Source organism: Uliginosibacterium sediminicola (assembly GCF_039631295.1).
Classification (GTDB): Bacteria; Pseudomonadota; Gammaproteobacteria; order Burkholderiales; family Rhodocyclaceae; genus Viridibacterium; species Viridibacterium sediminicola.
Window position 1 is genome coordinate 279,425 of sequence record NZ_JBDIVE010000004.1, and the last position, 57,671, is coordinate 337,095.

General features: G+C 62.7%; 47 protein-coding genes and 2 tRNA genes (2 of these 49 running past the window's edge). 19 read left to right on the forward strand and 30 right to left on the reverse strand.

The genetic code is table 11. The annotated features are described in order from the left end of the window. Positions 1-491 carry the 5' portion of a Gfo/Idh/MocA family protein gene (locus ABDB84_RS10235; protein WP_345919627.1) on the reverse strand. The gene continues 490 nt to the left of window position 1, outside the view, so 491 of the gene's 981 nt are visible here — the first part of the coding sequence; the start codon lies at positions 489-491; the stop codon falls past the left edge of the window. Positions 492-651: 160 nt separating this feature from the next. After that, positions 652-1,551 (reverse strand): transcriptional activator NhaR, encoded by a 900-nt coding sequence (nhaR, locus tag ABDB84_RS10240; protein WP_345919628.1) that lies wholly within the window; start codon positions 1,549-1,551, stop codon positions 652-654. Between the two features lie 154 nt (positions 1,552-1,705). Here nhaR and ABDB84_RS10245 point away from each other — a divergent pair, with 154 nt between their 5' ends. Together ABDB84_RS10245 and ABDB84_RS10250 are read left to right on the forward strand one after the other, a co-directional pair. Next, on the forward strand, positions 1,706-2,065 hold the full coding sequence (locus ABDB84_RS10245; protein WP_345919629.1) for an HPF/RaiA family ribosome-associated protein: 360 nt from the start codon (positions 1,706-1,708) through the stop codon (positions 2,063-2,065). Between the two features lie 10 nt (positions 2,066-2,075). Beyond that, positions 2,076-2,534 (forward strand): hypothetical protein, encoded by a 459-nt coding sequence (locus ABDB84_RS10250; RefSeq protein ID WP_345919630.1) that lies wholly within the window; start codon positions 2,076-2,078, stop codon positions 2,532-2,534. Positions 2,535-2,599: 65 nt separating this feature from the next. Here ABDB84_RS10250 and ABDB84_RS10255 read toward each other — a convergent pair whose 3' ends face one another. Continuing rightward, entirely contained in the window at positions 2,600-4,882 is a 2,283-nt protein-coding gene (locus tag ABDB84_RS10255) for a hypothetical protein (RefSeq protein WP_345919631.1), read from the reverse strand. Between the two features lie 50 nt (positions 4,883-4,932). Here ABDB84_RS10255 and xth point away from each other — a divergent pair, with 50 nt between their 5' ends. Further along, positions 4,933-5,697: an exodeoxyribonuclease III gene (gene xth, locus ABDB84_RS10260; RefSeq protein WP_345919632.1), complete on the forward strand. Its 765-nt coding sequence runs from the start codon at positions 4,933-4,935 to the stop codon at positions 5,695-5,697. Positions 5,698-5,753: 56 nt separating this feature from the next. Here xth and ABDB84_RS10265 read toward each other — a convergent pair whose 3' ends face one another. Further along, positions 5,754-6,812: an NAD(P)-dependent alcohol dehydrogenase gene (locus ABDB84_RS10265; RefSeq protein WP_345919633.1), complete on the reverse strand. Its 1,059-nt coding sequence runs from the start codon at positions 6,810-6,812 to the stop codon at positions 5,754-5,756. Positions 6,813-6,885: 73 nt separating this feature from the next. Continuing rightward, positions 6,886-7,890 carry an aldo/keto reductase gene (locus ABDB84_RS10270; protein ID WP_345919634.1) on the reverse strand — a complete coding sequence of 335 codons (1,005 nt, stop codon included), beginning with the start codon at positions 7,888-7,890 and terminating at the stop codon, positions 6,886-6,888. A gap of 143 nt (positions 7,891-8,033) precedes the next feature. Here ABDB84_RS10270 and ABDB84_RS10275 point away from each other — a divergent pair, with 143 nt between their 5' ends. Further along, complete coding sequence (locus ABDB84_RS10275) at positions 8,034-9,005, forward strand: LysR family transcriptional regulator (RefSeq protein ID WP_345919635.1); 972 nt, start codon at positions 8,034-8,036, stop codon at positions 9,003-9,005. Between the two features lie 13 nt (positions 9,006-9,018). Here the strand turns inward: ABDB84_RS10275 and ppk2 are convergent, their stop codons facing one another. Continuing rightward, positions 9,019-9,939, reverse strand: coding sequence for a polyphosphate kinase 2 (gene ppk2, locus ABDB84_RS10280; RefSeq protein ID WP_345919636.1), 921 nt, complete (start codon positions 9,937-9,939; stop codon positions 9,019-9,021). A gap of 71 nt (positions 9,940-10,010) precedes the next feature. Continuing rightward, complete coding sequence (locus ABDB84_RS10285; RefSeq protein ID WP_345919674.1) at positions 10,011-11,450, reverse strand: carbonic anhydrase; 1,440 nt, start codon at positions 11,448-11,450, stop codon at positions 10,011-10,013. Positions 11,451-11,837: 387 nt separating this feature from the next. Between ABDB84_RS10285 and ABDB84_RS10290 the strand changes: the two genes are divergently transcribed. The 3 genes from ABDB84_RS10290 to ABDB84_RS10300 all read left to right on the forward strand — a co-directional run bounded on the left by ABDB84_RS10290 (position 11,838) and on the right by ABDB84_RS10300 (position 14,495). Next, the gene (locus ABDB84_RS10290; RefSeq protein ID WP_345919637.1) at positions 11,838-12,494 is read left to right on the forward strand and encodes an EF-hand domain-containing protein; all 657 of its coding nucleotides are present in this window, start codon (positions 11,838-11,840) and stop codon (positions 12,492-12,494) included. A gap of 130 nt (positions 12,495-12,624) precedes the next feature. Beyond that, entirely contained in the window at positions 12,625-13,314 is a 690-nt protein-coding gene (locus tag ABDB84_RS10295) for a response regulator (protein WP_345919638.1), read from the forward strand. After that, positions 13,311-14,495: a HAMP domain-containing sensor histidine kinase gene (locus tag ABDB84_RS10300; RefSeq protein ID WP_345919639.1), complete on the forward strand. Its 1,185-nt coding sequence runs from the start codon at positions 13,311-13,313 to the stop codon at positions 14,493-14,495. The genes ABDB84_RS10295 and ABDB84_RS10300 overlap by 4 nt, the downstream gene beginning before the upstream one ends. A 13-nt stretch (positions 14,496-14,508) precedes the next feature. Here the strand turns inward: ABDB84_RS10300 and ABDB84_RS10305 are convergent, their stop codons facing one another. Beyond that, positions 14,509-15,003 carry a hypothetical protein gene (locus tag ABDB84_RS10305; RefSeq protein WP_345919640.1) on the reverse strand — a complete coding sequence of 165 codons (495 nt, stop codon included), beginning with the start codon at positions 15,001-15,003 and terminating at the stop codon, positions 14,509-14,511. Between the two features lie 111 nt (positions 15,004-15,114). Between ABDB84_RS10305 and ABDB84_RS10310 the strand changes: the two genes are divergently transcribed. Beyond that, positions 15,115-16,305 (forward strand): class I SAM-dependent rRNA methyltransferase, encoded by a 1,191-nt coding sequence (locus ABDB84_RS10310; protein ID WP_345919641.1) that lies wholly within the window; start codon positions 15,115-15,117, stop codon positions 16,303-16,305. Positions 16,306-16,519: 214 nt separating this feature from the next. Here ABDB84_RS10310 and ABDB84_RS10315 read toward each other — a convergent pair whose 3' ends face one another. From ABDB84_RS10315 to ABDB84_RS10330, 4 genes are read right to left on the reverse strand one after another with little or no spacing between them, the layout of a single operon-like run. Then, the gene (locus ABDB84_RS10315) at positions 16,520-16,903 is read right to left on the reverse strand and encodes a type II toxin-antitoxin system VapC family toxin (protein ID WP_428715084.1); all 384 of its coding nucleotides are present in this window, start codon (positions 16,901-16,903) and stop codon (positions 16,520-16,522) included. An 8-nt stretch (positions 16,904-16,911) separates the two neighbouring features. Beyond that, positions 16,912-17,163: an AbrB/MazE/SpoVT family DNA-binding domain-containing protein gene (locus tag ABDB84_RS10320; protein ID WP_345919643.1), complete on the reverse strand. Its 252-nt coding sequence runs from the start codon at positions 17,161-17,163 to the stop codon at positions 16,912-16,914. 56 nt (positions 17,164-17,219) lie between these two features. After that, positions 17,220-18,200 (reverse strand): glycosyltransferase family 9 protein, encoded by a 981-nt coding sequence (locus ABDB84_RS10325; RefSeq protein WP_345919644.1) that lies wholly within the window; start codon positions 18,198-18,200, stop codon positions 17,220-17,222. Further along, positions 18,197-19,453 carry an O-antigen ligase family protein gene (locus ABDB84_RS10330; RefSeq protein ID WP_345919645.1) on the reverse strand — a complete coding sequence of 419 codons (1,257 nt, stop codon included), beginning with the start codon at positions 19,451-19,453 and terminating at the stop codon, positions 18,197-18,199. The genes ABDB84_RS10325 and ABDB84_RS10330 overlap by 4 nt, the downstream gene beginning before the upstream one ends. Before the next feature lie 104 nt (positions 19,454-19,557). Between ABDB84_RS10330 and ABDB84_RS10335 the strand changes: the two genes are divergently transcribed. Together ABDB84_RS10335 and ABDB84_RS10340 are read left to right on the forward strand one after the other, a co-directional pair. Next, entirely contained in the window at positions 19,558-20,676 is a 1,119-nt protein-coding gene (locus ABDB84_RS10335; RefSeq protein WP_345919646.1) for a glycosyltransferase, read from the forward strand. Beyond that, positions 20,673-21,689 carry a glycosyltransferase family 9 protein gene (locus tag ABDB84_RS10340; RefSeq protein WP_345919647.1) on the forward strand — a complete coding sequence of 339 codons (1,017 nt, stop codon included), beginning with the start codon at positions 20,673-20,675 and terminating at the stop codon, positions 21,687-21,689. Before ABDB84_RS10335 ends, ABDB84_RS10340 begins: the two co-directional genes overlap by 4 nt. Here ABDB84_RS10340 and ABDB84_RS10345 read toward each other — a convergent pair whose 3' ends face one another. Genes ABDB84_RS10345 through ABDB84_RS10365 form a run of 5 tightly spaced genes read right to left on the reverse strand, consistent with a single transcriptional unit; the run spans position 21,690 to position 27,738 of the window. Then, positions 21,690-22,295 (reverse strand): DUF4254 domain-containing protein, encoded by a 606-nt coding sequence (locus ABDB84_RS10345; RefSeq protein ID WP_345919648.1) that lies wholly within the window; start codon positions 22,293-22,295, stop codon positions 21,690-21,692. It abuts the gene before it with no gap. Beyond that, positions 22,292-23,410: a glycosyltransferase family 9 protein gene (locus tag ABDB84_RS10350; protein ID WP_345919649.1), complete on the reverse strand. Its 1,119-nt coding sequence runs from the start codon at positions 23,408-23,410 to the stop codon at positions 22,292-22,294. The genes ABDB84_RS10345 and ABDB84_RS10350 overlap by 4 nt, the downstream gene beginning before the upstream one ends. Position 23,411: 1 nt before the next feature. Next, positions 23,412-24,530, reverse strand: a complete 1,119-nt coding sequence (locus ABDB84_RS10355) for a glycosyltransferase family 4 protein (RefSeq protein ID WP_345919675.1) — start codon at positions 24,528-24,530, stop codon at positions 23,412-23,414. Positions 24,531-24,580: 50 nt separating this feature from the next. Continuing rightward, entirely contained in the window at positions 24,581-25,975 is a 1,395-nt protein-coding gene (locus tag ABDB84_RS10360; protein ID WP_345919650.1) for a DUF1501 domain-containing protein, read from the reverse strand. A 47-nt stretch (positions 25,976-26,022) separates the two neighbouring features. Next, entirely contained in the window at positions 26,023-27,738 is a 1,716-nt protein-coding gene (locus ABDB84_RS10365; RefSeq protein ID WP_345919651.1) for a DUF1800 domain-containing protein, read from the reverse strand. 153 nt (positions 27,739-27,891) lie between these two features. On the opposite strand from ABDB84_RS10365, the gene ABDB84_RS10370 reads away from it, so the two are divergent. Next, a complete protein-coding gene (locus tag ABDB84_RS10370) occupies positions 27,892-28,320 on the forward strand; it encodes a hypothetical protein (protein ID WP_345919652.1) in 429 nt (142 codons plus the stop codon). Here ABDB84_RS10370 and ABDB84_RS10375 read toward each other — a convergent pair whose 3' ends face one another. The 6 genes from ABDB84_RS10375 to ABDB84_RS10400 form a co-directional block, all read right to left on the reverse strand. Beyond that, positions 28,321-29,628, reverse strand: coding sequence for a hypothetical protein (locus ABDB84_RS10375; protein ID WP_345919653.1), 1,308 nt, complete (start codon positions 29,626-29,628; stop codon positions 28,321-28,323). Next, the gene (locus ABDB84_RS10380) at positions 29,625-30,509 is read right to left on the reverse strand and encodes an ABC transporter ATP-binding protein (protein WP_345919654.1); all 885 of its coding nucleotides are present in this window, start codon (positions 30,507-30,509) and stop codon (positions 29,625-29,627) included. The genes ABDB84_RS10375 and ABDB84_RS10380 overlap by 4 nt, the downstream gene beginning before the upstream one ends. 89 nt (positions 30,510-30,598) lie before the next feature. Next, positions 30,599-31,837, reverse strand: a complete 1,239-nt coding sequence (locus ABDB84_RS10385; RefSeq protein ID WP_345919655.1) for a hypothetical protein — start codon at positions 31,835-31,837, stop codon at positions 30,599-30,601. A 10-nt stretch (positions 31,838-31,847) separates the two neighbouring features. Further along, positions 31,848-33,068, reverse strand: a complete 1,221-nt coding sequence (locus ABDB84_RS10390) for a hypothetical protein (RefSeq protein WP_345919656.1) — start codon at positions 33,066-33,068, stop codon at positions 31,848-31,850. Continuing rightward, positions 33,065-33,946: an ATP-binding cassette domain-containing protein gene (locus tag ABDB84_RS10395; RefSeq protein ID WP_345919657.1), complete on the reverse strand. Its 882-nt coding sequence runs from the start codon at positions 33,944-33,946 to the stop codon at positions 33,065-33,067. Before ABDB84_RS10395 ends, ABDB84_RS10390 begins: the two co-directional genes overlap by 4 nt. Continuing rightward, a complete protein-coding gene (locus ABDB84_RS10400) occupies positions 33,930-34,376 on the reverse strand; it encodes a GntR family transcriptional regulator (protein WP_345919658.1) in 447 nt (148 codons plus the stop codon). Before ABDB84_RS10400 ends, ABDB84_RS10395 begins: the two co-directional genes overlap by 17 nt. Positions 34,377-34,597: 221 nt before the next feature. On the opposite strand from ABDB84_RS10400, the gene ABDB84_RS10405 reads away from it, so the two are divergent. Beyond that, positions 34,598-36,190 carry a GGDEF domain-containing protein gene (locus ABDB84_RS10405; RefSeq protein WP_345919659.1) on the forward strand — a complete coding sequence of 531 codons (1,593 nt, stop codon included), beginning with the start codon at positions 34,598-34,600 and terminating at the stop codon, positions 36,188-36,190. 10 nt (positions 36,191-36,200) lie between these two features. On the opposite strand, the gene gloA is transcribed toward ABDB84_RS10405, so the two are convergent. The 6 genes from gloA to glyQ form a co-directional block, all read right to left on the reverse strand. Further along, positions 36,201-36,584 carry a lactoylglutathione lyase gene (gloA, locus tag ABDB84_RS10410; RefSeq protein ID WP_345919660.1) on the reverse strand — a complete coding sequence of 128 codons (384 nt, stop codon included), beginning with the start codon at positions 36,582-36,584 and terminating at the stop codon, positions 36,201-36,203. Positions 36,585-36,812: 228 nt separating this feature from the next. Continuing rightward, positions 36,813-37,547: a M48 family metallopeptidase gene (locus ABDB84_RS10415; protein WP_345919661.1), complete on the reverse strand. Its 735-nt coding sequence runs from the start codon at positions 37,545-37,547 to the stop codon at positions 36,813-36,815. 15 nt (positions 37,548-37,562) lie between these two features. After that, positions 37,563-38,321, reverse strand: coding sequence for a lysophospholipid acyltransferase family protein (locus ABDB84_RS10420; RefSeq protein ID WP_345919662.1), 759 nt, complete (start codon positions 38,319-38,321; stop codon positions 37,563-37,565). Positions 38,322-38,339: 18 nt separating this feature from the next. Beyond that, positions 38,340-38,879: a D-glycero-beta-D-manno-heptose 1,7-bisphosphate 7-phosphatase gene (gene gmhB, locus ABDB84_RS10425; protein WP_345919663.1), complete on the reverse strand. Its 540-nt coding sequence runs from the start codon at positions 38,877-38,879 to the stop codon at positions 38,340-38,342. Positions 38,880-38,958: 79 nt separating this feature from the next. After that, positions 38,959-41,121, reverse strand: coding sequence for a glycine--tRNA ligase subunit beta (gene glyS, locus ABDB84_RS10430; protein WP_345919664.1), 2,163 nt, complete (start codon positions 41,119-41,121; stop codon positions 38,959-38,961). 3 nt (positions 41,122-41,124) lie between these two features. After that, entirely contained in the window at positions 41,125-42,066 is a 942-nt protein-coding gene (gene glyQ, locus ABDB84_RS10435; protein ID WP_345919665.1) for a glycine--tRNA ligase subunit alpha, read from the reverse strand. 180 nt (positions 42,067-42,246) lie between these two features. Here glyQ and ABDB84_RS10440 point away from each other — a divergent pair, with 180 nt between their 5' ends. The 3 genes from ABDB84_RS10440 (at position 42,247) to ABDB84_RS10450 (ending at position 43,486) form a co-directional block, all read left to right on the forward strand. Then, positions 42,247-43,182, forward strand: coding sequence for a hypothetical protein (locus tag ABDB84_RS10440; protein ID WP_345919666.1), 936 nt, complete (start codon positions 42,247-42,249; stop codon positions 43,180-43,182). A gap of 81 nt (positions 43,183-43,263) precedes the next feature. Further along, positions 43,264-43,339 (forward strand) — tRNA-Lys (locus ABDB84_RS10445). Positions 43,340-43,410: 71 nt separating this feature from the next. Then, positions 43,411-43,486, forward strand: a tRNA-Lys gene (locus ABDB84_RS10450). Between the two features lie 411 nt (positions 43,487-43,897). Here ABDB84_RS10450 and ABDB84_RS10455 read toward each other — a convergent pair. Further along, positions 43,898-44,155, reverse strand: a complete 258-nt coding sequence (locus ABDB84_RS10455) for a hypothetical protein (RefSeq protein ID WP_345919667.1) — start codon at positions 44,153-44,155, stop codon at positions 43,898-43,900. A 58-nt stretch (positions 44,156-44,213) separates the two neighbouring features. On the opposite strand from ABDB84_RS10455, the gene ABDB84_RS10460 reads away from it, so the two are divergent. The 4 genes from ABDB84_RS10460 to ABDB84_RS10475 form a co-directional block, all read left to right on the forward strand. Continuing rightward, complete coding sequence (locus ABDB84_RS10460; RefSeq protein WP_345919668.1) at positions 44,214-45,614, forward strand: TolC family protein; 1,401 nt, start codon at positions 44,214-44,216, stop codon at positions 45,612-45,614. A 7-nt stretch (positions 45,615-45,621) separates the two neighbouring features. After that, positions 45,622-46,410, forward strand: coding sequence for an efflux RND transporter periplasmic adaptor subunit (locus ABDB84_RS10465; RefSeq protein WP_345919669.1), 789 nt, complete (start codon positions 45,622-45,624; stop codon positions 46,408-46,410). A 110-nt stretch (positions 46,411-46,520) separates the two neighbouring features. Then, positions 46,521-47,702 (forward strand): TIGR03032 family protein, encoded by a 1,182-nt coding sequence (locus ABDB84_RS10470; protein ID WP_345919670.1) that lies wholly within the window; start codon positions 46,521-46,523, stop codon positions 47,700-47,702. Continuing rightward, positions 47,699-57,671, forward strand: part of the annotated coding region (locus ABDB84_RS10475; RefSeq protein ID WP_345919671.1) for a DUF4347 domain-containing protein (this coding region is incomplete at its 3' end). Its footprint extends 5,083 nt past the window's final position; 9,973 of its 15,056 annotated nt are in view. The genes ABDB84_RS10470 and ABDB84_RS10475, both read left to right, overlap by 4 nt.

The following is a 57,671-nucleotide window of genomic DNA, read 5'->3' on the forward strand; positions in this document are numbered from 1 at the left end:
CGGTCAGAAGCCAGCGGCGGGCGATGCAGGCGTACGCTGGCAAAGCGCACCTGGCCGATGGCGCCTTCGGCGATCAGCGCCTTGGCCTTGACGAAGCGCGGCAGCGCGCGGCGGTAATAGGCCACGAACAGCGGCACTTGCGCGGCACTGCAGGCTTCGACCATGTCCACACTCTCGGCGTGTGACAAAGCCATCGGCTTTTCGACCAGCATCGGCTTGCCGGCCGCGGCACAGCGCAGCACGTAGTCCTTGTGCGTCGAGGGCGGCGTGGCGATGTAGACGGCGTCGACATCCGGGTCATTGATCAGCGCGTCCGCGTCGTCGTACCAGCGCGCCACACCATGGCGCCGTGCGTAGTCGGCGGCCAGTTCGCCATTGCGGCGCATCACCGCGACCAGCTGCGAACCTTCGGCTTTCTGGAAGCCGGGGCCGCTCTTCACTTCGGTGACTTCGCCACAGCCAATGATGCCCCAGCGGATGATGTTTGCCATGATTGTCGATGTTCCAGAATTATTACAATAGGGTAGCCGGCGTCGCCTCTGCGCGGGGCCGGACAAGCACTGCGTTGTGGCAGACGGCGCCGCGCAGGCTCGGGTGACTGCGCAGTATAGCGGTGCGCGGTGTTGCTTCGTACAGCGGCGCAGAATCTGCTCAGCCCGGCAGGAACAGTTCTTCGCGCGCGGCCGAAGTGATCGCAACGACGCAGGGGTGGCTGATGCGCCGTTCGGCCGAAATGGCGTAGAAAGCCTGCGAGAGTTCGTTGCTGCGTCCGATCACTTCGACACCGTACTGGGCGCAGGTTTCCGCCTCCAGCACGCTGGGCGAGGCGAAGACGCCGCGCGCTTCGCGGCCGAAGGCCTTCATCAGCGCGCCATCGTCGAATTCACCGAGCACGCGCGGATGCAGCCCATGCTTTTCCAGCCAGGCCTGGAAATCGCCCCACAGCGCAGCGTCGTCACCCATGCACAGCAAGGGCAAGTCGTTCAGGCAGGCCGGGAAGGCCTTCCTGCTTTGCTTGCGCAGGCTGCGAGCGGCGAAGAAGCTAAGCCCCGATTTGCCCAGCGGGTGATTGAAGACCTTGACGCGCAGACCGGGCGGCACTGGCTTGTCGGAGAGGACCAGATCCAGCCGGTGCATGGCCAGCTCGGAGAGCAGGTTGTCGAGCTTCCATTCGCGGCAGACCAGCTTCACCGCCTCGGGCAATTGCGTGGCGGGTTCGAGCAGGCGGTAGGCGACCGATTTGGGCACAGAATCGGCGATGCCGACGCGGAACTCGATCGCCAGACCTTGCGGTGTGTCGTTGCGCAGCGCGCTCTCCAGCTCGGCGCCCAGGGTGAAAATATCATCGGCATAGGCGAGGGCGATCTTGCCGGCATCGGTGAGCTCCAGCTTGCGCCCGCTCTTGCGGAACAGCGCCTTGCCCAGTCGATCTTCGAGCAGCTTGATCTGCCCACTGAGCGTTTGCGGTGTGATGTGCAGCTTCTCGCTGGCGCGCGCCATGCTGCCCGCTTTGGCGATGGTCCAGAAGTAATGCAGATGTTTGTAGTTCATCTTTCACTTCGAAAAAGTCGATGCTTTGTGAACATTAATTCGATTTTTCACCGCAGTCCATCATCGCTAGATTAGGGGCTGTCCACAGTCATCGCAGAAACCTGCAGTGGCTTGCGGACATACCCAGTCTTCACACCTAATGGAGCGGACCATCATGCAGATTGAACTTCATACGACTGACTTGAGCTTGAGTGAAGCCATTCGCGAGTACATCGATCGTCGAACCGGCTTTGCGTTCTCACGCGTGCAGGATCGCGTGCGCCGCGTCGCCATCCATCTGAGCGACATCAACGGGCCACGTGGCGGGATCGACAAGCGCTGCAGCGTGCAGGTTCATCTGCGCTCGGCCCCCTCGGTCATCGTCGAGGAAGCTGATGCCGATGTGTATGTGCTGCTCGATCGCGCCCTGGCGCGTGCCGGGCGCGTCGTCACCAAGCGCATCGAGCGCAGTCACTCACTGCAGCGCGTGCGCCAGGCGAGCCTGGATGTGGCAATGACGGATGGACGTGTTTGAGGAGACGACGATGAGACATTACCCCAAGAACAGTTTGCAGGCGGCTACGCGCATCGTGGCCTTGGCCGTGCTCGCGGATGGGCAGTTGCAGGCGCGCGAGTTTGAAGCCCTGCGTCGCTCGCAGGTGGCTGCCCGGCTCGGACTTTGCGCCGAGGATTTCGACCGCGTCTTGCAGGAGTTCTGCAGCGATCTGCTGAGCAGCGCCAAGGTCGATGCGGACGCGCACTGCCAAGTTTCGCCAGCCATCGTCGAGCGCTTGCTCGCCGACATCGATCACCCGCTGCTGCAGGCCGAGCTTGCGCGTCTGGTGGTCAGCGTGATCGATGCCGACAATACCCTGCATCGCGGCGAATCGCTGCTCTTCAAGGCCTTGCTGCAGCACTGGCCCTGCATCGGTGGCCAGCGCGTCAGTGAGGCTCCCGCCGTGCCTCAGCTGCCCGCTTACGGTGCTGAGGCGCGCATCTACTGAGCGCTTGTGCGCGCAGCCGCAACGCTCCCGCCGCGCAGGTGGGGGCGTCGGCGCTGCAGGCATGCTCAGGGGATATCCGGCACAAAGCTGGCTTCGACGCCATTGACGCGTCGCACGCTCTGATCGGTGATGCTTGCTGCGCCCTCACTTTGCAGGACCAGATTGCGCGCGGTATCAAGCTGCAGATGCAGTTTTCCGTGTGCGCTTGCTGAGCTCAGATCCAGTATTTTTCCGTCGAATGCAATTTGGCTACGCGTTGCCAGCGTGGCGGCGCGAAAGCGTGCGAAGTCGCGGGCATCGTGCAGTGCTTCCGCCGCGCTGACCCACATCGCGAATGTGCCGCGCGCCGTGCTTGGCGTGGTGCTGTGGGTAGCAGTAAGGCGCACGGCCTGGTTGGCGAGACCATCGTTGATGAGCTGCAGATTCACGGCTTGATTGCGGGTGTCCCAGGCGCCGAGCGGGCGCAGCGCGAGCGCGACATCTTCACGCTGCACGAACAGGGTCTGGCCTGCGGCAATGCTGATGCTTTGTGCAACGAAGGGCGCAAAGTCGAAGCGGCCCAGCGTGCGTGCGACGCCGCCTTGCGCATCGAGCGCGACAAAATCCAGCGCGGCCAGCTCGATCTCGGTCTGGCCGGCAATCGTCGAGTACAGCCAGGCGCGCACGCTGACCGCGCCATTTGGTGCGCGCTGTTCGAAGTCGTGTGTGCTGAAGTCGGCGCCGCCCTTGATGCGTTCGATATGTTCGCTGCCGATCAGTTGATGTGCAGCGTCGTAGAAGTTGAGGTAGAGCGCGATCTCGCCACCACGCAGGCGCGCGCTGAAGCGGTAGCGTTCGCCCGCTTTCACCGGAAAGTTGCGTGATACGCCCAGGCCTTTGCTGCCGTCCTGATCGCGCAGGCGCAGGATGTTTTGTGCCTGCTCGCGGTGAATGCTGATCTGCGTTGCCTGCCCGTCTGGCGCTGGCTCAAAGCGCCATTGGCTGGTCTGCGTGAACAAATCCAGTCGTTGATCGTCGAGCCAGAAGCTGGCATCGGCAGGCAGGATGAGGACTGATTCCAGCGCGCTGTTGAAGTTGCTGTCATTGCTGCCGCTGGCGGCGAACAAGACCTCGCGCTCGCGCTGCACGCTGGCGAGGAAGGGCCGCAGGTGCAGGGACTTTAGGTGGCCCGAGCCGGGTTCGACGATGCGCTGCGTGCCGTAGTAATCGCGGCGACCCTCCATGAGATAGCTGATTACCGGCACGTCCTGCCCGCTGCCGAGGCTGATCGCCAGCGGTGCGGTGTCCATGTTGTAGTAATTGGCCTGCGCCGAGGCAATCGACAGATTCTTGCCGAGGTAATGACTCAGGCGCTGCTGCGGTCCTTCGCCCCAGCGGCTTTCGATGAAGCGCGGCAGCGGTGCGCTGAGCCACTTCACGGCATTCGCCGATGGCATGGCAAAGGCATACGCGTTGTACGGGGTCTTGGGCGCCGTGTTGCCGGCGCTGTCAAACCAGCCGGCGCGGGCCACCAAGGCATTGATGTCACCGACGTTGAACAGGCGGTTGTAGTCACGGCTGTGCGTGCCGCCCAGACGGGCTGCGGGCGCGTACCAGTGCAGGGCGATATCGCTCCATACCGCGTCCAGCCCGGCCTGCGCCAGGGCGCGGGTGTCTTGGTCGGGCGCCAGATTGCGCAGCAGGGCGAGGTTGTCCAGATCAACGCCGTAATAGGTCGGGCTCAGATACTCGGTAATGCCGACGCGCGCGGTGTAGCGCAGCCAGTCGCGCAGCATGGTTTTGCCTTGCGCAATGAGCGCTGTGTCCTGAAGGCAGCGGCCCAGCGCGACGAGGTTCCAGGCCTTCATCAGGTAGATATTGGTGTAGCTGATGTTCACGCTGTGGCGCGTGATCCCGGTGCGTGCGAGTTCCAGCATGGCCTGCAGCGGCGCGCGCTGCGCGGGTGTGAGGCGATCCGCGTAGAGCAGCCACAGCAGTGTGGCGTGACGCATGACGAATTCGATGCCATTGCGGTCGGTGATCTGCGTGTCGCCCGCGTACCACAGCATATTGCCGTAGCTGCGGCTGGCCGGATCGCGATCCTGCATGCTGGCCAACGCCGTGAGGCTTTGCGCGATGCGCGCGTCGTCGTAATGGCTGGCGAGGCCGTCGAGGGCCAGGGCGATGAGCTCGCGCGAAGTCGTGCCGTTTTTCAGCGTGCCGCCGGCGAAGTAGCGCTGCCAGCGCGCATCGACCGAGCTTTGCAGGGCGCCCGATACGTCGGCGGAGGGCGCCCACAGCGGTGCGGCCTGGGCGACCGAAACGGCGAGCCCCCAGAGAAGACTGCAGAGAACAGTAAGCCAGCGCATCAACTCTCCCTTAAACTCGGGGGCACCGAGAATACGAACGAATCTGCCCCATGAAAATCGCTACCTGGAACGTCAATTCATTGAAGGTTCGCCTGCCGCATCTGCTCGACTGGCTGGCGACGACGCAGACCGACGTGGTCTGCCTGCAGGAGCTCAAGTGCGAGGACAAGGCTTTCCCGCTCGCCGAGATCGAAGCGGCAGGCTATCACGCGGTTTTCAATGGTCAGAAGACTTATAACGGCGTGGCGATCATTTCGCGCAGCGAGGCGACCGACGTCGTGCGCAACATCCCCGACTTTGCTGACGAGCAGCGCCGCATCATCGCGGCGACGGTGGACGGCGTGCGCGTGGTGTGTGGCTATTTTCCGAATGGTCAGGCGGTCGGCTCTGAAAAGTTTGCCTACAAGCTGCAATGGCTTGAGGCGCTGACCACATGGCTGCGCAGTGAGCTGGCGCAGCACGCGCAGCTGGTGCTGGCGGGCGACTACAACATCGCGCCCGAAGACCGCGATGCGACAGTTGAATGGCAGGATGAGATCCACGTCTCGGTGCCCGAGCGCGAAGCTTTTCGCGCGCTGCTGGCACTGGGGCTGACGGATGCATTCCGCATGTTCGAGCAGGGTGACAAGCTCTACTCGTGGTGGGATTACCGGATGATGGCTTTCCGCCGCAATATCGGCCTGCGCATCGATCACCTGCTGGTGTCGGACGCGCTACGCGCGCGCGTCACCGGCTGCCTGATCGACAAGGCGCCGCGCAAGCTTGAGCGGCCCTCCGACCATGCGCCGGTGGTGCTCAGTCTGGCTGCCAGCTGAGCTGCGCCCGGCTTCCCGCCCGCCCGATTGCTGAGCGGGAAGCCTGAGATGCCTGCTCAGCCCTGCTTGAGCGAAGCCATGTCGATGACGAAGCGGTATTTCACGTCAGCCTTGAGCAGGCGCTCGTAGGCATCGTTGATCTCTTCCATCTTGATCACTTCGATGTCGGAGCTGATGTTGTGCACGCCGCAGAAGTCGAGCATTTCCTGTGTCGCCGGAATGCCGCCGATCAACGAGCCGGACAGTGATTGGCCGGAGACGACCATCGGCATGGTGTTGAGCGCCGGCTCCAGCGGGCCGAGGTAGCCGACCAGGGTCAGCTTGCCCTTGAAGGTGAGCGTGGGAATGTAGGGGTTGAGGTCGTGCACGTAGGGCACGGTGTCGACGATCAGATCGAACTGCCCGGCCACTGCTGCCATCTGTTCGGGGTCCGTCGACAGCACCACATGATGCGCGCCGAGGCGGCGGGCGTCGGCTTCCTTGCCCGGCGAGCGCGTGAACAGCGTGACTTCAGCGCCGAGCGCATTGGCCAGCTTGAGCGCCATGTGGCCGAGGCCACCGAGGCCGACGACGGCGACCTTCTTGCCCGGGCCGATATTGGCATCCTTGAGCGGCGACCAGGTGGTGATGCCGGCGCAGAGCAGGGGCGCGGCGCCCTTGAGGTCGAGATTGTCGGGCACGCGCACGACGAAGTCCTGCTTCACCACCACCTTCTCGGAATAGCCGCCATGGGTGGGCGTGCCATCGATGCGGTCGACGCCGCCATAGGTGAAGGTGGGGCCTTCCTTGCAATGCTGCTCCTGGCCCTGCTCGCAGGCGACACAATGGCCGCAGGAATCGACCAGACAGCCGACGCCCACCGCATCGCCCACCTTGAACTTGCTGACGCCGGCACCGACGGCGATCACGCGGCCGACGATCTCATGACCCGGCACGACCGGATAGCTGGTCCAGCCCCAGTCGTTGCGTGCAAAGTGCAGATCGGAATGGCAGACGCCGCAGTAGAGAATGTCGATCACGACATCGTCATTGCGTGGTGCGCGCCGCGCCAGGGTGTAGGGGCCGAGCGGGCTGGTGGTGGAGGTGGCCGCGTAGGCGCGAACATTGTTGCTCATGATCTTCCCTTTGAATGACCGATGTACTGGAAACGGCAGGCAGGCTGCGCGTGGAATGCGTGGGCGGGCGCGCTCAGCGATCGACCATGGCTTGCATGGCGGGCGAGTAGCGCTCGCCTTCAATCTGGATCGCAGCGAGTGCGGCGCTGATCGCGGCGAGATCCTCGGCGCCGAGCGAGACATTCGCCGCACCAAGGTTTTCTGTCAGGCGATGCAGCTTGGTGGTGCCCGGAATCGGCACGATCCAGGGCTTTTGCGCGAGCAGCCAGGCCAGCGCGATCTGCGCACGCGTCACGCCGCGCGCGGCAGCAATCTCGCCGAGCAGATCGATCAGGCGCTGGTTCGCTTCACGCGCCTCGGCGGCAAAGCGCGGCACACTGGCGCGGATGTCTTTCGCATCGAATTGGGTGTCCGCCGTGATGGCGCCGGTGAGAAAACCGCGTCCGAGCGGGCTGAAAGGCACAAAGCCGATGCCCAGCTCTTCGAGCACCGGCAGCACGCTGTCTTCCGGCTCACGCCACCACAGCGAGTATTCGCTCTGCAGCGCGGTGACCGGCTGCACGGCATGCGCGCGGCGGATCGTCGCCACGGAGGCTTCCGAGAGGCCGAAATGGCGCACCTTGCCTTCGGCGATGAGATCTTTCACCGTGCCGGCTACGTCCTCAATCGGCACGGCCGGGTCGACGCGATGCTGGTAGAAGAGATCGAGCACATCGGTCTTGAGGCGTCGCAACGAGGCCTCGGCTACGGCGCGGATGTGTTCCGGGCGGCTATCGACGCCGCCAAGCACGCCTGCCACGCCATTGCTGCCGGCGCCGATGCGGAAGCCGAACTTGGTGGCGATCACCACCTTTGAGCGGAACGGCGCCAGCGCTTCGCCGAGCAGTTCTTCATTGACATAGGGGCCGTAGACCTCGGCGCTGTCGAAGAAGGTGACGCCCATTTCATAAGCGCGGCGGATCAGCGCGATGCTCGCCGCCTTGTCCTGCGCCGGGCCGTAGCCGTGGCTGAAGCCCATGCAGCCCAGGCCGATGGCCGAGACTTCCAATCCATTCTTGCCCAGTACGCGTTGCTGCATGCTCAATCCTCCCTGTCGTGATGCGCGGCTCTGTGCGCAGCCGACACTGTAGGCGTCGCGATGTCGCGTCACTAGCCGTAAAAGCCTTGCACCAGTATCAAGTAATTATTGATAATCAGATTTTGGGGCGGGGTTTTCAGCGGATGCCGATCAATGAACTACGTGCCATCTCCACCCTGGCCAAGGCGGTGGAGCTGGGCAGCCTGCGCAAGGCTGCCGCAGCCCAGGACATGACGCCACAAGCGGCCAGTCAGGCGCTGGCCCAGCTTGAAGCCCATCTGGGTGTGCGTCTCCTGCATCGCACCACGCGCAATATTGCGCTGACCAGCGAAGGGCGCCAGTTCCTCGAATCCGCCCAGCCCGCGCTGGCTGCGCTGGAGCGTGCCGTGCAACGTGCACGCAGTGCGAAGGATGAAGACCAGGGCACGCTGCGCATCGTCGGTCCGCGCTCATGCTTCCTGCCGGTGTTGTGGCCCGTCGTCGACGAATTCTGCAAGCAGTATCCCGGCGTGCAACCCGATGTGCTGCTCGATGATCGCATCGGCAACTGGGTGCGCGATCAGGTCGATGTGGGCTTCCGCTTCAGCAGCCAACCCGAAGAGGGGCTCATTGCGCGCCGCCTGTTTCCGCTGCAGATGATCATTTGCGCCAGTCCGGCTTACCTAGCGGCGCACGGCGCACCGGACTCACTGGAGGCGCTGGCCAGCCACCACTGCTCCGCCTTCCGCCACCCGGCCAGTGGCGCACTGATGCCCTGGTATTTCACCATCGACGGCACCTTCGTGCAGCGTGACATTTCGCCGGCCTTCACCACCAATGATGCCGAGGTCGAAGTGGCCAGCGTCATGTCGGGTCACTGCATCGGCTTGCTCACCAACACCTCGGCAGCCACCGCGATCCGTGAGGGCCGCCTGGTGCCGCTGCTCATCCAGCATGTCTCCGAGCACTACGGCGTGTATATCTACTACGGTAGCCGCAAGGCCCAGCCGGCCCGCGTGCGTGCCTTCATCGATCTGGCGATTGCACGTCTGGCCGACAATCCGGCGTACTTTCTCGGCACCGAGGAACTGCAGGCGGCCGAAGCGCAGGGCCGCCGCGCCATGGCCGCACGCTGAAGCCTGCCGCGGCTTATTCGAAGACGTTCGGCACCATCATGCTCTCGGGCACCGGCTGGCGGATGTACTCGGGGTTGTACACGCGCTCGGGCAGCACCACGGCTTCGCGTTCGATCTCGTGATAAGGCATCTGGCTGAGCAGGTGATGGATGCAGTTGAGGCGCGCGCTCTTCTTGTCGACCGCCTGCACCACCCACCACGGCACTTCGGGGATGTGCGTGCGCTCGATCATCGCCTCCTTGGCCTTGGTGTAGTCCTCCCAGCGGCGGCGTGATTCGAGGTCCATGGGCGAGAGCTTCCACTGCTTGAGCGGGTCGTGGATGCGGCCGAGGAAGCGCAGGTGCTGCTCATCATCGGTGATCGAGAACCAGTACTTGATGACCTGGATGCCCGAGCGCACCAGCATGCGTTCGAACTCCGGCACCGAGCGGAAGAACTCTTCGTATTCCTCATCTGAGCAAAAGCCCATCACGCGTTCGACGCCGGCGCGGTTGTACCAGCTGCGGTCGAACAGCACCATTTCGCCCGCTGCAGGCAGATGCGCGACATAGCGCTGGAAGTACCACTGCGTGCGTTCGCGATCATTCGGCGCAGGCAGGGCGACGACGCGGCAGACGCGCGGATTGAGGCGCTGGGTGATGCGCTTGATGACGCCACCCTTGCCGGCGGCATCGCGCCCTTCGAACAGGATGACGACCTTGTGGCGCGTGGTGGCGACCCAGTCCTGCAGCTTGACCAGCTCGCTCTGCAGGCGGAACAGCTCGCGGAAGTAGCGCTGGCGGCGCTCCTTCTCCAGCTGGGCGTGGGCCGGGTCTTGATCGACGAGTGTATCGAGTGAGCGATCCTCGATTTCCAGTTCCAGCTCTTCGTCGTAGCTGTCGAGCAGGTCGCGGGCGATGCGTTGCTGCAGTTCGTTGGTGTCGATGTAGTTCATGGCAGACCGGTGGGCACAAAGATCTGCCGCAGTCTGCCGCCCTCAGATGACAGGCTTGCTACGCCGACCGCTCAGCGCGATTCCTTGATCACACGCCCGGAAGCCGGCTGGATCGGCCGCGCATTGTTCGGGTAGAAGCGTGAGAACACGTTCAGCTGCTCGGCCGACAGCTGCACCGGCTGCTTGAGCACCAGCCACAGCACACCCTCGCTGCAGGGCGGCGTGGTGAGCGAACCCATGTAGCTGAAATAGGCGCGTTTCTCGGGCAGCAGGTCGGCGATCTGGATGCTGACGCGCGGCGCGTATTCCTCGTTCTTTTCCAGCGGCAGGTTGTTCCACAGGGTCTGGATCAGCGGATTGCTGGCACCGACTTCGAACAGCACGGCAAGCACCGCCAGGCGGCCTTCGCTGTCGCGATGCACGAGGTGGGCAACCATCTCGAAGCTCTTGCCGTCGATGCGTTCTTCCGCCGGATGGTGGAAGTGCATCTGCACCAGATCGTAGCTGCGCCCCATCACGCTCAGGCGCGAGCCCTGGCCGTAGGTGATCTGGATGGTGTGGCCATTGTCGACGATGCGGAACATCGAGGGCTTGTAGTCGAACTGGATCGCTTCCTGGTCGACCTTGATGCCGTCGCGGATGTCGATCGGCGATTGCCGCGTGCCGCGTGCGCAGGTGGCAAATTGCGGGTCCAGCTTGTCCCAGTTGGCCGGGCCGTTCTCGCCCTCGTAGCTCCAGTGCAGATCGTGCGAGCTGTGCGGCGTGGTGCTGGAGCGTGCCGCAGCAATCGCCGCGGCCAGTGCCGGGTTGACGCTGTTCGTACGCGAGGGAGTGCTGCGGCGGATGATCGCCGGGTCACGCGCACGCGGCGGCACCACCAGCGGTGCGGGCGGCGGGATTTCCTCGCGGGTGACGCGGCGCGGCAAGGCAGGCGCTTCTTCGGCGCTATTGCGCGGGCTGCTGGCGCCCGGCGCGGCGCTCAGGCTGCCCTTGGCCTCGCTGGCCGGTTTTTCTGCGACTTCCTCCTTGGCCAGGCGGATATTGGCGCGGCGCAAGCTGGGTTTGTCTTCGAGTTCGGCGCGGGCCATCTGCTCCACCGCCTGTTTGGCGACCTTGCGCAGATCGGTGGCGCTGGCCGGTTTGCAGACTTCGTTGAAGAAGCGGTCGTCGATGGTGCCGGTCTTCACGGCGCTCGGCGAGGTGGCGTCGATGCGGTCCTCGCGCATGGTGCGCTCGTCGTCCGACAGATAGACGCGCTTGACGATCATGAAGCTGTGGCTGCGGCAGTCATAGCGATTGAGCGCGCGCACGCTGCGATAGCCATAGATCTTGGCCTGTTCGTCAGAGAGCACGATGCGGCCCCAGGCGACCTTGCTGCCAGCGTCGGAGGGCAGGATGCTGGCGCGGTCGAGTTCGACGCGGCGCTGCGCATCGCTGGCGACGGTCAGCCAGTCAGCCGCGCAGGCCGCGTGGCACAGGCAGATCAGCAGGGCAGACAGGAGGGGACGCATCACGGTGTTTCTCTCGCATGGGCTGGACACCAGAGATTTCGGCCTGAAACAGGTGAGCTTTAGCGGCGATTCTGCAGTCTTGCCCGGCAAAGTTTGCCGCTGCGCCTGTGTGTGCCGGGCGCAGAGCCTTTGTGCAAGCCTGTGTGGCGTTTTTTGCCGGGCGCGGCAAGGCGGCAAAAGCCGCCGCTGATTCAGCGTCCACGCCTCTTGGCTGAGCGCCTGAGCGTGGTGAATGGAGGTTTTTCTAACCGTTCTTAACGCTTATTTACCCAAATGGCGCGCCGGTATGCAGGCATTCTGGCCAGAGATTTGCTGTAGGGATGACGTGAAGCTGCCACAGAACATGTCGGCGCTTCGATCCAGGCCAACCTGTTAAAGGGGATGATCATGAGCATCAGTAATGTAAGCAGCGCGTCTGCATCGCTGGTGCAGATGTCTCGTCACAAACCGGATACCAGCAAACTCGCAGCCCAGCTCTTTGCGCAGCTTGACAGCAAGGGGCTTGGCTACATTAATAAAAGTGACCTGCAGAACGCGGTCTCCAGTGCCAGTGCCACCAGCAGTAGCACCGGCAGCGTTGATGAACTGTTCACCAAGCTCGACAGCAATGGCGATGGCAAGGTGAGCAAGAACGAATTCTCGGATCTTCTGCAGAAGCTGGCGGATTCGCTCGATCAGCAGGCCATGAACGCGCGTTTGCAACAATCCGGGACGGCGCTGGAGGATAGCGGACTGACCCAGGCGCAACTGGGCAGCATGGCCAAGGAATTGTCGGTGAGCGACAGCAAGCGCGCCTCGTTGATGAGCGATCTGGCCGCCAATTTTGACAAGGCCGACGCTGATCACGACGGCAAGGTAACGATCAAGGAGGCCATGGCCTACGCGGACAGCAAGAAAACAGCCAGCACGAGTCAGACGCTGACGACCGCCGATGCTTCCGCCAGCGATTCGCAGGCGCGCATGCTGCAGCAGCTCCTGCAGTTGGCACAGGCCTATGACAGCCGCAGCAAGACGTCCAGTACGGGGCTGTCGGTGTCGGTCTGAACTGCATTCGATGGCAATTGTGAAGATTTGCAAATCGACGTAAAACACTTAAAGCTTGGTCTTGGCGCAGGGAGGCCTTGACTACCATGACACTGCTTCATTTTTGTTTGATTTAAAATTGCCTAACCCTATGAACCCGCAAGTCGTGCTTGTTGATGATGATGCCGAACTGATCGGCATGCTCAAGGAATACCTCGAAGCCGATGGCTTTGATGTCGCCATCGCCAACAATGGCGAGCGTGGCGTCGCTGAGGCGCTCAGCGGCCGCTACGCCATCGCCGTACTCGATGTGATGATGCCCGGCATGTCCGGCATCGAGGCGCTGGGCCGCATCCGTGCCCAGAGCAGCATGCCGGTGCTGATGCTCACCGCACGCGGTGACGATACCGACCGCGTGGTGGGCCTTGAACTGGGCGCTGACGACTACGTGCCCAAACCCTGCACGCCGCGTGAGCTGGCCGCGCGCCTCCGCGCGATCCTGCGCCGCAGCCGCCAGGAGAGCAGCAATACCGGCGGCAATGTGATCAGTGTCGGCGATCTGTCGGTGTGGCCCGAACAACGCCGCGCCGAGTGGGCAGGCCGCTCGCTGGAACTGACCAGTACCGAATTCAGCTTGCTCGAAGTGCTGGCGCGCAATGCCGGTCAGGCGGTCGGCAAGGCAAGCCTTTCCGAACAGGCCCTGGGTCGGCCGCTGACGCGGTTTGACCGCAGCATCGACGTGCACATGAGCAGCATCCGCCACAAGCTGGGCTTGCTGCCGGACGGCCGCTCCTGCATCCAGACGGTTTATCGCAAAGGCTACCAGCTCATTCGCGTATGACATCCCTGGGCACGGGACGCCTGTTCTGGAAAATCTTCTTCGTTCTGGCCCTCGTGCAGTCGCTCGGGGTGCTGAGCGTGGGGGTGTTGTTCAGCCTGCATTTCCGTGAAACACGCCAGGAACAGGCCGATGCGCAGCGCGACGGACGGATGCCGCCTGCGCCTTGCCGTCCTGCGCCGGGAGACCGGGCGCCGCCCCCGCAGTCCGCTCATGATGCGCCAGACAAGCCGCCGGCACCGGATTGCTGGCCCCAGGACGAGCGCCGCCGCCCGCCGCCGCCACTTCTCCCGCTACTGCCTTTGCTCACCACGCTGGCCTTCAGCTTGGTCTGTGCGGCCCTGCTGGCCTGGTACTTCGCCAAGCCGATCCGCAATCTGAAAAGCGCTTTCGACGCGATGGCGCAAGGCAATCTGAAAGTTCGCCTGGGCAAGCTGATGGGCCGCCGTCGCGACGAACTGGCTGATCTGGGGCACGATTTCGACCGCATGGCGCTGCGCCTGCAGTCTCTGGTCGATGGCCAGCGGCGTTTGTTCCACGATGTCTCGCACGAGATGCGCTCGCCGCTGGCACGCATGCAGGCCGCCATCGGCCTGGCGCGGCAGCAGCCGCAACGCGCGGCGGAAACCATGGATCGCATCGAACGTGAATCGGTGCGCATGGATGGTCTGGTCAGGGAATTGCTGACCCTGGCGCGGCTGGAGTCGGGCATGTCCGACGGCCCGCGCGAAACGGTGTTGCTCAACGAGCTGCTGAGCAATCTGGTTGATGACGCCCGCATCGAGGCTGAAACGCGTGGCTGCAGCCTCCATTTCAGCGAGCAGGGCGAACCGCGTATCGAGGCCGATTCGGAACTGCTGCACCGCGCCTTCGAAAACATCTTGCGCAATGCCATCAAGCATTCGCCCGAGCAGGGCGAGATCCGCATCGACGTCGACGCCATTGCGGCGGACAAGGTGCAGGTGCGCATCAGCGATCAGGGCTCGGGCGTGCCGGAGTCAGCCCTGGCCAGCATCTTTCAGCCCTTCTATCGCGCCAATACCGCCGTGCGCGGCGATGGCCATGGTCTGGGCTTGGCGATTGCCCAGCACGTGGTGAATCTGCACGGCGGCAGCATCGTCGCCGAGAACCTGCCGGGCGGCGGCTTCTGCATGCGGATAGTCTTGCCGGTTCTGAAGGACTGAGCAGGCGCTGCGCTCAAGCAGCGCGTGCCTGGTGCAGACGCAGCCAGGTTGTCTGCAATACGCGGGCGTCATTGCTGGCGCGGTGACGGCCCAGCTGCAGATCGTGTTCCACTTCGTCGCGCACGGCGTGCCAGTGATCGGCGCCGTAATCGCTCATCAGCGTGACCAGGTGTTCGAGGCGGAAGTTCTGTATGCGATCCGCTGCGTCGAACAGCGTCGCCAGCCAGACAAAATCGTGCGACCAGGCGTCCGAATAGACGGTCAGACCGCGCAGCTGGCGGTTAAGCAGATCGGCCACTTCCTGCACCGATTTGCCATGCGCCTGCAAGGCCTCACGGCTGATGTGGTGGGTGGCCTCTGCCGTCGCGCTCCAGTGCGTCCAGCCCTCGACCGGCTTGATCAGGCAGCACTCGCTGCGACCATCGGGCAGCACGAAGCCGACCTCGATGGGGTAGCTGCCTTTGCCGAAGCCCGATGCTTCGATATCAATGATGGCCGGTGCGCTCATAGCGGCATTCTATAGGGCATTCCGCCGAAAATTCAGCGGCCTGCCTGATGGAGCGTATCTGCCAAAGCGATGCTCTACAATGTCGGCCGTTTCTACATGCAGGGTGCGAAGATGGCTGAACTGATTCTCAAAGCAGGCAAGGAGCGCTCACTGCTGCGCCGTCACCCCTGGATCTTCGCCGGCTCCGTCGACCGCCTTGAAGGCCGCGCCCGCTCCGGTGACACGGTTGAAGTACACACCCACGATGGCAAGCTGCTCGGCCGTGCCGCCTGGTCGCCCGACTCGCAGATCCGCGCGCGGATGTGGAATTTCGACACCGCCGAGAGCATCGATCACGGCTTCTTCAAGCGTCGTGTCGCCGCCAGCGTCGCCCGCCGCGCCACGCATCCGCTACTCGCTCAGCAAAGCGGTCAGCGCCTGATCCATGGCGAATCCGACGGCTTGCCCGGCGTGATCGCAGACCGCTATGGCGATGTCGTCGTCGTGCAGCTGACCAGTGCCGGTGCCGAGAAGTGGCGCGATGCCATCATTGCCGGCCTGGTGCAGGCCACTGGCTGTGTTGCGGTCTATGAGCGCTGCGATTCGGATGTGCGTGGCATGGAAGGCCTCGAATCGCGCACCGGCGTCGCCTACGGCGCGCTGCCCGAGGGCGCGCTGATGATCGACGAGAGCGGCATCCGCATGGAAGTCGATGTCGTCGGCGGCCACAAGACCGGCTTCTATCTGGACCAGCGCGATAACCGCCTGCTCACGCGCACGCTCGCAGCGGGTCGCAGCGTGCTCAACTGTTTCTGCTACACCGGCGGCTTCAGCCTGCAAGCGCTCGCCGGTGGCGCCAGCAGCGTGCTGTCCATCGATTCCTCGGGGCCGGCGCTGGCCACTGCTGCACGCAATCTCGCCCACAACCCGCAGCTCGATCCGGCGCGTGCCGAATGGCGCGATGCTGATGTCTTCGACAGCCTGCGCAAGCTGTACGCCGAAGGCCGCAAGTTCGACCTCATCGTCCTCGACCCGCCGAAGTTCGCACCCTCCGCCGCGCACGCCCAGCGCGCCGCACGCGCCTACAAGGACATCAACCTGCACGGCTTCCGCCTGCTCAATCCCGGCGGCATCCTGATGACCTACTCGTGTTCAGGCGGCATCGGCCAGGAGCTGTTCCAGAGCATCGTCGCCGGTGCCGCATCGGACGCCGGTGTAGACGCCCGCATCATCCACCGCTTGAGCGCCGCGCCCGATCACCCGATTGGCCTGGCGGTGCCGGAAGGCGAGTACCTCAAAGGCTTGGCGTGTCAGGTGGGGTAGGGCGGAACTCCGCAGGAGGTTCCGCCAGCCGCCCACAGGGCGGCAATCGGCATCAGGCCGTGCGAGGCTGAATTGGCGGAACCGCTTTGCGTTCCGCCCTACGTCGGGCTGTGTTCTGGGGGATGCGGTGAAGGCAGGCACAACCGAAATCCGGGGGCTTTGCGTTGATCCACGATCGCCCTGGACTTCGCTGCGCAGCACCCAGCCATGACACTCACAACAATCGCGCGGACTGGCCTTGTGTGGTGAGTAGCGCGACCGCCTTTTTGTCGAAGGAGACGAAGGTGTCTCCGCCCAGCCAATTACCCTCGTAGGCGATCACGCCATCGGCGAAATCGCCGCCCGCTTCGAATACCGCCAAGCCGGCCTCTACGGCAGGTCGGTTGATTTCAACGTTTGAGGCAGCCAGTAGCGCGCGGATCGCGGCGGCTACATCAGCGGTTTGAAAGCCGTAAACCCTGCTCAGCACCCAAACGAATTCACACAGACACGGCAGCGCAACGGCGATCAATTCGGCATCGGTCAACACCTTGGCGGCCGCGCTCGCTTGCGCAGGGTCGTCACGCACGACGGCGCGCACGAGGACGTTGGTGTCCACGCAAACCTTCATTCTTTTGCAGACCAGCCTTGCGCGGTGGCATCGTGGATTTCTTCGATGGTGGCGACTTTGGTCGTCTTGCCGGCGAGCAGTCCGACGAAGCCGTCAATGCTTCCGCCCGGCCGGGCCGCCTTGAGCATGCCACGACCGTCGGGCAGCAGATCCAGCTCGATCTTTTCCCCCGGTTTGATGCCGAGGTGTTGCAGCACCTCTTTTCTGAAGGTCACTTGCCCCCGGGAGGTGACGGTCAATGTGGCCATGGCGGTGTCCTCGTCTTGATTGATGCATTAAAACATAATGCAAAAATACCTTACTTTCAAGGCTGCAATGAGGGTTGGCCCAGCGCAGCCAGGACATCATCCACCGTAATGTCATTCGCATCCAGGCTGGCCGGCTGCAGCAGCTGGTAGGGCACGCCCCAGGGGTGCCAGCGTGCGGCGTCGGATTTGCCGAACAGGCAGGTGATCGGCTTGCCCAGTGCGGCGGCCAGATGCATGTGGCCACCGTCGGAGCACAGCACTTGCGAGCAGGCGGCGAGGGCGGCGATCAGCTCGGCCAGCGAATGCGTCGGCATCGGCGTGATCGGCAGGCCGGCGCAGGCTTCGATGATCTGCTGCGCCTTGGCGTCGTCGCCGGGATGCAGGGCGTTGTCGGCGGCGCCGGGCGCCCAGAACAGCGCGAAGCGCAGTTGCGGTTGCGCTGCGTGCAGCTGCTTGATGAGTTCGATGAAACGCTCGGCCGGCCAGCGCTGCGAGGGCTTGCGCGCACTGATGTGCAGGCCCAGCACGGCGCCTGTGCCGAGCTTCTCCTGCGCGGCGGCGAGCAGTTCGCTGCGCGGTGTGATCAGTGCGGGCGGCAGATCGGCGCGCGGCACATCGATGGCGCGCAGTAGATTGGCGGCGCGCAGCACTTCATGTTCGGCGGCGGGATCGGCCGGGATGTCGTCTTGCGCAATCACGCGTTTGGCGCCCAGCAGGCTGGCCATGCGGCGTGCGCTGGCCTGCGTACCGCTGGCGGGGAGCAAGACCAGATCGATGCCCATGCGGCGCAGTTGCCAGAGCTGGCGCAGGCGCGCCCACATGGCGCCAAGCGCGCTCTCGCCGGCCGCCAGGTGCTTGGCCTTGGTGTAGCGGAAGACGGCATTGAGATCGGTATTGCCGTGCAGGACTTCAGCGTTGTACGAGGTGACCAGAGCGCCGATCCAGGCCTGTGGGTAATGTGCGCGCAGGCGGCGGATCAGCGGCAGGGTGCACACCAGATCGCCGATGTTGTCACGGCGGATGATTAGGATCTTCACGCCGTCGCCTTGTTGCGTAGTGATGCGCCGCTGAGCAGCAGACCCAGGCCTACCATGGCGAGCATGCCATGCTCATGATGCAGGGTGGTGTTGAACAGGCCGCCGACGAAGACAACCGACCAGCCCGCAACGCCGGCCGCCCAGCTCAGATGAGCCCGGGTATCGTGCTCCGCCCGTGGCCAGCGACGCAGCAGGGCCAGCGACCAGCTGGCCATCAGGATCAGCAAGACGCCCAGGCCGAGCACGCCGCGTTCGCCGAGGGTATTGGCATACAGGCCGTGGGCGTGGCTGGAGAAGAAGTAGCGCTCGCGCACGAAAACCTCGCCACGCGCTTTGACCCATTGTTCGACGAGTGCCGGTGAGGCCGCGTTGAAGCTTGCTGCGCCGGCGCCGGTGAGCGGATGCTGGCGCATCAGCTCGATGGCGGTGTTGAGTGCTTGCAGGCGGAAAGACGAGAGGTTGCCGGACTCGATGCCGATGGCGGTTTTCTCGATGAGGCTATGGTTTTCCGCGTTGTGGATGAGCTTGTTGCCGGCCAGGCCGATACCAATACCGATCAGGGCACACAGCCCCAGCGCGGGCAGCAGGCGACGCAGGCGTGCGTGCGGCAGTACCAGCAGGACCGGCAAGCTGCCGGCGAGGTAGGCGACCAGAGCACCACGGCTGGCAAAGACAATCATCGCGCCGAACATCAGCACTGCGCTGGCAACGGCGAGCTGCCACTGGCGCTGTCCTAGCCTTTGGGCACCAAAGGCCGCCAGCGCATTGGCCAGAATGCCGATGCCGGCACCGTAGAGTGCGGAATGATTGACGTGGCCGACCGAGTTCAGTTGCAGCCAGACGCGCTTGGGGTCGGTCTGCATGATCCAGTAGCCTTGCACCACGCCAGCCAGCGTGGCGGCGATCAGGCAGGTCAGCAAGCCGATGATCTGCTTTGTTTCGAGGCGGCTACGCGCAAGGATCCAGCCCAGCGAGATGTAGCCGACGATATCGCCGATTTCCTTCCATTGTGGTGTGTAGGGTGACAGCACCACGCTCAGCAAGGGAGCGATGATCAAGCCGGCGAACAGCAGATCCCAGCTGCGTGCGAGCTGACCGAAATTGCCGGAGCGGATGCTGCCGCCCAGCCACACCAGCACGAACAAGGCCCAGAAGATATTCTTGGGTGCTTCCACCAATGGTAAGGCGATGGCGAACAGGCAGAGCAGGACAAATTCGATCCGGGACAAGCTGCGGCGGTGGTCGGCAGTCATAAGGATGTGCACTAGGTAGTATTCGCCGCCATGATAGCGCAGGGAATGCGTGCAGCCTCGCTTACAATTGTTCTCCCGATTCCCTCAGAACGTGCAGGAAACCGATGCAACCGAGCCGCCGTCATGTCTTGCTGGCTATTGATTCGCTGACCGGGCGTGGCGCCGAGAAAGTGGTCGTTAATCTGGCCGAGGCCCTGCTTGCGCTGGGTCACGCCGTGAGCATCGTGATCTATGAAGACATCGTCGAGTTCGCCGTCGACCCACGCATTCGCATCCATCGTCTGCAGCCGGCGCAGCGCGGTCGCCTGCGTCTCTTCAGTGCGCTGACGGATCGCGATAATGTGCGTCGATTCAAGGCCTTGCTGGCGCAGATCGAGCGCGAGCAAGGACCGGTCGGGCTGATCCTCTCGGCTTTGCCGCGCATCGACCGCATCCTGTCGCGGATCCGCGATCCACGCATTCATCATGTCATCCACAATGCCTTGTCGCTGCAAAATGGCATTCGCAAGAATGGCTGGCGCAAAAAGCTCTCGCGCATCTGGCACGCCAAACGCATGTATGACGCGCGGCAGATTATCGGCGTGTCGGCAGGCGTGGGTGAAGATCTGGTGGATTACGTTAAGGTTCGTCCGGCGGCCTTGCGCACCATTTACAATCCGTTTCACTTTGACCAGCTGCAGGAGCTTGCCGCAGCACCGTTCAAACCGCCGGTGGCCGATTACGTGCTGCACATCGGCGCCTTCACGCTCAAGCAAAAACGCCAGGATCTGCTGATCGAGGCTTTTGCCGCTTCAGGCTTGAGCTGCACCCTGGTGCTGCTCGGCAAGGGCCGCGACGAAGCGAAGATCCGCGCCATCGCCGAACGCTGTGGCGTCGCCGATCGTGTGCTGTTCGCCGGCTTCCAGAAAAATCCCTATCCCTGGATCCAGCATGCGCGCCTGCTGGCGCTCTCCTCCGAGTATGAAGGCTTCGGCAATGTGCTGGTCGAAGCCCTGGTGCTCGGCACGCCGGTGGTCGCCACCGCATGCCCGGCCGGGCCGGCGGAGATTCTCGCCAGCATGCCGCAGATGCTGGTGCCGCCCGGCGATGTGGCCACCTTTGCGGCGCGCCTGCGCGAGTCCTATGCGCATCCGCCGGCCATCGATGTGGCCAGCCTGCAGCGCTTCGAAGCCTCGGTGGTCGCGGGCGAATATCTCAAACTGATTGCAGATCACGCTTCATGAAAATCCTCATCGTCAAACGCGACAAACTCGGCGACCTGCTGCTCACCACACCGATGCTGGCCTGGCTGCGTGCAGCCTTGCCGCAGGCGCAGATCGATGTGCTGGCCAATGACTACAACGCCTGGGTGCTCGACGGCAATACGCAGCCGCACAAGGTCTGGGTGCTGCCGCGTGTGCGCCACGCCGGCAAGCTGCGCATCGGTGCGGCGCTGCAGACCGCGCGGATGATCTGGCAGATGCGCCGCGAGCACTACGACTGGGTGATCGTCGGCAATGGGGAGGAATCACCGCGCGCCATCGAGCGCGGGCTGTCGGTCAAGGGGCGCAACACCGTGTCGTATTGCAAGTCGGCTGCCGACTGGCCGCGCCTGAGCCATGCCTTGCCGGCGCCACGCGGCATGCACGAGAGCCGCAGTGTCGCTGCGCTGGCCGAGGTGATCGGCCTCAAGCTGCCTGAGGCGCTGCCCGCGCCGCTGTACATCCTGCCCGAGTCGGGGCGGGCGTTTGCGCAACAATGGCTCGCCAGCAATGGTGTGCAGGCGCAGGGCTACGTCGTGCTCGGGCTGGGTGCGCGGCGGGCCAAGAAGCAGCCCTCGACCGAACAGGTGCTGCGCTGGGCCGAGCAGATCCATGCGCGCTGGGGGCTCAAGACCCTGTTCATGTGGACGCCGGGCAAGAGCGACAATCCGCTTTATCCCGGTGACGATGAGGTGGCCGAGCCGGTGCTCGCCGCCAACAGCCCGTACATCCTGCCCTTCCGTGGTCCGCTCAAGGAAGCCATCGCCCTGGTCTGGTCGGCGCGCACATCGATCTTCCCCGACAGCGGCCTGATGCATTTTGCCGCCGCCAGCCCCGGTGGCGTGCTCGGCTTCTTCGCCGAAACCGCCATCTCGCCCTCGCCGGCGCAATGGGGCCCGATCGGACCCCGGGCGCATTATCTGGAAGCCGACAAAGCGGTGGCCGAACTGAGTGACGAGGCGGTGTTCGACAAACTGGCCCGCCTGATCGATTGATCAGGCCTGCTTGGCGCCGTACAGGTAGGGATTGAGTGTCGGGTCGTTGTACATCTTGAACTGGCGATAGACCTTGTAATAGGCGCGGCCGGCTGCGCAGTCGGCGAGCAGGGCCTCGAAGCAGGCGGCCAGATCATTGCGCTGCTCGCCCAGGCGCGCGAGCTTGGCCTGGCAGGTGGCGATGTGTTCGGCGCTGGCGTCGCTGCGCTGTGTCTGCAAACCCATATGGAATATCTTCAGCGACAGGATCGAGATGCGGTCGATCATGCTGCCGGCCGTCTCGCTGTTCAGGCGCGCATCGGCTGCCGGGGTGACGGCGGCGAGCGAGGAGAGGATCACCTCGTCCATGCGCTCGATTGCATCGTTGCGCTTCTGGTTGTAACCATCAATCGCGCGCTTGTTGGCAGCGATCTCGCTGTCGGCCACGTCCTTGCGGCGGGCCAGGTCTTCCTCGTCCCAGAGCAGGTTGTTGAAGCGGTGGTTCAGCTCGATGAACTGCCACAGACCTTCGGCGAACTGCGCCGGCGCTTGCTTGGCCCAGCTGCGCTCGGCGACGCAGCGGTCGTGAAAAGCCAGGATTTCGCGTGCTTGGATGAATGTGCTCATGATGCTTTCAACAGTGATTGGCAGGCGTCGAGGACGGATTGCAGTGACAGGGCTTCCATGCAGCGGGCGCGGGCGCATTGCGTGGCGCCGTCGCCACGGCTGCGGCCGCAGCGCTCCACCCAGCTGATTTGGCGGCGGAACAGGATTTTCTGATCACGGCAGGCGATAGCGGCCGACAGGGCGCGTACCGGGCTGGCGCTGAAAAAGGCGCTGTCGGCGCACAGCATAGCCGAGCCGGGGCCGAACAGGATCACGCTGGGCGTGGCGGTGATGCGGCCCAGATGCGCAACGCCGGTATCCGGGCTGACCAGCAGGCGGGCGCCGGCCAGCAGCTGTGCGAGCTGCAGCAGGTCCAGCATGCCGGCATAACTGGTGTAGCGCGCCTGCGGATCGACGGCGACGACCAGGGCGGTTTCGTGCTTGCCCGCGCTCCACACCGGCGTGATGCCTTGCGCGCTGAGCGCCGCCGCCAGCGCAGTCCAGCGCTCGGCCGGCCATTGCTTGAGTGCGCTGCTGGCGCCCAGGTGCAGCACGGCATAGGGTTTGGCCGGCAGGCTGAACGACTTGCTCTCGGCGAGCGGCCAGTCGGCGGGCGTATAGCCTGCAGCGTCGGCGCCACGAGCCAGCGAGGCGAAGATCTCGGGCAGCGGCGTGGGCTGCTCGGGCCAGGCGCGCTGTTCGTCGACGAACCAGTTCTTGTAGTTGGGCGTGTCGCCCGCCAGCGCGACGATGTGGCGCGCACCGAGCGCACGCGCAAGAGCACTGAAACGGCTGTCGCCGGCGACCAGGGCCAGATCGAAGCTGCGTTCGCGCCATAGCGCTTTGAGCGTGGCGGCCTTGCGCGGATCGTAGGGCAGGGCGCGCACGCCCCAGGGCTGCGCAGCGAACAGCGGCACGATGGCGGTCGGGCAGCTCATCACGATCTCGGCTTGCGGATGCTGCTGGCGCAGCTTGGCCAGCAGGGCGGCGAGCATCAGCGTGTCGCCCAGCAGCAGATGATGGGCAAGCAGGATGCGCCGCGGATTCGGCGGGTAGCCGCGTGGCCCCAGCAAGCGTGTGATCGAACCGAGGGCCAGCATCGGCAGTTGCAGCAGGCGTGAGGGCAGGCGACTCATGTCAGCGGGCGCGGGCAGCGCTCATGAAGATCGATTCCATGCGGTCGAGCATGCGTGACAGGCCGCAGCGCTCCAGCGCGAAGGCATGGGCGCGCTCGCCGAGCAGCTGCGCTGCCGCCGGGTCGGCATGCAGGGCGGCGATGGCGTCGGCCAGGGCCGTCGCATCTTTCGGCGTGACCAGCAGGCCGGTGTGGCGGTTGTCGATGATGTCGCGCATGCTGCCCACGGCCGTCGTCACCACCGGCAAGCCGCTGGCCATCGCCTGCATCACCGATTGCGACACGCCTTCGTTGGCGTAGGAAGGCAGGGCGAAGACATCCAGCGCACGCAGCCAGGGCGCCACATCTTTCTGTTCGCCCGCGAAATGGACACGCGCTTCCAGCCCCAGTGCAGCAACTTTCTGCCGCAGCGCTTCGCGTTGCGGGCCGTCGCCGACGATCACGAGGCGAATCGAATCCGGCAGCGCGGCGAGGGCTTCGAGCAGATAGCTGTGGCCTTTCCAGGAGCGCAGCGTGGCGACGATGCCGACCCAGAACGCATCCGCCGCCAGCCCCACCTGGGCGCGGGCGGCGAGCTTGTCGCCGGGCGCAAAGCGCGTGGTGTCGATGCCGGTGGGAATGCTGGTCGCCGCTTCGCTGGCGACGCCCAGATTGTCGATCAGCTCGCGGCGCAGTTGTTCGCCGGTGGTCACCACATGGCGGGCGACACGTGCATACAGCCAGCGATTGGCGGCGCTGGCATGCACCGGCGCCGAGATGTGGCGGGTGCGCACGATCGGCAGGCGCGCTGCGCCGGGCAGCATGCGCACGGCCAGCGCGGCCAGCCAGCTGTCGGTCGAGCTGTGCGTATTGAGCACATCGATGTCATGCGCGTGGACGGCCAGCCAGCGGCGCAGCGCCAGCAGCGGGCCGAGGCGTTTCTTGGTCAGCGGCAGGGCGACGGCGGGCACACCCCATTGCGCAGCGCGTTTGAAGATGTTCGAACTGGCGGGCGCCACAATCGTGACGCGATGCCCGCGCGCAATGAGGCCGCGCGACTCTTCGAGAATGCGGATTTCCTGCCCGCCCCAGCCGCAAGAGGCTTCGGTGTGGACGATGTGCAGGCGGCGGTGTGGTGTCATCAAGGGCCGTACGTCGTGGTATCAGCCCGCGATTATACCTTTCGCCGCAATCAGGCCATGAAGCCCAGATCAGTCTGTGCAAAGTTGCCGAGATTGGGCAGCACGCTTGGTAAATCGCTGGCGGCCACGCCCATCCAGCGCGCCAGGGTGGCGGCGTACTGGTCGACCGCGGTGGTCGGCAGCAGGCGGCCATTGCCGACATCGGTACTGGTCTTCAGCGCGACCGTGGGGAACTGGCCGTAGATCTGTCCGCCGCGCACCGCGCCGCCGACGATGAAGTGGTGGCCGCCCCAGCCGTGGTCGGTGCCATCGCCATTGTTGAGCAGGGCGCGGCCAAAGTCCGAAGCGCTGAACAGGGTCACCTTGTCGGCCAGGCCCAGGGCCTGCATCGCCGCCTGGAAGTAAGCCACCGATTGCGCCACCGAGTTCAGCAGCTCGGCCTGCTTGGCGAGCTGGTTGTCGTGGGTATCGAAGCCGCCGAGCGAGACGAAGAACACCTGCCGGCGCTGCTGCATATTGCTGTCGGCATGCACACCGATCAGGCGCGCGACGATGCGCAGCTGCTGGGCGAGGCGGTCCTTTTCCAGCTCGCCGCCGAGCGCAATGCGCGGATCGTTCTCCGGCAGCTGGGCCAGCGCGGTGGACACCAGCGCCTGCGCTTCGATCGAGCGATTGACCACGCTGCCGTATTCCTGCTGCAGCACTTCGTCGCGCCCGGCTGCGGCCATCAGCTGCGCACGCAGCGCATCGGCGGCCTTGCCCGAGCCGTAGATGTCTTTGGCATTGAGGCGATTGATGCCTACCGCGCCGCTGTTGGTGATCTGGTACTGCACGGTTTTGTCGCTGGCCAGCAGCACGGCATTGCCGGCGGTGGAGATGGCGGTGAAGGTGTGCTTGCCGTTCATGTCGGCAAGCAGATCGCAGAGCTTGCCGCCCCAGCCGACTTTGGCGCCCTCGGGCGAGAAAGCCTGCCAGATCGCCTCCTGGTCGTTATGCGAAAACAGCTTGGGCGGGCGCGCGATGTTGCTGTTCTTGAAGGTGGCGGCATCCTTGATCGGCACCACCAGCGGCCCGACATTGGCGAGGATCGCCGCCTGCCCGCCGTTGAACAGCGCTTGCAGCGGCGCCATCGCCGGATGCAGGCCGAAGCTACGGCCGTCGCCCGCCCCAGCTTTGAGCGGCAGCAAGGCTTCGTGCGGCAAGGCGATGTCGCGCCGCGCCGCCGCGTAGTCCTCGTAGCTTGTCTTGTCGTAGGGCACCACGGTGTTGTGGCAGTCATTGGCGCCGCGCATGAACAGGCAGACGATGGCGCGGTAATCATCGGGCTGGCTGGCCGCAGCGGCGGCACCGATGCCGGCCAATTGCAGGGCCCAGGGCGTGGCGACACGCAGGCCGGCGAGGGCGGCGCTGCGGCGGAGGAATTCACGGCGATTGTGTTGGCTCATCTTGGCACCTCGTGCACGGTGTTCCTGAAAGCGCTGCTGTGTCGGGCTTACTTCTGCACCAGGTATTCCGGTGACACCATGGTCAGCAGAATGCCCAGCTTGACGCGATTGCGCCGCGCGTTGTCGGCCTGCGCCGGGTTGTTGGCGGGGATGCGGATATCGGCCACTGCATCGCGGATCCGCTGTCGCGAAGTCGTCGACAGCTCGCCGCCGGTGAGCAGCACATCCAGCTGATCGACGAGTTTGTCCGGCGTATCGGCCAGCGCCAGCTGCGCGCTGTAATCGGGCTGGATGTCGCGCTTGCCGTTGACGTTCTTGCCGACGCCCGCATCGATCGTGCTCTGAATGAAATTGGCATAGCCGGCGACCGAGCTCTCGCTGACGATCTGCATTTCCGGCGCCACCATGTTCTGCCGCGCCAGCGCGGTGCCGGGCGGCACGAAGCCGGGCCGGTAGAAGTTGAATACCGTCGGCGAGCGCATCGGGCTCTGGCCCAGCGAGGTGCCGGGATTGTCGGTGTTGTACATCTGGTAGTCGCCGGATGGCGAGGTGGCGTGAAAGGCGCGCATCCATTGCGACAGGCGCAGGATAGGCTCGCGCACCTTGCCACTGGCTTGTTGGCTATTGAGCGGGCGGCGCGCTTCGGGGTCGAGCAGTACGGCACGTACCACGGCCTGCATGTCACCGCGCACGCCGCGACCGTTGTTGTTGAAGGCGGCCGCGACACGCGCCACATAGGCCGGGCTGGGATTGCTGGTGACCAGGCGCTGGATCAGCTGGCGGCCGAAGAACGGCCCGACATTGGGATGATTGAAGAGGCGGTCGAGCGCGATCTTCAGATCGCCCTCGGGGTCGGCCACCAGGCTGGCCGGAATCGTCACGCCGAGAAAGCGCTTCTCGCTTTTCGAGTGAAATTGCGGATAGCCGACCATTGGCAGGATCTCCCAATCCGGCTGCCGGTTCTGGTTGTAGAAGTTGGCGTCGGTGAGTTCCTGGTTGGCGTAGGAAAAGCCGGTGAACACCTTGGCCAAGCCGGTGATGTCGTCGTTGCTATAGGTTTCCACCGGCTCGCCATTGACCAGCTTGGGCGTGCCGTCGGGATTGAGCTCGTAGAGGCCGATGGTGAACAGCTGCATCACCTCGCGCGCAAAGTTTTCGTCCGGCACGCGGCCCTTGGCCGGGTCTTCCTTGAGGTTCTTCAGGTGCGACAAATACACGCCCATCGCCGGGTGGCGAGCGACATCCTCGATCAGCGTGCGGAAGTTGCCGAAGGCGTTGCGCGCCAGCATGTCTTGGTAGGACGACACTGCGCGCATCTTCACATCGAGCATGCCATCCATGGAGATCACGAAGATCTCCGACAGCGCAAAAGCCATGCGCTGGCGCAGTTGGTCGGGCGCCGTGGCGGCGGTTTTCCAGAAGGCGCGGAAGAACAGTTCCTGGTTGAGGTTCTTGCCCTTTTCCAGCTTGGCGTGCTCGGGCTCGATGATCGGCAGCAGGCGGCTTTGCGGCAGGGTGAATTGTGTGTCGATCCAGTCGGCGTAGCTGCTGTGGGTCAGCGCTTCGATCTCGCCCAGGGTCGGGCCGAAGCTTGCCTGCTGCAGGAAGCGCGAGGCCTCGTTAGCGCTTGGCGCGGGGTAGCGATAGGCGGCCGGTGTCGGTGTGCGCACCTGCAGTTCGGCCGGCCCTTGTGGAGCACTGACGCAGCCCGCCAGGATGAAGGCGAGCAGCACGGGTAAACCCAGACGATATGTGTGCGACACGTTCAGTCTCCTCTTGTCTGGCGCTGTGAACCACCTTGCGCCTGTGCAATAACGGTCGAGCGCGCTCAATGTAACAGCTGGCCGACGAACGGCAAGGCTCCAGTCGAGCGCTCCTGCTGCCGTTAAGTTCTCGATCAGTGACAGGAGTCAAACATGAGGGGACATGATTCATACAGCTGGCGCACGCGCCTGAGCTGGCGCGAGCTGGTAGCCATCGCCGAGTCCGTACTCGAAACCTGGAATACCGCAACGCGCTTCGTCTCGCGTCTGGACCAGCGCGAACACCTGTGGACTGTGCGCCACGATAGTGTCGCCCAGCCCTTTCTCGTCTTCAACGAAGACTCCCTGCACGGCAGCTTGCCGCGCGAGGGCAATCCGCTAGCCATGCTGTTGTTGCTGGGCATGACACGCCTGCGCCCGGGTTGCCTCGATATAAGCTTTGCCAACGGTCGCGTGCTCGACCTCTCGCGCTTCGAGATCGGGGACCTCACCAACCTGTTGCCGCAAGCCACCCTGCCGGCGCATCGCAAACTCGCCGCGCTGTCGATTGCCCTGCAACCGCCCGCGCCAGCCGAGACCTGATCAGAGCTCGATGCGGCGCAGGCTGCTGCGCAGGAAGGGCAGGGCGAGCAGGCTTAACAGGGCGCTGTAGGCAAACATCGCCAGCGCAAAGTGTCCGGGTTCGTCCCCCCAGATCGCCATGCAGGCGGTGCTGCCCACAATCCAGCCGAGCGTGCACAGTGATCCACCGAAATAGGCGAGCCCATCGACTGACAGCAAACGGCGCAGGCTGCGCGTGGTGCGCACGGGGCCAAAGCCGGGCAGCTCCGCCGTGTTGAAACCCCACCAGTACGCATCGCGTGCTCTGGGCGCATAGCCCAGTTGCACGAGCTGCCACAGCACTAGCAGAGGATAGCCGCACAGCAAGGCAATCTGGCCAAACAGCAGGCTCTGCGCATGCGCCCAAGGTAGCCATTTGCACAGCTCAAGGCCTGCGAGCAGCAGCACGAGATTAGTGGCACCAAGCTGCCAGGCTAGCCGCAGAGCCGGCCGCCACAAGTCCGCGCGCGGCATGCCGCCGAGCCAGTGGCGGCTCATCGTGTCGCGCAGCATGGCCGGTTGGACGAGAGACAGGGTAAGTGTTGGCAGTATGCTTACAAGGTAGTAAGAGCCAAATGAGTTGCGACTCATTATTAAGGCACACAGGATCAGCTGGCTGAAGCAGACGAAGCTGGCTTGGCTATTGAGATTGAGCCCTAGCAGCCAGTTGCTGGGGGCGCCGCCGCGTGGCACCTGCCAGCGGCCCAGTGCATGCATGCGCCAAGTGAGCAGGCACAGGGCGTAAACCAATGGCACACACGTCAGCAGCAGGGCAATGAGTCCGGGTGCCTGATGGTGATGCTTGGCCGCGAAGCCGATACCGATGACAGGCAGCACGCCGAACACCATCAAGATCAGCCACAGCCGCCAAGCTTCGGCGCCACGCTTTTGACGAGAAAGCACGCTGAAAGCCGTCAGCATGATGGTGACCGTCAGGAACAAACCGATGGCCATTTGCCAGCGCTGGCTGAATAAGCCGATGCCGGTGCATGCCAGCGCGGCGATGACAATCAGCGTCAGCAAGGCGCTGCGCAGCCGGCTCGTGCGTGCCGGCAGCAGCGCAAAGGCTTCGCTGTGCGCGATCTCGGGAATGCGGCCGACGCTGAGGAAAATCAGCAGGGCGGTAGCACCCAGCAGTAGTATCAAGCCAAGCTTGCCCAGCGGTGTGTGCAGCCACAACATGACGCCAGCACCGAGCGTGAGGAACAGGGCATTGACGCTCAGCAGGGTGATGTCGGGCTGCGGCCGCCACCAAAGTTGGGCCGCCAGTTGTTGGCGAAAGGCGCTCATTGCAGATACTCCACGACGAAGTCTTCAAGATTCAGGGCCTGTTCGCTGACCAGGCCCGGCATGCGGCTGCTGTCGGCGCCCTGACGCGTGTCGACCAGCAGGCTGGCGTGGCGCGCATCGATGCGTCGGTAGCGCAGCAGGCCGGGAACATCCAGCTGCGCCGGCATGGCCAGGCTGAGCAGCTGATCTGCGGGGCTGCTGATCTGCCAGCGCCGCAGGGCGAGGCGGATCTCATCGCTCTCGCAGTGCAGGCCGATGCGTCCGTCCTCGATCACCGCCACATGGCTGGCCAGGCGTTCGAGTTCGCTGAGGATATGCGTCGAGAAGACGATGGAAGTGCCATCGGCCTGTAATTCCGCCAGCGTCGCCGCCACGTCGCGCCGCGTCACCGGGTCCAGACTGGCAACCGGCTCATCGAGCACCAGCAGCTCCGGCTTGTGGCCGATGGCCATGACGAGGCTCAGCAATTGTTGCTGGCCGACCGACAAGCTGCCGACGCGCTGCTCCGCATCAAGGCGGAAGCGCTCCAGCAATCCGGCACACCAATCCGCCTGCCAGTTGGGCTGCCAGCTGGCGACCAGCTGCAGCAGCGCGCTGACTTTCTGGCTGGCGGGCAGCCCCGGACTCTGCGGCACATAGCCCAGGCGTGCCTTGTTGGCACGGCTCAGCGCCGTCGCCGGCTCGCCAAACAGCAGCACCTCACCCGCCGTGGCGAAACTCAGGCCCAGCATGCAGCGCAGCAAGCTGGTCTTGCCCGCACCGGTGCGCCCGATCAGGCCCAGAGTCTCGCCAGCATCGAGGCGCAAGCTGGCGTCTTCAAGGATCAATTTCTTGCCGGCACGGTATTGCAGGCTGCGGATTTCGATGAGCGGGCGGGGCATGCTGCGTGATCCTTGTTTGAGGTAAGTGGATCGTGTTGCGCTTCGAGTCGTCTTTTGTGGCTGAACCAGGCGTGATTACGTTCGGTCATCTACAGCGCCAGCCGAGACCAGTGGCGGCGCTGGCGGATGAAGAGTTCGAGCACACAGCACAGCGCAAAGAGAAGCATTATCCAGACCAAAATTTGGCCCATGTCCAGATCGCCAGGAAGCTGGTTTGATGCAGCTTTGAGCATGCCTGCAAGCAATAGAGCCACGGCGAAAAAAACTCCAAGCCATTTAACGATAAGGCTCGACAAGTCGGATGGCTCTGCGGCGGTCTGATCGTCGCAGATGCGCCCAAACTGAACGCGTAGCGTAAAGAGGTAGATCACGAACGGCAGCCAGAGCTGCGCAAGTACGTTTGACCAAGTCAGGTAGCCGAGGCTTGCGGCAAGCGTGAAAACTGCGAGCATCAGGCTCAGATCGCTGAGCATCTTGCCACCGGCCGTGCGCAAGGCAACATAGAACAGCCGCGCACGCGGTACGCCGGCGAACCAGCGCAGTCGCAAGGGCGCCAGCAGTTGCTCGCGGCGCAAGCGGTGCAAGGCGAGTGCTTGCATCATCATCAAGATGAAATAGTGGCTGTTGGTGACTGCGCTGGCAACGGCCAAGATCGCGACTGGCAAGCTCGTGCTCAGCAGCTCGTTATTGATCAGCCAGCGCGCCCAGCGCAACGCAAGATCAGGGACGCGGACAAGCCCGCGCAAAGAATGCCAACGCCACATAATGGCCGCACAAGCAAGCAGCAGACTGAGTGCTTGCACACCGGGGTTGCGAGTCTGCAAGCTGAAATGGTCGTGGCTCAACACGATCAGTAGAGGCAGGAGGCCTGCCGCGCCGCCGATCCATACCCAGCGATCACGAAAATTCACATTTCCCCAGATAAAGCCTCTGAATTGCCAGCCACACACGCAGCAGAGCCCCAGGTAAGCGATGAAGTCCAGCATGGGGAGCGCGTTGCCCTGCTGCATGGCTTGTGTGGCGCCGAGAACCAGCGTGGCTAGCAACAGGCCGATAAAGGCCTGGCGCAGCTTGCGTGTCAGGTTTGGCAGCGTGGCGAGAAACTCGGCACGACGCATCCAGCCTAATGCGCTGATCGCGAAAGGCAAGGTGCAGCCATACAGGAAGCTGGCTAGCCTCCAGATGTAGGACGCTATTGCCGGTGGCTTGCTACCTGCATACAGCGCCACGACTTGCAGCACGGCGGGAAAAGCGCACAGCGTCAGTACGAAAAACATCCAGCGGCCATGCCACCAGTCCACACGCGAAAGGGAGAAGCGAGAGTTCATGCCGTGCTCCTTAGAACTCGATACGCGCCCAGCTGCGGCGCAGGTAGAGGATGAACAAGCAGGTCGAAACTAGCGACAAGGCGCAGAACACAGCGATGACCACAACGCTGGGCAACCTGAAGACGGCAGCCAGCCCCGCGCATAGCGCAGCAACAGGCGCTGTGAAGTAGAGACTCGGGAGCAAGATCCCGCGCGTCGCGTCGTGATGACGTCCTCTCAATAAACCGGCGAGCTGGCCCGTTATCGAGGCGCAAAGACTGCACAGGCCGGCTGTAATGACCAGGATGAAATCGCTCGCTGACAGCACGGGCTTGCAGATCTGTATGCCCGCGATAACGATCAGGCAGAGTACGAAATACACGCCGCGTGTTCGCAGCAAGGTCAGCGCCGTCTCTCGCAGCAGGGCGGCGCGTGATAGGCCCAGCAACCAGCGGCGGGCAAAGCCTGCATGCAGGCGTTTGCAGTTCTCGGCAAGCATGCCGTTGCAGCCTGCGATCAGCCCAAGGCTGGCCATGTAGGTCGCCAGTTCACCCCGCCAGAAGCGCCAGGTCGTCAGCAGCAGAAAGAGCGGCATGATGATGGCAAGCAGAAGCCCGGACGTTTGCTGAAGTCTGAATTCGAGCTTGGGCCAGCGCACGGTACGCCGTGACGCAAGCCGCAGCGGGCGTGACAGTTGCCAGCCGCGCAGCCACAGCGGCAGCGCCAGTAAACAGGCCAGCACGCTTGCAATCAGTATCGCCTGGTTACGGCTTGGTTCGATGTATGCCAACGTTTTGCTTGCCGCTATCGTTGCGAAGCTCAAGCACATGGCACTTAAAGCGCCATACCAGTGCCTTTCATCGCGGGACCAGAAGATGCCTGCAAACACGCCCATTGTAAGCACGGCGATCAACAGCGGCCATGGGCTGCGGAAAGCAAGGCAGAACAGAAGCCCAATGATGGCGCCAAGCAACAGTGTCAGAAGGTAAGCGTGTAGCAGATGCCAGCTGCGCTGCGGCAGCAAGCTCAGGGCTTCAGACTGCTGAACATTGGCCAGATTGTTGAAGATGGCGGGCAGACAGACGGGCAGCCAGATCGTCAGCGGAAGTTCAAGCACTACTGCGATCTGGTGAAAGCGTTTTATATCTGCGCAGACGAGCAGCAAGCCAATCAGAGCAAGTGCTGCGCATACAGCGAGCAGGCCTTGGCGCGCTGCGTTACCCAGCCACCAGCCATGGCGCCAGGCAATCATTGCAGGTACTCCACGACGAAATCTTCGAGCCCCAGCGGCTGGCAGTCGATGTGCGCGCCGAGTTTTTCGGCGAGCGCCGCAGCAGGGGCTGCTTGCGTGACATCGACGAGTGCAGTGGCTTCACGCCGGCTATGACAACGGTAATGCAGCACGCCAGCGTCGCTCAGGCGATCCGGCAAGTTCGCTGCGTTGCTGCGGATCTGCCAGCGCTGGACGTCCTGGCGGATGCTGTCGGCTTCGCGCAGCAGGCCGATGCGGCCATCTTCGATGACGGCGATGTGGCTGGCGAGGCGTTCGAGGTCGCTGAGGATGTGGGTCGAGAAGATGATCGAGGTTTCGCGCTCGGCCTGCAGCTCGGCAATGGTCGCGGCGACCGTGCGGCGCACCACCGGGTCGAGGCTGGCAACGGGTTCGTCGAGCACCAGCAGTTCCGGCTTGTGGCCGAGGGCGAGGACCAGCGCCAGCAGCTGCTGTTCGCCGCCGGAGAGCTTGCTGATGCGCGTGTCCTGCGGCAGGCGGAAGCGAAATTGCAGCTCGCGCGCCCAGTCCTTATCCCATTTGGGTTGCCAGCCGCCGATCAGATCGACGAGGCCTTTGACCGTGTATTCGCCGGGCAGGCCGGGCGTTTGCGGCACGTAGCCCAGGCGCGCCTTGTTGGCGGCGGACAGTTCGGTCGCCACTTCGCCAAATACGCGCGCACTGCCCGCGTCGGCAAAGGCCAGCCCGAGCATGCAGCGCAGCAAGGTGGTTTTGCCGGCGCCGGTGCGACCGATCAGACCGATGGTCGCGCCCGCTTCGAGTTGCAGCGAGACATCACGCAGAATCGCGCGGTGCTCGCGTTCGACCTGCAGCTGGCTCACTTCAATCGGCTTGCTCATTGCTGTTCTCCTCAGGTGGGGTGGTGTGTTGAAGTTGTGCCGCCAGGGCTTGCAGCACGGCATCGGGTTCAAGTCCGAGCTGCTGTGCTTCGCTGACGACGCGTGCGAGCGCCGGTTGCAGCAGGGCGAGGCGCTCGTCGTTGCTATGTGGATGCTGGGTCGCCGCAGCCGCGACCGACATCGCCGCACCGCGATTGCGCTGCAGCAGGCCCTCGGCTTCGAGCAGGCTGTAGGCCTTGGAGATGGTCATCGGGTTGATCGCGTGGGCGGCGGCCAGGGCGCGCACCGAGGGCAGCTCGTCGCCGGCGGCCAGCTGACCGGCCGCAATCAGGCGCCGCACCTGCGCCATCAGCTGGCGATAGATGGGCTCGGCCTGGTGCGGGTCGAGGTGGAACAGGCTGGGCGAGAGGGCTGAATCGGGGGTCGGCATGGCTAAATCTTAGTGTATTAATTCACTAATACACAAGGCCGATATGCGCCGCCTATTCATTTTTATCTCTTACAAAGCGGGGCGCTGCGCCCGGCTCGTTATCATCGCCAAGCGCCATACATTTGTCGGGCGACAAAGCGCCGGCAAACTCAAGGCTCCAGCTTTGTCTGGCGATGTCGTTAAGTCCGTCAGGCCCGACCGGGCCAACTATGATTTGAGCAATGGTCAATCGACTCGCAATTCACGCGCTGTGGACCGCCTTGGTTCAGGCTTGGAAACTGGTCTGGCAAGACGCGGGAGAGCGCCAACGCTGGGCGGCATTTGTGCCGCACTGCGACAAACTTCTGGTGCTGGCTCGTCAGCAGGGCTTGGTGCGCCTTGAGGCCGAGCTGATGCCCTTGTGCGAGTTGCTGCGCGACACGCCCACGCCCGGCGCCGAGAGCATGGCGGCGGTGGATCGCTTGCTGCCCGATGTGTTTGCTGCAGTGCGCGAAGTATGCAGCGATCATTACCACAAGGACGATGCCGAGCGTAGCCACGGCCTGCCCTGTGTGGTGATGCTGGTGCGCGAGGCGCGCCAGTGGCTGGAACTGGTGCCGCAGCTGGAACAGCTGGGCTACAGCCTGAGCATTTTCTCCAATTATCGTCTTGGCATGCAGTCGGCGATCACCCAGCGCGCCGTGGCCGTGGTGGTGGAACTGGGGACGGTCGATGACACGGTGGTGATGAACCTGGTCGACGAACTCAATCGCTACGGACCCAAATGGTTTGCGCTGGATCGCGAAGGGACTTTCGCACGGCGCCTGCACGCGGTGCGCCATGCCGCGCAGGGCTTCTTCACCTGGCCGCTGAGCGCCACCATGCTGGCCGATGCCATCGATCCGCTGGCCTTCAAGGTCAAGGAAGAGCCTTACCGCGTGCTGGTACTCGACGATTCACCGACCGTGCTGGCGTCGATCCGCAAGGCGCTGACACCCTTCACCAATATCCATGTACGCACCCTCGGGCAGCCGGCCGGCGTGCTCGATGCGATGGAGGACTTCTCGCCCGATGTGCTCTTGCTGGACTTCCACATGGATGGCTGCAATGGTCTGGAAGTGGCCAAGATCATTCGCCAGAACGCCGCCTTCGAATCCACGCCGATCGTCTATCTGACGGCAGACACCAGCGAATCAGTGCAGCTCGAAGCGATGCGCAATGGCGGTGACGACTTCCTCACCAAGCCGATCAGCCAGGCGCAGCTCGCCAATACCGTGATCAGCAAGGCCGAGCGCTATCGCGGCCTGCGCCGCCTGATGGTGGAAGACAGCCTCACCGGCCTCTACAACCACGTCAAGACCAAGGCCTTGCTGCAGCAATCGCTGCTGATGGCGGATCGCCAGAAGGCCTCGCTGAGCTACGCCATTCTCGACATCGACCACTTCAAGGTGGTCAATGACACCTATGGCCACTCGGTTGGCGACAAGGTCATCCGCGCCCTGTCACGCTTTCTCAAACAGCATGTGCGCCGTGCCGACGTGGTTGGCCGCTACGGCGGTGAAGAGTTCGTGGTGGTGTTTGTCGACAGTCATCTGGAAGACGCCTTCCACAAGCTCGACCAGATGCGGCAGATCTTTTCCAGCGTGCAGCACGCTTATGACGGCGGCAGCTTCAGCGTCAGCTTCAGCGCCGGGGTGGCCGGCTATCCCGGCTACGGCAGCATGGCCGAGCTGATCGTCGCCGCCGACGAAGCGCTCTACGCCGCCAAGCGCGCCGGGCGCAATCGGGTGATGCGCGCCTCGACCACCCTGCCGGTGGCGCCGGAAGCGACTTAGCGCTGCCGGATCAGTCGCGCTGGATCAGCTCGATCTTGTAGCCATCCGGGTCCTGCACGAAGGCAATCACCGTCGTACCGTGCTTCATCGGCCCGGCTTCGCGCGTCACCACGCCGCCGCGCGCCTTGATGTCGGCACAGGCTTTGTAGGCGTCCGGCACGGCGAGGGCGATATGGCCGAAGCCGCTGCCCAGCTCGTATTGCTCGACGCCGTAGTTGTAGGTCAGCTCGATGACTGCGCCATCCGCTTCATCGCCGTAGCCGATGAACACATTGGTGAATTTGCCTTCCGGGTAGTCCGATGTGCGGATCACGTTCATCCCCAGCACTTCGGTGTAAAAGGCAATCGAACGATCCAGGTTGCCGACGCGGATCATGGTGTGAAGAATGCGCATGTTTGATTCCTTGAATACACGTTACTAAAAAGCTTCACCGCAAAGCCTGTCCCGCGCGAGTCGAGGGGGCGCCAAGGGAATGCAAAGGGCCGCCAAGAAGGGCAAGGCAAGAAGTTGCACACCGGCATTGCTACGCGGATAGCGTGGCGCTGCCAGATTTTCTTTGCGGCCCTTTCCTTGTCCTTCTTTGCGCCTTCGCGGTAAGCCGCCCGCAGGGGCCAATGTGACTCACCAGGCCGGAATGATCTTGTGTGCTTCGCGCAGCGCGGCCTGGGCTTCGCGGTGGTCAGGGTACATCAGTTCGACGACTTGCCAGAAGCGCGCCGAGTGATTCATTTCAACGAGGTGGGCCAGCTCGTGGGCGACCACGTAATCGATCTGCGCATTGGGCAGGTGGATCAGGCGCCAGTTCAGACGGATGCCGCTGATGCGCGAGCAGCTGCCCCAGCGCGTGCGCGCATTGGTGAGTGCCAGGCGCGGCAGTTGGATGCCCGGCACGCTCTGCTGCAGCGCCCAGGCGTATTCCTCGATGCGGCCGCCGAAATAGCCCAGCGCGTAGTGCTGGATGGTACGCAGCAGCGCCGTGCGCGGATTCTCACGGGCGCGCAGGCGCAGATGCAGTTCGCGGCTATCGATGCCCTGTACCCAGTCGGCCCCGGGCTGGCCGTGCGAGAGCTGCAGCCTGCAGCGCTGGCCCAACATCGGAAAGTGGATACCGTCGGCGACGTCGAAGCTGGCGGGTTTGGGCCGTGTCGCCCATTCGGCCAGCTTGCTGAGCACCCAGTCAGCGCGCTCGACGAGAAACAGCTCGGCCTGGGCGATGCTCACGCGCTGCGGGATGCTGACCACCAGGCCACGCGCATCGATGCGCAGGCCGAGCGTGCGGCGGGCGCGGCGCTGCAGGCTGTACTCGACAAGCTGGCCTTTGAGGCGGATCTGCCGCGCTTCGCCCTGCTCAGCCATCGCAGTGTGGCGTGATCAGGCCTCGGCGCCTGCCGTGGCGGCGGCCGCAGGCGCGTGCTTGTAGTGGTGCGGGAACAGGCGGCGCATCTCGGCCTCGATCCAGGCCTCGGTCTGCGCATTCACCTCTTCCGGCGTGCGGCCGGCAGTTTCGATCACCGGGCCGATGCTGACGATGACCTGGCCCGGACGCTTGAGGAAGGCATTACGGCGCCAGAACTCGCCGGCATTGTGGGCCACCGGCACCACCGGCGCGCTGGCGGCGGTGGCCAGGCTGGCGCCGCCGATCTTGTAACGCTTGGCGCTGCCGATCGGCGCGCGCGTGCCCTCGGGGAAGACGACGACCCAGAAGCCTTCGCCGAGGCGCTCGCGGCCCTGGTCGACGACCTGCTTGAGCGCGTCTTTGCCGGCGCTGCGGTCAATCGAGATGATCGGCATCTGCGCCAGACCCCAGCCAAAGAAGGGAATGCGCAGCAGCTCGCGCTTGAGCACGAAGGCAATCGGCGGAAAGATGCGTTGCAGCGCGATGGTTTCCCAGGCCGACTGGTGCTTGCAGAGGATCACCGCCGGCACCTCCGGCAGGTTTTCGCGGCCGATCACAGTGTGGCGGATGCCCAGCACATGGCGGATCAGGAACATCGCAATCGTCGCCCAGCTGGTGATGATGGCGTAGCGCGTCTGGCGTGGCAGCGGGAAGGTGAACACCGAGAACACGCCATAGACGATGGTGAAAGGCGTCAGCAGGATGAAGAACAGCAGGGAGCGCAGCAGGATCACGGCGAGACTTTCGAGAGATTATTTGGCGGACAGGAGGTAATCGGCGACTTCAGCCAGATCGGCAAACACCTTGGTGCCGACCGGCAGGTCCGGTGACAGCGCCGTCTTGGTGCCTTTGCCGGTGAGGACCAGATAAGGCGTGCAGCCGACCGCCACGCCGGCTTGCAGGTCGCGCAGGCTGTCGCCCACGGTGGGCACGCCGGCGAGGTCGATATTGAAGCGCTCGGCAATCTGCAAAAACATGCCGGGCTTGGGTTTGCGGCACTCGCAGGTGGAGTCGGCCGCGTGTGGGCAGAAGAAGATCGCGTCGATGCTGCCGCCGGCCTGGGCGACCAGGCGCACCATCTTGTCATTGATCGCGTTGAGCGTGTCCATGTCGAACAGGCCGCGCCCCACGCCGCTCTGGTTGGTCGCCACGACGATGCGGTAACCGGCCTGATCGAGCCGCGCGATGGCATCCAGACTGCCGGGAATCGCCTTCCACTCATCGGGCGACTTGATGAACTGGGCGGAGTCCACGTTGATGACGCCGTCACGGTCGAGAATGATGAATTTCATGGTGTGTGCGGGGCGCGGAATGAGGGGGGAGGCCTCGTCGCGCGAGCTTTGCGCAATGAGGCCTCTCCGCATAGTGCCATCAAGCTGAAAGCTTGGACAAGTCAGCGACTTGGTTCAGAACCAACCGCAACCCTGTTAGCAGCAAGAGTCTGTTCGCTCTGATGCTTTCGTCCTCAACATTGACCATGACTTTATCGAAAAATGCATCGACAGGCGTTTTCAGTGTTGCCAGCGCCAGCAGCGCACCCGTGAAGTCGTTTTGATCAAGCAGTCGTAAGGTTTCGATTTGCAATGCGCCAAGTGCATTGTTCAACGAAATTTCGGCTTCTTCCTTTAGCAAGTCTCGGTCAATATCACTGGGAAGATGCGTGTCAGACTTCTTGAGGATATTTGAGACGCGTTTGTTTGCTGCGATGAGCGCAGGCGCTTCAGGTAGTTTTAAGAACTCAGCGACTGCTTTTACTCGCGGTACAACCTCTTGCAACACCACTGCTGGCTTAATAATTTCTAGAGCATGCGTTACCGACTCAACCGTCGAGGTGCCATACGTTGAGGCGAGTTGATTGGCGTAGCGCTCGTAGATGAACGTCACTAGTTCATTGACGGTGTCTGCGCGTAGAAGCCCAGAAGGAAACTGCGAAAAAGCTTCCTGCAAAAGAGCTTCGATCTTCAACTCAAAAGCAGAATTGGTCCTGTCCCAGCGTATGGCGTAGGGACCGCCTAAAGCAGCGATCAGCTCGAAAGATTTGATGATGGAAAGCGCGTGCCTGCGCAAGGCAAAGGGATCTTTGTCACCGGTCGGAATCAGGCCAATACCCCAGATACCTACCAGCGTTTCGGCGCGATCAGCGATGGTGAGCGCTTCCGCAATAAGGTTAGTTGCGACCTGGGTTTCTTCACGGCGAATCAAATACTGCGTGGCAATGGCATCTGCAACCTGTTCGTCTTCTTTGTCATGACGCGCATAGTAGCCGCCCATGATGCCTTGCAGCTCGGGGAACTCGCCCACCATGTCTGTCAGTAGGTCGGTTTTCGCCAAGAGCGCGGCACGCCCTGCCAAATGGGTATCGGCGCCAATTTTTCCTGCGACGAATTCCGCAATGGCTTGCACGCGCTTAACCCGATCACCTTGCGAACCCAGCTTGTTGTGATAGACGACTTTGTCTAGCCCGGCAACGCGCGCTTCCAGCGACTTCTTGCGGTCCTGGTCGAAGAAGAACTTGGCATCGGCCAGACGCGGGCGCACCACGCGCTCATTGCCCTGGATCACCGCGCTGGGGTCGGCCGGCGAGATGTTGGAGACGATGAGGAATTTGTTGGTCAGCTTGCCTGCAGCATCGAGCAGCGGGAAGTACTTCTGGTTCGCCTTCATGGTCAGGATCAGGCATTCCTGCGGCACTTCGAGGAATTCGGCCTCGAACTGGCCGGTCAGCACGTTGGGGCGTTCGACCAGGGCGGTGACTTCATCGAGCAGGGCTTCGTCTTCAATCGGCTTGAGACCTGCCACCGCAGCGGCGGCCGTGAGCTGGCGCACGATCTCGGCGCGGCGCTCGGCGAAGCTGGCGATGACCGCGCCTTCGTCCGCCAGCTGCGCGGCATAGCTGTCGGCATCGCGGATGACAACGGGACTGACTTTGGCCTCGAAGCGGTGGCCCAGGGTTTCACGGCCTGCGCTGAGGCCCAGCGTGGCAATCGGCACGATGTCGGCGCCGTGCAAGGCGACCAGCTTGTGCGCCGGGCGCACGAAGTTCACCGTGCTCCAGCCATCCTTGAGCTGGTAGCCCATGACTTTGGGGATCGGCAGCTTGGCGAGCGCTTCATCGAGCGCCTTTTGCAGGCCGTCGGCGAGCGTGGCGCCGGTGACGATGGAGTCGAGCAGCAGCACATCGGCCTTGCCGTCGGATTGCTGCTTGAGCTGCGGCACCACGCTGGCGTCCGCGCCCAGCGCGCCGAGCTTCTTGAGCAGGGCCGGCGTGGCCTTGCCGTCAGCATCCAGACCAACCTTGACCGGCATGAGTTTGACTTGCACGGCCTTGTCCGCTGCCTGCGCGGCGACGCCGGAGACGTGCACGGCAAGCCGGCGCGGCGAGGCGTAGGCGCTGACGGCGGCATCGGCCGGCGCCAGACCTTGTGCCTTGAGGCTGTCGGCGAGTACGGAGGAGAAGGCTTCGCCCAGCTTTTTCAAAGCCTTGGGCGGCAGTTCTTCAACAAAGAGTTCAACGAGCAGATTCTGGGTAGTCATGATTTATGCAGCCTCCTTTTTCGGAAGCTGGGCGATCCATTCGCGCGGCGCCATCGGGAAGCCGAGGCGTTCGCGGGATTCGTAATAGCTCTGCGCCACGCTGCGGGCGAGGTCGCGGATGCGGCCGATGTAGGCGGCGCGCTCGGTTACCGAGATGGCGCCGCGCGCGTCGAGCAGGTTGAAGCTGTGCGCCGCCTTGAGCACTTGCTCGTAGGCGGGCAGGGCGAGCTGTTCCGTCATCAGGTGCTTGGCCTGCTTCTCGTGCGCGGCAAAGGCGGTGAACAGGAAGTCGGCGTCGCTGTGCTCGAAGTTGTAGGTCGATTGCTCGACTTCGTTCTGGTGGAACACGTCGCCGTACTTGAGAACGCGTGTACTACCGTTTTCTTCCCAGGTGGTCCACACCAGATCAAAGACGTTCTCGACACCTTGCAGGTACATTGCCAGACGTTCCAGACCGTAGGTGATCTCGCCGGTGATCGGCTTGCAGTTGATGCCGCCGACTTGCTGGAAGTAGGTGAACTGCGTCACTTCCATGCCATTGAGCCAGACTTCCCAACCCAGACCCCAGGCGCCGAGGGTGGGATTCTCCCAATCGTCCTCGACGAAGCGCACGTCGTTCTTCTTGAGGTCGAAACCCAGCGCTTCGAGCGAACCGAGGTAAAGCTCAAGAATATTGTCCGGCGCCGGCTTGAGTACCACCTGAAACTGGTAGTAATGCTGCAGACGGTTGGGGTTCTCGCCGTAGCGGCCATCTTTGGGACGGCGCGAAGGTTGTACGTAGGCGGCGCGCCAGGGCTCCGGGCCGAGTGCGCGCAGGAAGGTGGCGGTGTGGCTGGTGCCGGCGCCGACTTCCATGTCATAGGGTTGCAACAGGGCGCAGCCCCGGCTGCCCCAATAGCTCTGCAGACGCAGAATGATGTCCTGGAAAGTAGGTGTGGCGCTCATGGTCAGACTTTCAGACGTGCTGAAAAAAGCAAAGACGCTGATTTTACAGGCAAGTGCAGGCTTGCCGCAGGTTTTCCCTGGTCTGAACCGTGTGGATCGGCCTTGTGCGGCGTTCAGGGTGCAGTCTCCGGCGCTGCGGGTGAGCTCAAGCCCATTCCTCGGGTGGCTATGAGCCTTGTCTTGAGAGTCCTGCTGCTTGCCTTGTTCTGCGCGCTTGCTGCGGGCTGCGCGCGTGCGGCTGAAACCATGGAGTTCGTCTATCCGCCGCCCGAGTCGGCCACGGATCGGCGCCATACGTATTACTGGGAATTGCTCGACGCAGCCCTGCGCAGCAATCGCCGGCAGTATGGAGACTACGTGTTGAAGCCCTATCGCAGCGCGATGAGCTTCGCGCGCGCCGAGGCCGAGCTTGAGCAGGGCGACGGCCGCGTCAACATCGTCGCACGCGCCACCAATCGCGATCTGGAATCGCGCCTGCGGCCGATTCCCCTGCCGCTCGACAAAGGCTTGCTCGGTTACCGCCTGCTGCTGATCAAGGCGGACAAGCAGGCGGCGCTCGACAAGCTGCGCAGTCTGGACGAGCTCAAGCAGTTCTCCATCGGCCAGTCGCCCAGCTGGACGGACGCCGGCATTCTCGCCGGCAATGGCTTCAAGCTGGAGCTCTCGCCCAACTATGAAGGCTTGTTCCAGATGCTCGGCGCCGGGCGCTTTGCGCTGTTTTCACGCGGCATCAATGAAATCGCCGCCGAATGGCAGACGCACAAGGATGCCGTGCCGGGTCTGGCCATCGAGCGGCATCTGATGCTGCACTACCCGCTGCCGCGCTATTTCTTTGTGCCACGCACCGCTGCAGGCGAGCGGATGGCGGCGCGCATTGAGGATGGCTTGCGGCGTCTGGTCGCCAGTGGCGAGTTCGAGCGCCGCTACCGCGCCTACAAGAAGCTGGTGCTGGCCGATGTGTCGCTGTCGGGGCGCCGCGTTTTCGAGCTGAGCAACCCGCAACTCTCACCCCTGGCGCCGCCGCTGGACGATCACACCTGGTGGGACAGCCTCGCCAGCGAGCTGGGTCGTCCGCATCGTTCAAAACAAGTTGACTCGCGCGCGAAGCCCGACTAGAATACTGCCCTTCACCGAGATTTTATTCACGCGATGTTGTGTGTGGATCAACGGGCTTGAATCGCTAGATTCGAGCAAGAAGGGTCGGTAGCTCAGTCGGTAGAGCAGCGGACTTTTAATCCGTTGGTCGCGAGTTCGAGTCTCGCCCGACCCACCACGGTTTGGTCTGTGATTGACTCGGCAGCGTGCGGTGAAAGTAGTGAAAGCGTCGCAAGACGTGCAGTGCCCGGGGGTATAGCTCAGTTGGTAGAGCAGCTGACTCTTAATCAGTAGGTCGTAGGTTCGAATCCTACTGCCCCCACCAGAATTCGCGTTCAGACGCACTTTGCAAAAGCCCGATTCATTTGAGTCGGGCTTTTTGCATTTTCGGCGCCGCATTTCGCTGGCAAGTTTATCTCCGTAGATTCTTGTTTTGTCGCAAGAGAGCGGCTCCCGACGCGGCCCGCTTGCCAATGACTGCCGGTGCGCAAAGCACCGGCATAAGCCCAAGCAGTTTTATTCCAATCGTATCCCCTAGTGTTCGAACGCGTCTTTCGCGCTGAGGCTATGCGTTTCGGCTGGTCTTTCTTTTTGCGTGGCGAATTGCGCGGTTTTGGTTCTTTGATTTGTGCTATTTGTCAAGTGCCTAAATGGGTAAAGACAAGTCTTTAGCATAAAATCAATGTAATGAAAGCTCAAGATTTGAGGGGCAAATGCCGTTTATGGCGTGAGTGCTTCATGGTTGATGACGATAGAGTTTGTTGTGAATCAAAAAATTTGCTTCGGGTTTGCATCGGGTTTGCAAAACAGCCATGCAAGCAAGAAAGCCAGCACTTAATTTAAAGCGCAACTGGTATATCTGGTTGGCATGAAAAACCATACGGGTCGGTGAAGTCATGAACAGAAAAAGTGATGGGAAGCGTTTTACTGGCGCTTTTGTGCTTGGCGCTGGCGTATTGGGGCTTGTGCTTCTTTCCGGGTGTGCTTCGCTCAAGCCGGAGACCTTACAGCCTGCTGAAATCAGCAAGATAGTCGAGGCTGACCGAGCAGCCTTGAAGAAGAATGTTCCGCCGCTGGGTGCGGTCCTGTCGCTGGAAGAGGCTATCGCTCGGGCGATCAAGTTCAATGCCGAGCGGCGTTACCGGATCATGGAAGAGGCGCTGGCGCAGGGCAATCTGGATGTCGGCAGCTATGATCTGCTGCCCAAGCTGGTCGCCTCGGCAGGCTATCGCGAGCGGGACAATGACCAGATCAGCCGCAGCAAGGATTCGGTGACTGGCGCGCCTTCGTTGGCAAATCCCTTCATTTCCAGCAGTCGTTCGGCAATGACCAGTGATCTGAGTCTGTCGTGGAGCCTGCTCGATTTCGGCCAGAGTTATTACGCCGCCAAGCAGAATGCTGACCGTGTGCTGATTGCGCAGGAACGCAAGCGCAAAGCCCTGCAGCTGCTGGTGCAGGATGTGCGCACGGCTTACTGGCGTGTGGTGGCGGCGCAGTCGCTCAGTGAGGTGGTGACGCAGGGGATTCGCGATGCCGAATCTGCACTGCAGGACGCGCGCCAGATCGAACGAGAGGGGCTGCGCAACCCGCTGGAGCCGCTGCGCTTCCAGCGTCAGGTGCTGGAAAACATCCGCCTGCTGGAAACCGTGCAGCAAGAGCTGTCGACGGCCAAGGCCGAGCTCGCCAGCCTGATCAACGTTCCGCTGTCGTCGAGCATCAAGGTGCAGGCGCCTGCTGCGGAACTACAGAAGGCCTGGCTTCAGCAGCCCATCGGGAATCTGGAAGAGCACGCACTGATCCGCAATGCAGACCTGCGCGAGGGCATGTACAACAGCCGTATCGCAAGTCTGGAAACGCGTCGTGCCTTGCTGAAGCTGTTTCCCGGCCTGTCGTTCAGTTACGCGATGAAGCAGAGCGATGATAGCTACCTGATCAACCAGAGCTGGAACGAAGCGGGGCTGCAGATCTCGTTTAATCTGTTCAACCTGCTCAGCGCGCCGGCTCAGATGCGCCTGAGCGAAGCGGGCGTTGCGCTGGCTGACCAAAAACGGTTGGTGACGCAGATGGCCGTACTCAGCCAGCTGCATATCGCGCGTCTGCAATACGCCAATGCCATTCAGCAGTTCGAGCGTGCGGATGAAATCGCCAAGATCGAATCGCGCATGACCGAGCACTCCAAGAATCAGGCCGAGGCCGAAAAGCAAAGCAAGCTCGATCGCGTATCGCAAAGCACCTCCTACGTGCTGGCCCAGCTGCGCCGTTATCAGGCCTTGTCCAATGCGCAGTCCGCTGCCTCCAAGTTGCAGGCAAGTCTGGGCTTGGAGCCGGTCGTCGAGGCGCCTGCCGACAGTTCGCTGGGCGATTTGACGACCGCCGTCACCAAGGCCCTGGCCGCCTGGCAGCTGGGTGAATTGCCTGATGCCAAACAGGCGGCTACCGCCACAGCCCGGTGAGCGACCCATGCGCTTGAATCTGTTTGTCGTGTGCATCGCGATGGCTGCAGGGGCGGCCAGTGCACAAACATCGCTGCCCAAGACCCCACCTGCTCCGGCCGCGACCGCCAGTGCGCTGGAGACGCGGGAAATCCGTGCCCAGTTGGCGCCGCGTCGTTTCACCACCTTGGCGGCGGAAATCGGCGCCAAGATCAATCGTTTGCCCGTTCCCGAGGGCGGCGCATTCAAGGCCGGGCAAGTGCTGATCCAGTTCGATTGCTCCTTGCAGCAGGCCCAGCTCAGCAAAGCCAAGGCCGCTTTGGCCGGTGCAGATAAAACCTGGCAGGCCAACAAGCGCTTGGCGGATCTCAATTCGATTGGCAAGGTTGAGCTGGATATCTCGGAAGCTGAAGTGCTCAAGGCGCAGGCGGAAGTCGCGGCGAATAACGCCGTGCTCGGCAAGTGCAGCGTCGCCGCACCCTTTGGCGGTCGTATCGCAGAGCAGAAGGTGCGAGAGCAGCAATACGTGCAGCCCGGTCAGGCCCTGCTTGAAATCATCGATGACAGCGCGTTGGAACTGGAATTCATCGTGCCCAGCAAGTGGCTGGCCTGGCTCAAAGTGGGTAGCGGCTTCCAGGTGAAGATCGACGAAACCGGCAAGACCTATCCAGCCAAGGTGCAGCGTATTGCGGCGCGTGTTGATCCGGTCAGCCAGTCGGTCAAACTGAATGCAATGATCGACGGCAGATTTCCTGAGTTGATCTCAGGTATGAGTGGTCAGGTGCTGATGGTGCCGGCCGAGCGGGCAAGCAAATAAGGCTTTGCCGCAGGCGTCTGAACCCATGATCCATTACAGCAAAAAAGCTTGAGCGCCGAAGCTGTGGCACAGCTGATCGCCACGGCCAAACAGAAAATGGAGTAACCGCAATGACAGATGTTGGCCTCAAGTCCATCAAGGCCCAAGAAGAGAAAACCGCCGCGCGCCCGCAACTGCTGCCGTCTCCCGGTTTGGGTGAATGGCTGAAGGCACAAGGCGGCTCTTTGGTGTTCAGCACCTACCAAAGTGCGCGGGTGTTTTTCCTGTCGGCTGACGACCAGGGCAAGACCGTGGCGCAAGAGCGCATCGTCGGCTCGGCCATGGGCCTGGCGGTTGACCACGACAAGCTGTGGATCAGCAATCAACAACAGGCCTGGCGCTTTTCAAACATTGGGCCGCGCAAAATCAATACCGGCACAGAAGAGGCGCCTGCCATCACCGAGTTTGATGCGGTGTTCATGCCGCGCTGGGGCATTTTCCTCGGCCCCTGCGACACCCATGATCTGCTCTCGCAAACCCAGCACGCTGGGCGCAATTACGAGCTCTTGTTCGTTAATACCAACTTCAACTGCGTGGCCAGCATCGATGGCCACTACAACTTCGTACCGGTCTGGAAGCCGCCCTTCATCAGCAGCATTGGTCTCGGTGACCGCTGCCACCTCAATGGCATGGGCGCCAAGGATGGCCAGTTGGCGTATGTGACGGCCTGCGCCCGCACCGACGAACCCGGCGCCTGGAGAGACTCTAAAAATGGCGGCGGCGTGCTCATCGACGTGCAGGCCAATGAAATCATCGCCGAGGGTTTTGCCATGCCGCATTCGCCGCGCTGGCACGATGGCAAGGTGTGGATGCTCAATTCCGGCAATGGCGATTTCGGCTATGTGGACCCGGCGACTGGCAAGTTTGAGCCCATCCTGCTATGCCCCGGCTTTGCCCGTGGCCTCTCCATCATTGGCAATGACGCGGTGATCGCACTCTCGCGCCTGCGCCCGAATACCTTTGCCTCGGGTTTGCCGATCAAGGAACGCCTGGAATCGCAACACATCGAGCAGCGCTGCGGCCTGCTGGTGGTCGATCTGAGCACCGGCAAGATCAAGCACTGGCTGACCATCGAAGGCATTACCGAGCTCTATGACGTGGCCTTTCTGCCTGAAATCAAGCGTCCCTATACACCGGGTTTCAGTGAGCCTGACAAGCACCGCGTGCTGCTCAATATTCCAAACACTGCGGAATTCCCGCTTGAATTGAAACTCCCCCAAGCCACACCCGCCGCTGAGGCAGGAGCGCAATGATGAACCACATCTACCGTACCGTCTGGAACGAAATCACCCGCACCTATGTGGCAGCGGCCGAGTGCGTCAAAGGGCGTGGCAAGTCTTCAAAGTCGAGCAAGCGTGCCGAGCGCAGCGAGCAGGCGCTCCTGATGTCCGGGCTGGAGAGCACACTCGCGCCCGCGCGCCCAGCGCGTAGCGCCTTGCGCTCGCTGATGATGCCTTTGGCGCTGGAACAGCGCTTCATGTTTGACGGTGCTGCGGTGGCTGACGCGGTGGACCACGCCGATGCCGCCGACGCAGCCGCTGCCGCACAGGCCAGTGGCAGCGCGGCTGCGGCCTCTGATGCGGCCAAGACCACCAGCACCGAGAAGCAGTCCGTGGATGCCCCATTCGCTGTGTTGTCGACGACGGCCACGACTGATGTACACGAAATCGTGGTGGTCGACGGCACGGTGGTCGATTACCAGACGCTCATCGCCGGCATCGACCCCAGCATACCCATCATCATCCTGCGGCCGGATTCGTCCGGCATGGGCGAGATTGAAATGCTGGCCCAGGTGCTGTCGCGTTACCAGAACCTGGACGCGATACACCTCGTCACCGAAGGCCGCACCGGCGCCATTTTGTTGGGCCAGCAAGCCCTGTGGTCGGGTGATCTTGAAGCGGCCTCACCTTATCTGCAGGCGATCGGCGACGCGCTGAAACCCGGCGGCGATTTGATGCTGTATGGCTGCTCGGTGGCGGGTAATGCCGACGGTCAGAAATTCATCGATGACCTGGCCAAAGCCATCGGTAACGATGTCGACGTTGCTGCCTCAGACGACCGCACCGGCCCCACGGCCTTGGGTGGCGACTGGGATCTGGAATACCACACGGGCGATATTGAAACCGTGCTCCCCTTTACCTTGCAGGGCATGCAGGACATCAGCCATTGTTTGGGTTGTACGCTGAGCAATACCGTTGTTACCTTCGACAGAATGACGGGATCTGGTACCGGCCTCTTGATCCTTGACAAAAACGGGAACTCTACGGTTTATCACGATGGGGCGTACATGAAGGTGACATCCGCACCCTCAGGATACTCCTCGTGGGTGGGCAAGTACATGTGGGCGTCGTACGAGAACGGCTACACAAGCAACCCGCCAACCACGCTTGCGGCTTTCAACGCGATGTTTCCGGACCTTTGTGGTGCCTCAGGCCCTACATTGTCCAGCGCAACGTACGACGCCAGCACCAATGTGCTGACCGTCACCGCCAGCGGCATGACCACGGGTGACAGCATCGATGAAACCAAGCTGACCATCACCGGCGAGGGCGGCAATACCTATACCCTGACGGAAACCACCAACGTCACGGCAAGCAGCGCGACCAGCTTCTCGATCACGCTGAACGCCACCGACCAGATCAATATTGAAGGCCTGCTGAACAAGGCCGGCACCGCCTCGGCAAGCAGCGCCACCACCTTCAATCTGGCAGGGGCGGCCAGCTGGGATACCTCGCGCACCACGGACGCAGATACCACGGGTAATACGATCACCGTTTCCAACGTTCAAACGCCCACCATCACCTCGTCAACGTATAACGCCAGCACCGGTGTGTTGACGGTGACCGGCACCAACTTCGTCAAGCAGCCAGGTAGCGCCAACGACATCGATGTCACCAAGCTCAGCGTCGAGGGGCTGGGCGGTACCTACTGGCTGACCAGTAATACCAACAAGGTTGAAATCACCTCATCGACATCCTTCTCCGTAACGCTAGGCAGTACGGATAAGGCTGCAGTGAATGCCAGGTTGAACGCCAACGGCACGAATTCGTCCGCTGGTTCGCCCTATAATTTGGCCGCACTGGACGACTGGAATGGACCGGTCACCGGTAGCAACACGGCTGATCTGAGCAATGCGATCACGGCCAGCGGTGTGGCGCCGACGATCAGCAATGTGACCTCCAGCGCATCGAACGCCACCTACAAAGTGGGCGATGTCATCACGGTGCAAGTGGCGTTTTCCGAAGCGGTGACGGTGACGGGCACGCCGCAACTGACTCTGGAGACCGGCACGACCGACCGCGTGCTGAACTACGCCAGCGGCAGTGGCAGCAGCACGCTGAGTTTCACTTACACGGTGCAGGCGGGAGACACCTCCAGCGACCTGGACTACGCCAGCACTGCGGCCCTTGCGCTGAACAGCGGCAGCATCGTGGCGACTTCGGGCGGCACGGCCGCCACGCTGACCCTCGCTACGCCGGGTGCTGCAACCTCGCTGGGTGCCAACAAGGCCATCGTCATCGACGGCATCGCCCCGGCCACCACCTCGGTCAGTGTGCCCGCCAATAGCACCTATGGCGCCAGCGCCGATCTGGACTTCACGGTCAATTTCGGCGAGACCGTGACCGTGAACACCACGGGCGGCACACCGCGCATCGCGCTGACCGTGGGCAGTACCACGCGCTACGCCACTTATGTGTCGGGCAGCGGCTCGACGGCGCTGTTGTTCCGTTACACCACGCAAACCGGTGACAACGACAGCGACGGCGTTACCCTGGCCAGCAGCCTGGACGTGAACGGCGGCACGATCAAAGATACTGCCGGCAATGACGCCACGCTCACGCTGAATTCGGTGGCCAGCACGACGGGCGTTCGTGTCGCGACCAATCAGACACCGGTGCTGAGCACACCAACGACGGCGACCTATACCGACACCAGCGAAGCGGATAGCTTCTCCAACACCACCGGCACGCTCTCGGCCGTGGATGGCGACAATGACACCATCACCTACGGCATTTCTGGCGGTACGGTCAACGCAGGTGTCAGCACCAAGGCTGGCACCTATGGCACTTTGAGTGTCAATACAACGACGGGCGCCTATACCTATACGCCCAGCACCAGCGCTATTGAAGGGCGCACGGCCAATACCAGTGAAACCTTCACCGTAACCGCGGCGGATGCATCTTCTACGGGGACAGCTACCTTCACGGTCAGCATCACCGCCGCTAACGACACGCCGACGCTCACAACACCCACGGCGGCCAGCTACACCGACACTGCCGCCAACGACAGCTTCACCAGCACCACCGGCACGCTGGCCGGCGCCGACCGCGACTCGGGCCAGACGCTGGTCTACGGCATCAGCGGCGGCCAAGTCAGCGTGGGCACCAGCATCAAGATGGGCAGCTACGGCATCCTGAGCCTGGACACGACCACCGGTGCCTACACCTACACGCCCACACGCACGGCGGTGAATGCCCTGAGCGCCAACGCCACCGACACCTTCACGGTCACGGTCAGTGACGGCAACGGCGGCACGAATACGGCGACTTTCACCGTCAATTTGACGGGTGCCAACGACAGCCCAACCGACATCGCGCTGAGCGCGAGTTCGGTGGCCCAGTCGGCCGCAGTGGCCAATGCCACGGTCGCGACCTTGTCTGGCACCGATGCGGAAAACAACACCCTGACCTACACCCTGGTGAGCGGCACGGGTGATACCGACAACGCCTCGTTCACGATCAGCGGCACCTCGTTGCAGATTGGCTCTTCGGCTTTGACTGCCGGGACCTATCACCTGCGCCTGCGCGCCACCGACAACGGCACCGGCAACCTGAGCTACGAAGAAGCGGTGACCATCACCGTCACGGACGATGTGGCGCCGCTGCTGAATGCCGCCGGCTCGACACCGGCTGACGATGCGCTCTCCATTGCGCCATCAGCCAATATCGCGCTGGTCTTCAATGAAAACATCGCGGCCGGCACCGGCAACATCACCCTGATCAATGTGACGACGGGCGCCACCGTCGAAACCTTCAACATCGCCACCGGTGTGGGCAGTGCGGGTGGGTCGGCCAGCATCTCTGGCAGCACCCTGACGCTCAACCCGTTTGCCAATCTGGCCGAGGCCACGCAGTACGCGGTGCAGATCGCGACAACGGCCATCCAGGACACGGCCAACAACGCCTTTGCCGGCATCAGCAACAACACCAGCTTCAACTTCACCACCGGCGCGACCGATTCTGCAGCGCCTGTGGTTCAGTACATCCAGCGCACGGCGGGCGAGAACACCAATGCCACCACGCTGACCTACACCGTCAAGTTCAACGAGGCCGTCACTGCCGCCGACACGGCGGACTTCGAACTCTCGAGCACGGGTGACGCCAGCGGCAGCATCACCGCCGTGAGTGGCTCTGGCACCGACACCCTGACCGTGACCGTCAGCAGCGTGACGGGAACGGGCACGCTGGGCCTCAATTTCAAGAACACCCAGAACATCACCGACATCGCCGGCAATGCCCTGGCCAACGGTGATCCGGCCGACGACGAGGTCTACAACGTGGACCGCACGGCACCGACGCTGTTGTCCCTGACGCGCCTGACGTCCGACAGCGGCATCACCAATGCGAGCAGCGTGCAGTTCATCGCCGTCTTCAGCGAGCCGGTGACAGGCCTGACAGCCGCCGACTTCGCCTTGACGGGCAGCGCCAGCGGCACGATCTCTGCGGTCAGCGGCGATGGTTCGCCGGCCATTATTGTCACGGTCAGCGGCATTACGGGTAGCGGCAGCCTCGGGCTTGCCCTTGCCAGCACGCCGACGATTACCGATGCAGCGGGCAACAGCCTGGTGGCGACCACGCCGAGCACCTCAATCAGCGAGAGCTACACCATCGACGCCACGGCGCCGACTGCAGTGTCCATCCTGCGCAACAGCGCCGAGGTGACGACGGGCGGTACCCTGAGCTTCGACGTGGTGTTCAGCGAAACGGTGAGCAATGTCACGGCCGATGATTTCGTGCTGACCGGCACGGCCAGCGGCACCATTGCCTCGGTCAGCGGTTCGGGCAGTGCTTATACGGTGACCGTCAATAGCGTCGCCGGCAACGGCACGCTCGGCCTGAGCTATGCCGGCACCCAGAATATTGCGGATGTCGGCAGCAATGCCTTTGCCGGCGTGCTCCCCAGCCTCAGCGAAACCTATACCGTCGACACCACGGCACCGACCGTCACGGCCATTACGCGTGCCGGCGTCAACCAGATTGCCGCCAGCACGTCGACCAGTGCCGTGTTCACCGTTGAATTCAGCGAAGCGGTCAGCGGCATTTCGGCCAGCGACTTCACCGTCACGGGCGACGCAGCGCACGGCGCGGTCAGCGTCAGCAGCGCCGATGGCAAGGTGATCCAGGTCACCGTGGCCGGCGTGAACGACAGTGTGGGCAAGACCCTGGGCCTGAGCTACACCGGGTCTGTCAGCGACAGCCTCAACCAGACCGGCAGCACCAGCTTCACGGCCGGCGAGGCCTACACCATCGGCGGCACGTTGTTGAATGAAGGCGCGCTCGACCAAGCCGCGCTGGACGCCCTGATTGGTGCCAACCGCGACGGCATGCTGCAGTTGGTGGATGCTGATGGCACAGCCACTGAAGTGGTGATCATCGACAGCCGCGTGCCGGGCCTGGCCGAGCAGATTGCCGCCAACATCCGCGCCGGCGTGGATGTGTGGCTGCTGGACGCCAAAACCAGCGCCACCGCCCAGATCAGCAGCATCCTGGCGCAGTACAGCGGCTTGAGTGCCGTGCACCTGATCTCGCACGGCAGTGCGGGGGCGATTTACCTGGGTGCGGAAACCATTTCTTCAGCCACGCTGGCCAGCCAAGCCGACATGCTGGCGGCCTGGGGCAGCGCACTGACCGAGACGGGTGACTTCCTGATCTACGGCTGCGATGTGGCCCAGGGCGACGCAGGCACCAGCTTCATCAACGCCTTGGCTGCGGCCACTGGGGCTGATGTGGCGGCGTCTGACGACCTGACCGGAGCGAGCTGGTTGGGTGGGGATTGGGAGCTGGAGCGCGACGTCGGCAGCATTGAAGCAAGCAGTATCGAGGCGACCGGGTTTGAGGGGGTGATGAGCCAACACAGCGTTCTGTTGGTCACGCACATCGACGCCAATGGGGTGTCTGAAACCTACGCCTACGATGCCAACCGCCCAGGCGGCGCCAGCTTGGGTCTGGCCCTGGAGGGCTCCATCGGGTCCACTGGCTTGCGCGGAGAAACCGTCACCGTGGGCGGGTATGTGTATGGCGCTTTCGATGTCAGCAACGCGTACAACGGCGTTGCATTTTTCGGACGCACCGATGGGGTCACGGTTGAGAAGCTGGTCGAATTCTCCGAAACGCAATATCAACTGACGCCGAAGGCCACTATCGTCGTTGGCGATGCAATTTTCTTCAGAGCAAGAGTTTCTGGCGCCGCCGACTGGCAGCTTTTCAAATACAGCATCACCAGCGGCACATTGACCCAGGAAACCACGCTTGCGGGTGGCGTCGACATCAGTGATTCAGATCAAATCTTTGAGATCAATGGGAAGCTGTATTTTGGCGGAAGCGATGGATATAGCCCAAGCGCCGCCAAAATCGTTACCTATGACATCGCGACTCGCACGACTACGGTTTTTACTTACCCGCAGGCATCCAGTCGATTTGGCGATGCAGTGGTTGTGGGCAGCAAAATTTATGCGGCCATTTCAAACGATGGGTATGCACTCAGCGACATCCTGATCTACGACACAAGCAACAACTCAACCCAGCTTGTGCAGATCCCCGGACTGGGAACCGGAAACAACTACATCACAAACCTGACCGTGTTGGGGGGTAAAGTATACTTTACGGCCGTAGATTCCACAGGCGGCGGCAATTCGTCCAACGCTGCGCTCTATTCGCTCAACACCAGCACCAACGCCATCACCAAGGAATACGACTCGACGGCCTCTGTCACAAGCAACCCCAGCACAGGCATTTTTATTGCGAATGGCAGTTTGTACTTCTTCTCCCCTGATTCCTCAGTCAATCAGGTGGAGTTGTACAAATTCAACAGCACCAACAGCGCCACCAAGATCACCAATCTTGATTTGAAATGGGTGCTCAACAATGGCTGGGGGCGTGGAGGCATTGTCGACGGCAACAATGTTTATTTTGCAGCCCAAAGTGCGGCAGACACTGTTGTCAAACTCTACAAGCTTGACGCCAGCACCAATACCGTGAGCGCCCTCGGTGTAGTGATCGAGGACGCGAGCACAGCATATCAGTACTCAGATACAACCATCGCGTTCCAACTGTTCACCACCGACTTGGCGCCCGTGGTCAGTGGCGGTGGAAACCAGCACGTCGTTGATATCGACACCGACTTTTCAAACACGGCGAATCACATCACGGCGAACCCCGATTTGGTGGTGTCGCATCTGGACGATGCGCTGGTGTCGTCGGCCTCGGTCAGCATCCTGGGTTTCAAGGCTGGCGATCAACTGCACTTCACCAACACGGCTTCCATCACTGGCAGCTATGACAGCGCAACAGGTGTTTTGACGCTCACCGGCACTTCCAGCACAACAGACGCTGATTTCCAGAGCGCGCTAAGAACCGTGACGTTTTCAACGTCTGCCACTGGCAATAACTTGTACGGCACACGCGTGATTTCGTTCAAGGTATCGGGCGACGGCGAAAGCAGCGCACATTATCCAGATTACGCATCCACCACCATTCGGCTGCTGGACGTTGATAACTCGCACAGCCTGAACGAGTATCAGGTTCTGGGTTTCGACACCAAACCGAGCGGCTTGCCCGATGACGGCACCTACGTCGGTGCGTTCACGCTGCCCACGGGCTCTTCGGTCGGTGATTTGAGCTTCAAGCTCACCGACGACCCGGAGTCTACCGCCTTTGCCAGCCTGGCCTTGGCCTATGACGCCAACGCGTATGGGGCCAGCTACTCCGCCACTTCGCTCATGATGGACGGCACCACGGACATCGGCGCGACAGTCAGCTTCACGCTGGACTCAAATTGGACCTCCCCTAAATCCTTGGCCATCGCTTCCAGCTCGGGTGGGAATTTTGAGTTTCTCAGCTTCGACTGGTATGACTACAATGGAAACACATCGGCATTCTCTGTGGTGGGCATGCGGGATGGCGCCGTGGTTGCGACGCAGGATATCGACGCCACGGTATTGAGCACAGGCACGCAGAGAATGACGGTCGTGCTCTCGTACGAGTTCACCAACGTGGATGAAGTGCGGATCACCGGACTCAGTGGCGCTGGAAGCTCGCTCAGTGGCTATTTGGACAACTTTGTCATCAATGCCGCGACGGCCATCACCGTTCCGTCGGCGCAAGGTGCTGCACCCACGGTCAGCCTGGCGGTTGATCAAAGCGCCGTGGCCGAGGCGGCTGGAACAGCGACCGTCACCGCCACCCTGAGTGCTGTCGCCAGCACCGACACCGTCATCACGCTAAGTGCGAGCGGCACGGCGACCGGTAGCGGTACCGACTACACCTTGTCGAGCAACACCATCACCATTCTGGCCGGTCAGACGACGGGAACGGCAACGATTACGGCGGTGCAGGACACGCTCGACGAAGCCGATGAAACGGTGATCATCGATATTGCCAGCGTGAGCGGCGGAGGTGGTGCCACCGAGAGTGGCTCCCAGCAGGTCACCGTCACCATCGTCGATGACGACACCGCGCCGACCATTGCCAACCTGGCTGGCGACAGCGTCGCCTGGGCAGGCGTAGGCCAGACGGTGAACTTGGACAGCGGCACGGCACTGACGATCGCCGACACGGAGAACGATGCCACGAACTGGAACGGTGCCAGCCTGACGGTGAACCGCGTGACCGGCGGTAGCGCCGATGCCACGGCCAACGATGTGTTCGGCTTCAACACCACCGGCGCCAGCTTTACCGTCAGCGGATCGAACCTGCAGTCCGGCGGCAACACCTTTGCCACGTTCACGACCACTGGCGGCGTGTTGACGATCAGCTTTGCCAATTCGGGTGTGGATGCCAGCAAGGCGTTGGTTCAGGATGTGATGCAACGGGTGACCTATCGCAACGACACGCCGGCGGGGGATGCAACGATCCGCTTTACCCTGGCCGACGGCGGCGGCTCCAGCACCACGGCTGATATGACGGTGACCAGCGACACCATCTACGTCACCAACACCTCGGATACCGGGACGATTGCGGCGGCGGATGGCGTGGGCTTGCGCGAAGCGGTGGCCATTGCCCTGGCCGATACCAGCGGTAGCCAAACCATTGTGTTGAGCAGTGCGCTGAACGGTCAGACCATTACCCTGGGTTCTGCGTTGTCGATTGCTGAAAATCTGACCATTAACACGGATGCTGCATCAAGCGTAACAATTGCCGGCAGTTCGATCGCCCTTGGAACCGGTGCGAGGTTGACCATCACCAATGGCAGCAGCGATACGGCGACGATTTCGTCAACAATTTCCGGCGATGGCGAGCTCAGTAAAACCGGCGCTGGCAAACTGGTCCTTTCTGGCACCAACAGCGGTAGCGATTGGACGACCAGCGCGAGCGGGGGCTCGCTGGAGATCAGCGCTGCCAGCAATCTCGGTACAGGCAATGTGACCTTGAGCGGTGGTGTAGTTTTCACCACGTTATCGAATACGCTCACCCTGAATAATACCTTTGCGATTGAAACCGGCGGCGCCACCTTCAATCAAAGCGGGAGTGGGCACCTGACGCTAAGCAACGTGGTTGCCGGTGATGGACTGCTGACCAAAGCAGGTGGCGGCAGCATGACGATGTCCAACAACAATGATGCTTTTGAGGGCGGGGTCAGGATCAACAACGGCACACTCAATGCCACGTCAACGGGTGAAAGTCTTGGCTATGGCACGGTGACGCTGGGCGGAGGCACACTGGTCATCAGTGGCGCTACAAGCTTCGCCAATAGCATTGAGGTTGCTGCTAACGCTACGCTGTCCAATGCCGGGGGGCTTACCCTCTCCAGTATCTTTTCGGGCGCTGGAACTTTGACTAAAGCAGGCGCGGGCGTGTTGACCCTGAGCGGCGACAGCGCCAGTTTCTCCGGCGACATCAGTTTGAGTGAAGGCGTGATCATCGTCACGCATAACAACGCCTTGGGGAACAGTACCGGAAAAACCACCGTGGCTAGCGGTGCCACCCTGCGCATCGGTAATGGCC

Coding starts and splice junctions, on each gene's coding strand:
- ABDB84_RS10320 (WP_345919643.1), bottom strand. CDS start 17,163: ATGGCCACATTGACCGTCACCTCCCGGGGGCAAGTGACCTTCAGAAAA.
- ABDB84_RS10340 (WP_345919647.1), top strand. CDS start 20,673: ATGAAAATCCTCATCGTCAAACGCGACAAACTCGGCGACCTGCTGCTC.
- ABDB84_RS10370 (WP_345919652.1), top strand. CDS start 27,892: ATGAGGGGACATGATTCATACAGCTGGCGCACGCGCCTGAGCTGGCGC.
- ABDB84_RS10245 (WP_345919629.1), top strand. CDS start 1,706: ATGCAGATTGAACTTCATACGACTGACTTGAGCTTGAGTGAAGCCATT.
- ABDB84_RS10405 (WP_345919659.1), top strand. CDS start 34,598: ATGGTCAATCGACTCGCAATTCACGCGCTGTGGACCGCCTTGGTTCAG.
- ABDB84_RS10465 (WP_345919669.1), top strand. CDS start 45,622: ATGCGCTTGAATCTGTTTGTCGTGTGCATCGCGATGGCTGCAGGGGCG.
- ABDB84_RS10255 (WP_345919631.1), bottom strand. CDS start 4,882: ATGCGCTGGCTTACTGTTCTCTGCAGTCTTCTCTGGGGGCTCGCCGTT.
- ABDB84_RS10400 (WP_345919658.1), bottom strand. CDS start 34,376: ATGCCGACCCCCGATTCAGCCCTCTCGCCCAGCCTGTTCCACCTCGAC.
- ppk2 (WP_345919636.1), bottom strand. CDS start 9,939: ATGAACTACATCGACACCAACGAACTGCAGCAACGCATCGCCCGCGAC.
- ABDB84_RS10360 (WP_345919650.1), bottom strand. CDS start 25,975: ATGAGCCAACACAATCGCCGTGAATTCCTCCGCCGCAGCGCCGCCCTC.
- ABDB84_RS10335 (WP_345919646.1), top strand. CDS start 19,558: ATGCAACCGAGCCGCCGTCATGTCTTGCTGGCTATTGATTCGCTGACC.
- glyQ (WP_345919665.1), bottom strand. CDS start 42,066: ATGAGCGCCACACCTACTTTCCAGGACATCATTCTGCGTCTGCAGAGC.
- ABDB84_RS10310 (WP_345919641.1), top strand. CDS start 15,115: ATGGCTGAACTGATTCTCAAAGCAGGCAAGGAGCGCTCACTGCTGCGC.
- ABDB84_RS10330 (WP_345919645.1), bottom strand. CDS start 19,453: ATGACTGCCGACCACCGCCGCAGCTTGTCCCGGATCGAATTTGTCCTG.
- ABDB84_RS10395 (WP_345919657.1), bottom strand. CDS start 33,946: ATGAGCAAGCCGATTGAAGTGAGCCAGCTGCAGGTCGAACGCGAGCAC.
- gmhB (WP_345919663.1), bottom strand. CDS start 38,879: ATGAAATTCATCATTCTCGACCGTGACGGCGTCATCAACGTGGACTCC.
- ABDB84_RS10355 (WP_345919675.1), bottom strand. CDS start 24,530: ATGACACCACACCGCCGCCTGCACATCGTCCACACCGAAGCCTCTTGC.
- ABDB84_RS10295 (WP_345919638.1), top strand. CDS start 12,625: ATGAACCCGCAAGTCGTGCTTGTTGATGATGATGCCGAACTGATCGGC.
- ABDB84_RS10265 (WP_345919633.1), bottom strand. CDS start 6,812: ATGAGCAACAATGTTCGCGCCTACGCGGCCACCTCCACCACCAGCCCG.
- glyS (WP_345919664.1), bottom strand. CDS start 41,121: ATGACTACCCAGAATCTGCTCGTTGAACTCTTTGTTGAAGAACTGCCG.
- ABDB84_RS10250 (WP_345919630.1), top strand. CDS start 2,076: ATGAGACATTACCCCAAGAACAGTTTGCAGGCGGCTACGCGCATCGTG.
- ABDB84_RS10385 (WP_345919655.1), bottom strand. CDS start 31,837: ATGAACTCTCGCTTCTCCCTTTCGCGTGTGGACTGGTGGCATGGCCGC.
- xth (WP_345919632.1), top strand. CDS start 4,933: ATGAAAATCGCTACCTGGAACGTCAATTCATTGAAGGTTCGCCTGCCG.
- nhaR (WP_345919628.1), bottom strand. CDS start 1,551: ATGAACTACAAACATCTGCATTACTTCTGGACCATCGCCAAAGCGGGC.
- ABDB84_RS10375 (WP_345919653.1), bottom strand. CDS start 29,628: ATGAGCGCCTTTCGCCAACAACTGGCGGCCCAACTTTGGTGGCGGCCG.
- ABDB84_RS10350 (WP_345919649.1), bottom strand. CDS start 23,410: ATGAGTCGCCTGCCCTCACGCCTGCTGCAACTGCCGATGCTGGCCCTC.
- ABDB84_RS10390 (WP_345919656.1), bottom strand. CDS start 33,068: ATGATTGCCTGGCGCCATGGCTGGTGGCTGGGTAACGCAGCGCGCCAA.
- ABDB84_RS10380 (WP_345919654.1), bottom strand. CDS start 30,509: ATGCCCCGCCCGCTCATCGAAATCCGCAGCCTGCAATACCGTGCCGGC.
- ABDB84_RS10305 (WP_345919640.1), bottom strand. CDS start 15,003: ATGAGCGCACCGGCCATCATTGATATCGAAGCATCGGGCTTCGGCAAA.
- ABDB84_RS10270 (WP_345919634.1), bottom strand. CDS start 7,890: ATGCAGCAACGCGTACTGGGCAAGAATGGATTGGAAGTCTCGGCCATC.
- ABDB84_RS10415 (WP_345919661.1), bottom strand. CDS start 37,547: ATGGCTGAGCAGGGCGAAGCGCGGCAGATCCGCCTCAAAGGCCAGCTT.
- gloA (WP_345919660.1), bottom strand. CDS start 36,584: ATGCGCATTCTTCACACCATGATCCGCGTCGGCAACCTGGATCGTTCG.
- ABDB84_RS10285 (WP_345919674.1), bottom strand. CDS start 11,450: ATGCGTCCCCTCCTGTCTGCCCTGCTGATCTGCCTGTGCCACGCGGCC.
- ABDB84_RS10345 (WP_345919648.1), bottom strand. CDS start 22,295: ATGAGCACATTCATCCAAGCACGCGAAATCCTGGCTTTTCACGACCGC.
- ABDB84_RS10290 (WP_345919637.1), top strand. CDS start 11,838: ATGAGCATCAGTAATGTAAGCAGCGCGTCTGCATCGCTGGTGCAGATG.
- ABDB84_RS10470 (WP_345919670.1), top strand. CDS start 46,521: ATGACAGATGTTGGCCTCAAGTCCATCAAGGCCCAAGAAGAGAAAACC.
- ABDB84_RS10275 (WP_345919635.1), top strand. CDS start 8,034: ATGCCGATCAATGAACTACGTGCCATCTCCACCCTGGCCAAGGCGGTG.
- ABDB84_RS10300 (WP_345919639.1), top strand. CDS start 13,311: ATGACATCCCTGGGCACGGGACGCCTGTTCTGGAAAATCTTCTTCGTT.